The sequence below is a fragment of the Citrobacter sp. A316 genome (genome assembly GCF_002042945.1).
Classification (GTDB): domain Bacteria; phylum Pseudomonadota; class Gammaproteobacteria; order Enterobacterales; family Enterobacteriaceae; genus Citrobacter; species Citrobacter portucalensis.
In genome coordinates, this window is the sequence record NZ_MVFZ01000003.1 from 171,656 (window position 1) to 229,326 (window position 57,671).

Sequence of the window (57,671 nt, forward strand, 5' to 3'; positions counted from 1 at the left end):
GGATGAAGGTGTAGTTGCCCGGCGTGTTGTTTTTAATTAAACGGAAGGCCACGTTGTCGACAAAAGAATAGGTCGACAGTTCGGACAAGTCACGGCACATCAGCGTAAAGTTGTGCCCGTCCGGCAGGTGACGGATGCGGCAAATGCGCTCCATTGCGCCTTTATCTTCAATTTTGCAGCCCAACGCATAGCCGGAGTCGGTTGGATAGACGATCACCCCACCTTTACGCACGATTTCAACGGCCTGATTGATCAGTCGCTGCTGCGGGTTTTCGGGATGAATATAAAAAAACTGGCTCATACTTTCCTCTCTGTGATCTCGGGCTGCTCCCAAAGTTGCCAGACGCCTTCTACGCCTGCGGGCAACCAAAGTTTACGCCCCAACTCAATCCATGGGCAGGGTAGATGAAAATCAGACCCTTGCGATGCCCACAGTTGATGCGAACGCGCAAGCGTCGCCAAATGGGTGCGTTCATTGGGAGACTGCTGGCACTGTGCAACTTCCATCGCGTCGCCGCGATGTTCAGCAAAATGTGCAACCAGTCTTTTCAGCCACTTAGCGCTAAGATCGTACCGCCCAGGATGAGCCAGAACAGCCTTACCGCCAGAATGATGAATGACATCAATAGCTTGTTCTATTGTACACCACTGTGGCGGAACGTAACCGGTTTTCCCACGGGCAAGATATTTTTTAAAGACATCCGCCATGGTTGTGGCTTTTCCGCATTCCATCAGGAAACGCGCAAAATGGCCCCGCGTCACCGCCCCGCCATCAGCCAGGCGTAACGCCCCTTCCCACGCGCCGGGGATATGCGCTTTGTCGAGTCGTTCAGCTATCAGGCGCGCACGCTGCTGACGACGTTCCGTTTGCTGCGCCAGAAACTCGCACATCATGGGATGGGCGATATCAATGTTCAGACCCACTATATGGATCTCATGGTTTTCCCAGACCGTTGATATCTCTACGCCAGGGATCAAATTTAACGCTAAACCCGAACGTGAAATTTCTTCTCTTGCCGCCGCAATGCCCGCCGTGGTGTCATGATCGGTGATCGCCAGTGTACCGACTCGCATCTCTACCGCACGGTGTACTAAGGCTTCTGGGGTTAATCGCCCGTCGGAGGCTGTAGTATGACTGTGCAGGTCATAAATCACTGCGTAATTCGTGTCGCTCAAGGCGGCTCCCGTTTCAATAAATGTCGTAACATGCCCATCATAGCGGTTTCGACAAATATACTGAAATCAGGTGTTGACTTTATTCCATCGAACTAGTTAACTAGTACGCAAGTTCACATGAAGAAGGTATCTGAAATGAAAGCAACATTTTTTCTGCACGGTTGGTGGCGCACTTCCTGATTTCGGGCAGTGTCTTACGTCTGCAATATGCAACCAGATACCCAGCCCGCCAAATGAGCGGGCTTTTTTTTGAACAAAATTAATGAGAATAACGATGCAAACACAAAAACCGATACTCGAACTGCTTGCCTGCGATGCCGCCTACCGTGAGAATCCGACGGCGCTGTTTCATCAGGTGTGTGGCGCACGTCCGGCAACGTTGCTGCTGGAATCTGCAGATATCGACAGCAAAGACGATCTGAAGAGCCTGCTACTGGTCGACAGTGCATTGCGCATCACCGCTCTCGGTGACACTGTCACTATTCAGGCGTTATCCGCTAACGGCGCATCGCTGCTGCCCTTGCTGGATGCTGCCCTGCCCGCTGGCGTTGAGAATGAAAAACAGCCGAATGGTCGTCATCTGCGATTCCCCGCCGTCAGCCCATTGCTGGATGAAGACGCCCGCTTATGTTCTCTTTCCGTATTTGACGCTTTTCGCTTACTGCAGGAGCTGGTGAATGTTCCTGTGCAAGAACGTGAAGCGATGTTCTTCGGCGGTCTTTTTTCCTACGACCTGGTTGCCGGTTTTGAAGATTTACCTCAGCTTGAAGCGGGCAACCGTTGCCCTGACTACTGCTTCTATCTGGCAGAAACGCTGATGGTTATCGACCACCAGAAAAAAAGCACCCGTATTCAGGCCAGTATTTTTACCCCTAATGATGCTGAAAAACAGCGTCTTAACGTTCGTCTGGCGCAGTTGAGCCAGCAGCTTACCGAGCCTGCGCCGCCGTTGCCGGTCACTGAAGTCCCACAGATGCGCTGCGAGTGCAATCAGAGTGATGAAGAGTTTGGCGCCGTAGTACGTGGCATGCAAAAGGCGATTCGCGCGGGCGAAATTTTCCAGGTGGTGCCATCCCGCCGTTTCTCGCTGCCCTGCCCATCTCCGCTGGCGGCCTACTATGTGCTGAAGAAAAGTAACCCCAGCCCATACATGTTTTTCATGCAAGACAACGATTTCACGCTGTTTGGCGCCTCCCCGGAAAGCTCGTTGAAATACGATGCCACCAGCCGCCAGATTGAGATCTACCCGATTGCCGGCACTCGCCCGCGTGGTCGTCGTGCGGACGGTTCGCTTGATCGCGACCTCGACAGCCGTATCGAGCTAGAGATGCGTACCGACCATAAAGAGCTTTCTGAGCACCTGATGCTGGTTGACCTTGCGCGTAACGACCTGGCGCGCATCTGTACGCCTGGCAGCCGCTATGTTGCTGACCTCACCAAAGTCGATCGTTACTCCTTCGTTATGCACCTGGTTTCGCGCGTGGTCGGCGAACTGCGTAGCGATCTGGATGTACTGCACGCTTACCGCGCCTGTATGAATATGGGCACATTAAGCGGAGCGCCAAAAGTTCGCGCTATGCAGCTTATCGCCGAGGCAGAAGGTCGTCGCCGTGGCAGCTACGGCGGCGCGGTAGGTTACTTCACGGCGCATGGCGATCTGGATACCTGCATTGTCATTCGCTCCGCCCTCGTGGAAGACGGTATTGCCACCGTACAAGCCGGTGCCGGGATTGTTCTGGATTCTGTACCGCAGTCTGAAGCCGATGAAACCCGTAATAAAGCGCGCGCGGTTCTGCGTGCTATCGCCACCGCGCACCACGCACAGGAGACCTTCTAATGGCTGACATTCTGCTGCTCGATAATATCGACTCTTTTACCTATAACCTGGCGGATCAGCTGCGTACTAATGGTCACAACGTGGTGATTTACCGCAACCATATTCCGGCCCAGACGTTGATTGACCGCTTAGCAACAATGAAAAATCCGGTGCTGATGCTCTCTCCAGGCCCTGGTGCGCCAAGCGAAGCAGGTTGCATGCCGGAGCTGTTAACCCGCCTGCGCGGCAAGCTGCCGATCATCGGTATTTGTCTGGGACACCAGGCCATTGTTGAGGCCTACGGCGGATATGTGGGCCAGGCTGGAGAAATCCTGCACGGCAAAGCGTCCAGCATTGAACACGACGGTCAGGCGATGTTTGCTGGTCTGGCGAATCCGCTGCCGGTGGCACGCTATCATTCGCTGGTTGGCAGCAACGTTCCTGCTGGATTGACCATTAACGCCCACTTTAACGGCATGGTGATGGCGGTGCGTCACGATACCGACCGCGTCTGCGGCTTCCAGTTCCATCCGGAGTCAATTCTGACCACTCAGGGCGCGCGTTTGCTGGAACAAACGCTGGCCTGGGCGCAACAGAAGCTTGAACAAACCAATACGCTGCAACCCATTCTGGAGAAACTGTATCAGGCACAGACGCTGTCCCAGCAGGAAAGCCACCAGCTGTTCTCTGCCGTGGTACGCGGTGAACTGAAGCCGGAACAACTGGCTGCGGCGCTGGTGAGCATGAAAATTCGTGGCGAACACCCGAATGAGATTGCCGGTGCAGCAACCGCGCTGCTGGAAAATGCCGCGCCGTTCCCGCGTCCTGATTATCTGTTCGCCGATATTGTCGGTACCGGCGGCGACGGTAGCAACAGCATCAATATTTCTACCGCCAGCGCCTTTGTTGCGGCAGCTTGCGGACTGAAAGTTGCCAAACATGGCAACCGCAGCGTCTCCAGCAAGTCTGGTTCTTCGGATCTGTTAGCGGCATTTGGCATCAACCTGGATATGAACGCTGATAAATCCCGTCAGGCGCTAGACGACCTCGGGGTGTGCTTCCTGTTTGCACCGAAATATCACACCGGTTTTCGCCATGCCATGCCAGTACGCCAGCAGTTGAAAACCCGCACGCTGTTTAACGTGCTCGGCCCGTTGATTAACCCGGCGCATCCGCCGCTGGCGCTGATCGGCGTTTACAGCCCGGAACTGGTGCTACCCATTGCCGAGACGCTGCGCATGCTGGGATATCAACGAGCAGCCGTGGTTCACAGTGGTGGCATGGACGAAGTTTCGCTGCATGCACCGACCATTGTGGCAGAGCTGCACGATGGGGAAATCAAGAGTTATCAACTGACGGCAGAAGACTTTGGTCTGACGCCTTACCACCAGGAACAGCTGGCTGGCGGCACACCGGAAGAAAACCGTGACATTCTTAGTCGCTTGTTACAAGGTAAAGGTGAAGCCGCTCATGAAGCTGCTGTTGCCGCGAATGTCGCCATGTTAATGCGCCTGCACGGTGAAGAAGATTTAAAAGCCAATGCGCAAACCGTGATTAATGTACTGCGTAGCGGTGCGGCCTATGACCGCGTCACTGCACTGGCAGCAAGAGGGTAAATGATGCAAACCGTTTTAGCGAAAATTGTCGCAGACAAGGCGATTTGGGTAGAAGCCCGCAAACAGCAACAACCGCTGGCCAGCTTTCAAAATGATGTTCAGCCTGGCTCACGTGATTTCTACGATGCGCTGCAAGGTGCGCGCACCGCCTTTATTCTGGAGTGCAAAAAGGCATCTCCATCAAAAGGCGTGATCCGTGATGACTTCGACCCGGCACAAATTGCTGGCGTCTATAAACATTATGCTTCCGCGATCTCTGTACTGACCGATGAGAAGTATTTCCAGGGGAGCTTTGATTTCCTGCCCATCGTCAGCCGCATCGCACCGCAGCCGATTCTGTGCAAGGACTTTATTATCGATCCTTACCAGATTTACCTGGCACGTTTCTACCAGGCGGACGCCTGTTTGTTGATGCTGTCGGTGCTCGATGATGAGCAATATCGCCAACTCGCTGCCGTCGCCCACAGTCTGAAAATGGGCGTACTGACCGAAGTCAGCAACGAAGAAGAGCTGGAGCGTGCTATCGCACTGGGCGCCAAAGTCGTTGGTATCAACAACCGTGATTTACGCGACCTGTCGATTGATCTGAATCGCACCCGTCAACTGGCACCGCGACTGGGTCACGGTGTGACCGTCATAAGCGAGTCCGGGATCAACACCTATGGTCAGGTGCGCGAGCTCAGCCATTTCGCCAACGGTTTTCTGATTGGCTCCGCGCTGATGTCGCATGATGATCTGCACGCCGCCGTGCGTCGCGTACTGCTCGGCGAGAATAAAGTCTGCGGTTTAACCCGGGCTCAGGATGCAAACGCAGCATACGAAGCGGGCGCCATTTACGGCGGCTTGATTTTTGTACCCACATCGCCGCGCGCGGTCAACGTTGCACAGGCGCGAGAGGTCATGACAGGCGCGCCACTGCAATACGTCGGGGTATTTCGCAACTCAGATATTACCGACGTGAGCGCAACAGCGGCGGAGCTGGGACTAGCTGCCGTGCAACTGCACGGTAACGAAGACCAGGCCTATGTTGACGCCCTGCGCGAGGTACTGCCCACACAGGTACAAATCTGGAAGGCGCTCAGCGTCAGCGAGACGTTGCCAGCCCGTGATTATCAGCATGTCGATAAATACGTCTTCGACAACGGCCAGGGCGGCAGCGGTCAACGCTTCGACTGGTCACTTTTAGGCGGACAATCGCTGGATAACGTTTTACTGGCAGGCGGACTTGGCGCAGATAACTGCGTTGACGCAGCAAAAACCGGCTGTGCCGGTCTCGATTTCAATTCTGGCGTAGAGTCACAACCGGGCATCAAAGATGCACGTCTTCTGGCTTCGGTCTTTCAGACGCTGCGCGCATATTAAGGAAAAGGACATGACAACATTACTCAATCCGTACTTTGGCGAATTTGGCGGTATGTATGTGCCACAGATTCTGATGCCTGCCCTGCGCCAGCTGGAAGAAGCTTTTGTCAGCGCGCAAAAAGATCCTGAATTTCAGGCGCAGTTTACAGACCTGCTGAAAAACTATGCGGGTCGCCCAACCGCACTGACCAAGTGCCAGAACATTACTCAAGGCACCAACACAACGCTGTATCTCAAGCGTGAAGATTTACTGCACGGCGGCGCGCACAAAACCAACCAGGTGCTGGGTCAGGCGTTGCTGGCGAAGCGCATGGGCAAAACGGAAATTATCGCCGAAACCGGCGCGGGTCAGCACGGGGTTGCATCTGCTCTCGCCAGCGCATTGCTGGGTCTGAAATGCCGTATTTATATGGGTGCGAAAGACGTTGAACGCCAGTCGCCTAACGTTTTCCGTATGCGTCTGATGGGTGCTGAAGTCATCCCGGTTCACAGCGGTTCCGCCACCCTGAAAGATGCCTGTAACGAAGCGCTGCGCGACTGGTCTGGCAGCTACGATACCGCGCACTACATGCTCGGTACGGCGGCTGGCCCGCACCCCTTCCCGACCATTGTGCGTGAGTTCCAGCGCATGATCGGTGAAGAAACCAAGGCGCAGATTCTGGAAAAAGAAGGTCGTCTGCCGGACGCCGTTATCGCTTGCGTGGGTGGCGGTTCTAATGCCATCGGTATGTTCGCCGACTTTATTAATGAAACCAGCGTCGGTCTGATTGGCGTAGAGCCAGGCGGTCACGGGATTGAGTCTGGAGAACACGGCGCGCCGTTGAAACATGGTCGTGTCGGGATTTACTTCGGCATGAAGTCCCCGATGATGCAGACCGAAGAAGGACAGATCGAAGAGTCTTACTCTATTTCTGCAGGGCTGGACTTCCCATCGGTTGGGCCACAGCACGCGTACCTGAACAGCATTGGCCGCGCCGATTATGTTTCAATCACCGATGATGAAGCACTGGAGGCCTTCAAAACGCTGTGTCTGCACGAAGGAATTATTCCGGCACTGGAATCCTCCCATGCCCTGGCGCACGCGTTGAAAATGATGCGTGAAAATCCGGAAAAAGAGCAGTTACTGGTGGTTAATCTCTCCGGTCGCGGCGACAAAGACATTTTCACCGTACACGATATTCTGAAAGCGCGAGGGGAAATCTGATGGAACGTTACGAAAACCTGTTTGCACAGCTGAAGGACCGCAAAGAAGGTGCTTTTGTCCCCTTCGTAACCCTGGGCGATCCGTCTGTTGAGCAGTCACTGAAAATCATTGATACGCTGATTGAGGCCGGTGCCGACGCGCTTGAGCTCGGCATTCCGTTCTCCGATCCGCTGGCCGATGGCCCAACCATTCAGGAAGCCACCTTGCGTGCGTTTGCCGCTGGCGTCACACCATCGCAATGCTTTGAAATGTTGGCGCTGATTCGCCAGAAGCATCCGACGATTCCCATTGGGTTGCTGATGTATGCCAACCTGGTCTTCAGCAAGGGCATTGACGAGTTTTACGCCCAGTGCGAAAAAGTGGGTGTGGATTCTGTGTTGGTAGCCGATGTGCCTGTTGAGGAGTCTGCCCCGTTCAGAACTGCAGCGCTCCGCCACAACATCGCACCGATTTTCATCTGCCCGCCGAACGCTGATGAAGAACTGCTACGCCAGATTGCCTCTTACGGCCGTGGCTACACTTATCTGCTTTCACGTGCAGGTGTGACCGGTGCAGAAAATCGTGCGGCATTACCGCTGCATCATCTGGTTGAAAAGTTGAAACAATATGATGCTCCGCCTTCTTTACAGGGCTTTGGTATTTCTGCGCCTGAACAGGTCGCTGGTGCTATTGAAGCCGGTGCTGCCGGTGCAATTTCCGGCTCGGCAATTGTGAAAATCATTGAGAAAAATGTTGCGGCACCGGAACAGATGCTGGCTGAGCTGAAAGCGTTTGTCAGCGCGATGAAAGCCGCCACCCAGCAGTAAGTTAAATCAACCGCCAGAGACAGCTGGCGGTTTCACCCTTCTTTCGTGTGCTTCATTCTATACATAGCGCTATCCGCATTCTGAATGGCCACATCCAGTTCATCGTTCACCTCTGCAATTCCCCACGATACTGACAATGGCACTGTATGGCCGTCCACCACAAACACATGACTGGTCACCTGCCCGCTAATACGTTGCGCGATTGCTATGGCGTCAGTTGCCTGCGATCGAAACAGCAGGATCATAAATTCATCCCCGCCGGTACGAATCACAATATCGTGGCTGGTACGGGTGTTTGACAGCATCCTGTTGGCGATAATTTGCAGCGCGCGATCTCCTGCCGCGTGGCCCCAGGTATCATTGACGGCCTTGAATTTATTGCAATCCAGTAGCACCACCGAACAGTGTGATAAATCCCGACGCTTGATAATGTCGAGTATTCGGCGGTTAAAACAGCCGGTCAGAGTATCGATATAAACCTTGAGGTCGCTTTCATTCAGCCATGATTTGAGTGAGAAACTGATCATGATGAAAAAGAACGGCGCCAGCAGAATCACGATCCCAGCATGAGTATCGCGTACCATAAAACGACCTAATGATAGCGAATAGTGCAGCGCATATTTCTCCGAAAAATTGCGCACCATAAAGCGGGATTGACTTGTACATTTGCCGGATAAACACAGACTCTCATGGTTTGTTAAATTCACCAACTCCACATTCAGCTCCGGTGGAATTTGGTTGTCAAATGCCTGGGCTAACGCCTCCTGCAATTCGGGCTTTGAATGGTCATAGACCAGATAGGCTACGATTTGGTCTGATATCTCTTTGCCAGACAGATCGTAGATATAACTCACCACGCTGTAAGCTTTTTCACCGGTAATTTTATCGGTATAAAAATTCGTCGAACTAAGGGCTTTGTTTTTGACGTTTTTTTGCAGTAATCGGGTATAGAAATCGACGGGCGGGTAGAAAAATTGAGTGATATCCCGCGCCATTTCAGAATTTGAGAAACTGAAATTGCGTGAATCGGAAGCCATAAACCAGTAAAAATAATCTGAATTTTTGGCGATGATATAACGATGTGCATCGAAGCTGCCCGGGTTTAGCTCATTGACCATACCGCGAATAAATTCAGCCGCCGTATACATACACAGCGCGTTGTGGCTGGTTTGCTGGGCAACCATTGTCCCCGTCGCCGAATGCAGTCGCTTTGGATCGGCGTTAATTCCCCATTCATCCTCATCCCGGAGAACAAATTGTGAAATATCGCCGCATTGTTCCCCCGTTTTGATATGGTGATAACGCTCACCAATCGCATCGGCGATCAGCTCGTTATCGTTAAAAATGTCCATCATGCGCGCTTGCAGGCGGTTGACACCTTCGCTGGCAGCAGCCATTCGCTGTTCATAAATAATAAACAGAAACAACGAAGTAAATATCAACGTAATGAGCCCTGATACCAGCAGTGCCTGCCTGTTTCTGAGCTTATCCTGCACAATCTTCACGAGTCCACCCTGATAGTTAACAGTATTGCCAAATCGGTTACCCGTTTATGTTGTTGCATAACAGCGTTGTACGTTGATAGAGAATGTTTGCTACTCCGAAGCAGGTAAGTTGATGTAGCCCGCAGTCGCGCGCTTAGGTTACAGATTTATACATTAAAAGCACATATTTGTTAACATAAGCGCAAACTAATCATCACCTTCGATAGGATATCCTACCCGCCGGATGGCCTCGCGGCAGTCGTTTACGCCTGCGGCATAGCCCGCCTCAATCTCACAAACCGGACTTGCGCTGCAATAAGGTAGTGTAACCGGAGTCGCAATAATTTTCTCCAGCGCCTCAATTTTATCCATGTAAAGCAATAACTCACGTGCAGCACTCACGGCAAACGCTGCCGTTTGATCTTCGGAGAACGGTTCCAGAAGTGTGATTTTTTGCTGTAGCAGATGGCGGGTCAACATCATCAGCAATACCCTCAAAGTTGGTTTGCTTAAAGAGTAGCACTACATCAAAGGGGAGAAAGGCTCGATGTTTTCCCCAGAATTTTTAAATGAAGAACGAGGGGAATGTTTCCTGGTTGCTAACCACTGTCAGGCATGCCCGGAATCTATACAGTTCAGTCATCCTGGTTGTGCAGCTATTAATTAAGTTGACTTCAAAAAGTCCCTTGCGAGACACTGCTTTAAAGCATACCAAATATGGGTGAACTTGTTGAGACATCTGTTGATTAAATTAGTTGTGTTAAGCGTTGGATTTTTAAGCGCTGGGGACATACTGGCAAATACTCCGGAACAGGTAGTCACCGCTTTCCAGAGGGATTATAAATATTGGAATGACCAGTCATTCCAGAGAAATCAGAACGATGGAAAGCAAGAAGTTATGCTCCAGGCCCAGAAGGGTTGGAATGAGCTTTTGAAAAAATATACAAAACCTGGTTTTCAGGGCGAACCTATAGCTTTTGGTTCTGAGTCTAGTCATGACCCTGAGCAAGAGAAGATCATATCGGTTCAGATTACTGAAAAAATAGCGCTCGTAACGACAAAATTATCAAGGCAGTATTATTCACCTATTTATGAATATCAATTGTCCAAAGAAAATGATACCTGGTATCTATCTCAGATTTTTTTAGTTGATGACGATGGAAAATATCCGAGTTTGTAATAACAGTGTACTTGTACTCATTGTTTCCATACTGCCTGAGACTGTCAATTGGTGGACTACCCTGAGCATGAAGCGGACAACATAATCTGATAAAAAGTCTGATGAAATCATCACTGATAATGTCGGGACAACGATGAGTGAGGAACTCACGTTGTGCTTGCATCAGGATGACCTGGAATGATGGAGTTAACATCTCAATTGTTCATAGCAGCACTGAGTGGATTCAGGATATCGCGGGGCGTATTGGACGTATAACGTTTATCGCGTACCGAAGAAGTTAAGGCCAGAGATTTTAATTATTACATTTTCTTTTTTAAGATAGTGGTTTTTATCTTTTTTTTAGAATAGACATATCTGGCCAGACATTCTTCTTCATAACAACTCTATGAGTTAAAAAAATCTGCCATAATGACAGATTCCTTTAATCTATCATTAGAGATTTGCAACGTTATGATATACTTTTTGAACATCATCGTCATCTTCAAGGGCATCAACAAGCCCTGCAAAGACTTCTAAATCTTCTGGTGAAAGTTCAATTTCTGATTGAGCAATCATCTCTAATTCTGTGGTAGAGAATTCAGTAATCCCTGCTGCTTTTAGAGCTGCAATGCCTTTGTGAAGATCTGTAGATTCTGTATAAATAACGATGTTTCCTTCTTCTTCGGTTACATCACGAACATCTACTTCAGCATTAAGCAAAATTTCAAAAATATGATCAGGATCTGTTCCTTCAAATACAATCACTCCGGTATTGTCAAACATATAGCTGACAGAACCAGCCGCCCCGATATTCCCGCCTTTTTTATTAAAAATTGAGCGGACATTAGCAATCGTACGGTTAACATTTGAAGTCAATGTTTCAGCGATAATCAGTGAGCCACTGGGACCAAAGCCTTCATAACGTCCTTGCACGAACGTTTCATCGCTGCCGCCTTTGGCTTTATCAATGGCTTTATCAATAACGTGTTTGGGAACCTGCGCTTGTTTCGCACGTTCAATAACGAATTTTAAAGATGTATTTAATTCTGGGTCTGGTTCGCCTTGTTTAGCAGCTGCATAAATTTCTACACCGAATTTTGCATATACATTAGACGTTGCACCGTCTTTAGCTGTTTTTTTAGCAACAATATTTGCCCACTTACGTCCCACTGGAATGATCTCCTCGAAAATTCATTTACATAGTCGACAGGTAAATAACCTAGCATTACATTATATCATGATGTATAAATCCTCGTCCATGAAAAATAAAATATCCAAATTTTACGATATGTTACTTTAATTTTATCAATAGTTAACATTTTGGATAAATTATCCCCTGACTATCTTCAGGTTTTTTTGTGCGTAATAAATGAACCGCAACAATAATGCATAAGAGAAGAGAAACAAAAGTGATATTCCAGATAAACACACTGGCTATTAAAGTTAGCGCAGTACTGCTTATAGCGAGGTATCGACACACAAATTTTGTCAGGCCAGAGGCGCAAAATAATTGCCGATCAAGACAATGACACGTGTGGAAAAGAATGGAAAAACTGGCCATTTGATGACCAGTTTTACAGGGATTTTGCAGAAGAACTTAAAAACGATAACCCGCAGAGAACATAAACACCCACGGATCGAGGCGTACGCTGTCTCGCTGCTGGACGCCACCCATTTTATAGCTTGCGGTGGTATCGATATCCATGTACCACACCGACATGTTAATCAGCCAGTCACGGTTAATCAGATAGTCCATACCAACTTGCCCTGCTGCGCCCCAGGAATCTTTCAGACTCAGGTCCGATAATCCCGTTTCTTTACCGTTGTCGTTAAAGCCTTCATCGAAGAAGGTCGTGTAGTTCACACCAACACCTACGTACGGACGCAGTTTACTGCTGGAGTCACCGAAGTACCACTGCGCCATTAACGTCGGCGGCAAATGATGTACGGTGGCAATATCACCGGTTGCAGCAGTGCCAATTTTATGGCGGAACGGCGTAGCTGCCAGTAATTCAACACCAATATTGTCGGTTGCCATGTAGGTAAACGTCAGACCCAACTGCGTGTTATTGCTGACATCAAAGCCACCTAAGCTGCCCAGCGTACCACCTGCACCCTCCGTCGGCCTGACGGTGGCTGAACCTGCACGAATAAAGAACTCTCCAGCCTCATGCGCAAATGCGTTACCAGAGAGAAGAGTTGTTAAAGCCAATGCTGCAACTGTTAATTTTTTCATGTCCGCTCCATCGTTATGGTTATAAAAGCGGAACGAATATACCCACATTGGAGTAATAAGTGATCTAACATGGATCACATTGACTTTGATAATTTAACATTTATTGATCCAGATTAAGTTAGAACTTGCATTCAAAATCCTGGTTAAATTAATTCAGATCAATTTTGATATATTTTCAATGTGCAAGTACCTCCGACTCATTGCTGATGGGCGTTGGATGTCTGCGCATGATGCGCAGATAACAAACAGCGTTCATGCATAACGCTGAAGTCATAGTCAAAAATTACCGCAGCTTTACAAAGATATGCTTTTCCATACGTCGCGCGATGCTGCCACTGTAGAGTTATCCAGGGTACAATTGCCCGCAAATGAACACCTGCAAAACTCAAGGAGAGTGCATGTCTATCACGGCGAAGTCCGTTTACCGTGACACGGGAAACTTTTTCCGTAATCAATTCATTACCATCTTGCTGGTATCGTTGTTGTGCGCGTTTATCACAGTGGTGTTAGGGCATGCCTTTTCCCCCACTGACGCACAAATTGCGCAACTCAGTGAAGGCGATCAGTTAACCAGCAGCGTGGGGTTGTTCGATCTGGTGCAAAACATGACCCCGGAGCAGCAGCAAATTTTGCTACGCGCTTCCGCGGCGTCGACGTTTTCCGGTCTGATTGGTAACGCCATCCTCGCCGGGGGGGTCATCCTGATGATTCAGCTGATTTCAGCAGGTCATCGGGTTAGCGCATTACGCGCCATCGGTGCCAGTGCGCCAGCTCTGCCGAAGCTGTTTATTCTGATTTTTCTGACTACTCTGCTGGTGCAAATCGGTATTATGCTGGTTGTTGTTCCCGGTATTCTGCTGGCCATCCTGCTGGCACTCGCACCTGTGATGTTGGTACAGGACAAAATGGGTGTCTTTGCCGCGATGCGTAACAGCATGCGTCTGGCGTGGTCGAATATGCGACTGGTTGCGCCGGCAGTGATCGGTTGGTTGCTGGCAAAAACGCTGCTGTTGCTTTTTGCGCCAAGTTTTGCAGTACTTACGCCGAATGTAGGCGCGGTATTGGCGAATACGCTGAGCAATATGATCTCCGCCGTGTTGCTGATCTATTTGTTCCGCCTGTACATGCTGATTCGCCAATAAACCCTGAACGCATTCCGGGCTTGTACCCGGTGCTTTTGATGACGGAATCGAAGAATGAAGCAGTTTCTTGATTTTTTACCGCTGGTTGTCTTTTTTGCTTTTTATAAGCTTTATGACATCTATGCGGCGACCTCGGCGCTGATTGTCGCGACGGCTGTAGTGTTGATTTACAGCTGGGTTCGCTATCGCAAGGTCGAGAAGATGGCGTTAATCACCTTTGTCCTGGTGGCCGTATTTGGTGGCCTGACTATTTTTTTCCACAACGATGAATTCATTAAGTGGAAAGTAACAGTGATTTACGGGCTGTTTGCTGGTGCTCTGCTGGTTAGCCAGTGGGTAATGAAAAAGCCGCTGATTCAACGCATGTTAGGTAAAGAGCTGACCCTGCCGCAGCCGGTGTGGTCGAAACTTAATTTAGCCTGGGCCGTCTTTTTCATCCTGTGTGGTCTGGCGAATATCTATATTGCATTTTGGCTACCGCAGAATATTTGGGTCAACTTCAAAGTGTTCGGCCTGACCGCCCTGACTTTATTCTTTACGCTGCTGAGTGGAGTCTATATTTACCGTCATCTGCCGCAAGAAGATAAATCGTAATACATGCTCGCCAGATCTGCGGATCTGGCGAATTTTTATCCCCTCGCGTTCCATTGTGCTGACAACCTGACTTACATCTGCTCTGCACGCCGCATCCCCTCTGTTCTCAACGCACAAATTCTAGTAGCATCGCGCCTGTAATCTTTCTCTATAGTCGGTTCTACAATGACAACAACGAATAACACTCCCCAGGGTGAACTGGTTTTACGTACTCTGGCCATGCCTGCAGATACCAACGCGAACGGTGATATTTTTGGCGGTTGGCTGATGTCACAAATGGATATAGGTGGCGCGATTCAGGCCAAAGAGATCGCACATGGTCGTGTGGTAACGGTGCGGGTTGAAGGAATGAGCTTTTTGCGGCCGGTCGCCGTTGGTGATGTAGTGTGTTGCTATGCGCGCTGTGTAAAACGCGGGACAACCTCAATCAGCATCAATATTGAAGTTTGGGTGAAGAAAGTCGCTTCTGAACCAATTGGGCAGCGCTATAAGGCCACCGAAGCTCTGTTTATCTACGTTGCCGTTGATAAAGACGGGAAACCGCGTCCAATTCCCACTTTGGCCTGATAGCACACGCCAGTAATGCTATCCGGCAATCATCACTCTTGATCATTGCCGGACGGCCTGATGCTTACTCGATCTGCGTTGTGCCGTTTAATTTGAAAACAATATTCACCACGAGTCCGGAACCGGGTTTACCTGCCTCATAACGCCATCTACGCATCGCGTTTTTCACTTCACGCTCAAACATATTGGCAGGCTGTGCAGACAGGATCTCCACATTTTCAACCCGACCATCCGGCGTTACGTTAAATTTGACCTTTACCCGCCCTTCAATGCGCAGCGCCTGAGCTCGCGCCGGATACTGAGGCTGATTACGGCTTAAAGCGCGTGGACCTGATGGCGCACTGACCACCGGTTTGCTGGTAGTTGCCGGCGCGGTATTGGTCATTGTGCGCGTAGTTGCCGTATTTTCCAGTGGGGAGGTCGGACGCGGTTCTGCTGGTTTAACATCGCGTTTCGGCTGCTCTTCCACCTTTTTCACCGGTTTTGGCTTCGGTTTAGGCTTGGGCTTCGGTTTTTCAATCACCACCGGCGCCTCTTTTGGTGGCTCTGGAATCGGTTCTGGTTCCGGTTCAGGCTCGACAACGGGTTCCGGCGGCGACTGAACGGCCTGAGGCGGTTCAAGGTCGGCAGGCGCGACCATCGTGACAGAGATCGGCTGCGCTGGCGCAGGCAGTTCAATAACCTGATGTACCGAGGTATACAGCAAACCAGCCACTACGGCACCATGAATGCCGACAGATAGTAAAGTTGGCCAGGGAAAGCGACGAGGTAAATCAAGGGTCATTGAAGTCATAATCGTTTCAGTAAAAAAACCAGGCCCTGATTTTAAATGCAAATAGCAATCATATTCAATAAGCCCGTGGCGGTAACTGACATTTAAAACGCGATTTTATGATAAAAAACCGCTTGCCGAGTACGGCCTTAACATATCAGTTATCTTTCCGTTGCAGTTGTTAGGCCTTTCCAATAACGTTATTAACGACTTTTACCGTTCAAGGAGCCCTACCCGTGCTGTATGTTATTTACGCTCAAGATATCGCAGATTCTCTCGAAAAACGTCTCTCCGTGCGCCCTGCTCATCTGGCTCGCCTGCAACTCCTTCATGACGAAGGTCGTTTGCTCACGGCGGGCCCCATGCCAGCGGTCGATAGTAACGATCCCGGTGCGGCGGGTTTTACCGGCTCGACGGTGATTGCCGAATTTGAATCTTTGGAGGCGGCACAGGCGTGGGCGGAAGCCGATCCGTATGTTGCAGCGGGCGTTTATGCGCAGGTTTCAGTAAAACCGTACAAAAAAGTATTTTAAAAACAGAACGCAAAGCAGACATTGGGCACCGCCAGCGGTGCCCTTTTTGATCAGATACTGTGGATCGCAAACAGCAACGAGTTGCGTTGATGGTTGAGAATGCACTTTCTGATAGTGTGGATACGCATATTACGACGCGATTGTCCTTCAAGCCAACGTGCTTTACGGCGGCTAGCCTGACGCAGCATCCGCCAGCGTCCCACTTCCGTTCTACTACGCTTCATGTTTACTACTCTTTCAGTCACTGAGCGGCCATTATAACGCCAGACCGAATGCAGACCAGTGGTTTTCCCGTGTTTTTATTTGCCAGATTAATCCTGATGCGTAAACTCTTAACAATACGCTTTCAAAAGGATTTTTAAATTTATGACAACCTTCTACACCGTGGTGAGTTGGCTGGTCATTCTGGGTTACTGGGTACTCATTGCTGGCGTAACATTACGCATTCTAATGAAACGACGCGCAGTGCCCTCCGCAATGGCCTGGCTGTTGATCATCTATATTCTGCCATTGGTAGGGATCATTGCTTATCTGTCCTTTGGTGAACTCCACTTGGGCAAGCGACGTGCCGAACGCGCCCGGGCAATGTGGCCTTCAACCGCCAAATGGCTGAACGACCTCAAGGCCTGCAAGCATATTTTTGCCCAGGAAAACAGCAGCGTCGCCTCTTCGTTATTTAAACTGTGCGAGCGCCGCCAGGGAATAGCCGGGGTTAAGGGAAACCAGCTGCAGTTGCTCACCAGTTCAGATGACGTGATGCAGGCGCTGATCCGTGATATTCAACTGGCGCGCCACAACATCGAAATGGTGTTCTACATATGGCAGCCTGGCGGTATGGCCGATCAGGTAGCCGAGTCGTTAATGGCTGCCGCGAGACGTGGCATTCACTGTCGTCTGATGCTGGACTCCGCTGGCAGCGTGGCGTTCTTTCGCAGCCCTTGGGCGGCGATGATGCGTAACGCAGGTATCGAGGTTGTAGAAGCGCTGAAGGTGAACCTGATGCGTGTATTTTTACGCCGTATGGACCTGCGTCAGCACCGCAAAATGATCATGATCGATAACTACATTGCTTATACCGGCAGCATGAACATGGTCGACCCGCGTTTCTTCAAACAGGATGCGGGTGTCGGGCAATGGGTTGATTTAATGGCGAGAATGGAAGGTCCTGTCGCCACTGCTATGGGCATTGTCTATTCCTGCGACTGGGAAATTGAGACCGGAAAGCGCATTTTGCCTCCGCCACCAGACGTCAATATCATGCCGTTTGAGCAGGCCAGCGGCCACACCATTCACACTATCGCCTCGGGTCCTGGTTTCCCAGAAGATTTGATTCATCAGGCGCTGCTAACCGCTGCTTATTCAGCGCGTGAATATTTAATTATGACCACCCCCTACTTCGTCCCCAGCGACGATCTGTTGCACGCAATCTGCACGGCGGCGCAGCGTGGGGTTGACGTCAGTATCATTCTTCCACGTAAAAATGACTCCCTGCTGGTTGGCTGGGCAAGCCGGGCCTTTTTCACTGAGTTGTTGGCGGCTGGCGTTAAAATTTATCAGTTCGAAGGTGGCTTACTGCACACCAAGAGCGTACTGGTCGATGGCGAGCTGAGCCTGGTCGGTACGGTTAACCTGGATATGCGCAGCCTGTGGCTCAATTTTGAAATCACGCTGGTCATTGATGATGCCGGATTCGGCGGCGATCTCGCGGCAGTACAGGATGATTATATTTCGCGTTCCCGCCTGCTTGATGCCCGTTTGTGGGTAAAACGACCACTCTGGCAGCGGATGGCAGAGCGACTGTTTTACTTCTTTAGTCCGTTGCTGTAAAAGGTGCCCATCAGACAGTAAACAGGTAGTCATTATGGATATGGATTTGAACAATCGCCTGACCGAAGACGAAACGCTTGAGCAGGCTTACGACATTTTTCTCGAACTGGCTGCGGACAATCTGGATCCAGCCGACATCATTCTGTTCAATTTGCAGTTTGAAGAGCGTGGCGGTGCCGAGTTGTTCGATCCGGCAGAAGACTGGCAGGAGCATGTTGATTTTGACCTGAACCCTGATTTCTTTGCCGAGGTGGTGATTGGTCTGGCAGATACAGAAGACGGCGAGATTAACGATATTTTTGCGCGCGTTTTATTATGTCGCGAAAAAGATCATAAGCTCTGCCATATTCTCTGGCGCGAATAATCAAAACAAAAAGCTGCTCTCGCAGCTTTTTTCATTTTTAGCCCGGTAGTTTACTTCCGCAGCGGTTACAAAACTGCGCGCTATTTTCATGCTGTGCCTGCTGACATTGAGGACATTTTCGTTGATGTCCACGCTGCTGAAACGCACTGCTCATGTGTGTGGTAATCAATCCCGTTGGTATCGCAATCACCGAGTAACCAATCAGAATAAGCACAGACGCGACCATCCGTCCCAACGGTGTGTGCGGCGTAATATCACCATAACCGACGGTGGTTACCGTAACAATTGCCCAATACACCGACGCGTTCAGTGTAGTAAAGCCATATTTTGGCCCTTCAATCAGATACATCATCGCGCCGAAAACAACCATCAGGATGGCAATAAAAGAATAGAACAGCATTAGCTGATGCCGGGCGCTTTTTAACGCATTCCAGAACACGCGCAGAGAAGGCATAAAGCGCAATAGCTTGAGAATACGCAGCACGCGCAGGACGCGCATCGCTCGCCAGGCGAAGACATAGCTCAGACTGATTTCAGGCCAAAGCCACATCACATACAGCGGCAGGATAGTGGCCAGATCAATAATCCCCCAAAAGCTAAACACATATTTAGCGGGATTAGCCCAGCAGCATAAGCGAAGAAGATATTCGAGGGTAAAGACCAGAGTGATAAAGATCTCCAGCCAGACAAAAACGCGCCATTCCTCGAAGGTTAAATGGTATTGCGTCCCTACTCCGGATTCAATGAAGATAACAATAACGCTGAGCAAAGCGAACAGCGCGCACATACCTTCAAAACGACGCCCTGAGCGGGTGTTTAAATCGAATAATTTACGATAGAGCGCGCGGCGGACAGAAGAGACTAAACCTGACACATATACCTCACCAAAAAGAAGGGCTGACCTTTGTCAGCCCTCAGGATTATAGCGGGTCTACTTTCAGGCAGGAAACTGCGTGTCGGAAACTTCCTTCGAGAACCGGGCGCGTTTTTGCGCATTCCGGTCCGGCAATCGGGCAGCGCGTACGGAACACGCAACCGGAAGGAGGATTAATCGGGGACGGTAACTCGCCTTCCAGCAACTGGATAACCTTGTTCCTTTCCTGATCGGGGTCGGGAATCGGCACTGCAGACATCAGCGCTTTGGTATAAGGATGCAGCGGGTTATGGTACACCTCATCATAGGTCCCTAATTCCACCGCGTGTCCAAGATACATAACCAGCACACGGTCGGAGATATGTTTAACCACCGCGAGGTCGTGAGCAATGAAGATTAACGATAATCCCATTTCGCGCTGAAGCTGTTGCAGCAGATTAACCACCTGAGCCTGGATTGATACATCCAGCGCCGAAACCGGTTCATCGCAGATAATCAATTTCGGTTCAAGGATCAGCGCGCGGGCAATACCAATACGCTGACACTGGCCACCGGAAAACTCATGTGGGTAGCGGTTAATCAGGTTAGGCAGTAGTCCAACCTTCATCATCATCGCCTTCACACGGTCGCGGACTTCCTGACCAGGAAGATTCGGATGATACGTTCGCAGCGGTTCGGCAATGATTTCACCAATGGTCATGCGCGGGTTTAACGATGCCAGAGGATCCTGGAAAATCATCTGGATATCGCTGCGTACTTCCCGCCACTCATCGGGTTTCATGCCCAGTAAATCTTTACCCAGCCAGGCAACCTTTCCATCGGTGGCCTTCACCAGGCCGATAATCGCACGGGCAAAGGTCGATTTTCCGCAGCCTGATTCACCGACCACGCCCAGGGTTTCGCCCTCATACAGTCGCAGGGTTACGCCATCAACCGCCTTCAGGGTTTTAGTCGGTTGCCAGAACCACTGTTTGCCATCTTTAATATCAAAATGGACTTTAAGGTCGGCAATCTCAAGGAGCACTTTACGTTGTTCGGTCACCGCATTCATACTAGTTCCTCCACCGGCTTAAAGCAGGCACGCAGGCGGCCTGGACTAAACTCCTCCAGTGGCGGAGCACTGCTACAGATTTCCATCGCATGCGGGCAACGCGGCTGGAATGGACAGCCTTTTGGTAGACGCAGCAGGTTCGGTGGATTGCCCGGTATAGTGAGCATCTCTTCCCCTTCTGCATCCAGACGAGGTACGGCATTTAGCAAACCAATCGAATACGGATGAACGGGCTTATAAAAGACATCCCGCGCACTGCCGTATTCCATAGTACGTCCGGCATACATCACCAGGACTTTATCGCAAATACCGGCAACAACCCCCAGATCATGGGTGATCATGATAATCGCGGTGTTGAATTCGCTTTTCAGTTCATTCAGCAGCGTCATAATTTGCGCCTGTACCGTTACATCAAGCGCAGTGGTCGGTTCATCGGCTATCAGTAATTTGGGCCTGCACAGCAGTGCCATGGCGATCATTACGCGCTGACGCATACCACCGGAGAATTCATGCGGATACATTTTCATACGCTTACGCGCTTCCGGCATCTTCACCGCATCCAGCATTCTGACTGACTCTTCAAAAGCTTCCGCTTTGCTCATGCCTTTATGCAGCATCAGAACTTCCATCAACTGCTCCCCAACCCGCATGTACGGATTGAGAGACGTCATCGGGTCCTGGAAAATCATCGAGATTTGCTCGGCGCGCAGTTTGTTCAGTTCACGTTCCGGTAAATTCAGAATTTCACGCCCGTTGAACGTTGCGGAGCCCCCGATACGACCATTCGCCGCCAACAGGCCCATCAGGGCAAAGGCTGTTTGCGATTTACCCGAACCGGATTCACCGACAATACCCAACGTTTCTCCGGCTCGCAGAGAAAAGTTTAAATCGTTGACCGCAGTAACATCGCCGTCGGGGGTCGCAAACGTCACGCGCAGATCTTTTACGTTCAGCAGTGCGTTAGCCTGTTGTTGCGCGAGCGGCGCGGTTGAGGTTTCAATTACGCTCATGGCTGCACTCCTTAACGGTCTTTCGGGTCGAGGGCATCACGCAGGCCATCGCCAATAAAGTTAAAACAGAACAAAGTAACCACCAGGAAACCTGCCGGGAACAGCAGCAGCCATGGTGAGACTTCCATCGAGTTGGCACCATCACTGAGCAGCGCGCCCCAGCTACTTAACGGCTCCTGCGTACCTAATCCCAAAAAGCTTAGGAAGGATTCAAACAGGATCATGCTCGGCACCAGCAATGAAGCGTATACCACCACCACACCCAGCACGTTCGGCACAATATGGCGGATAACGATACGCACGGTAGATACTCCACCCACTTGCGCCGCTTCAATAAACTCTTTGCGCTTGAGGCTCAGCGTTTGTCCACGCACGATACGCGCCATATCCAGCCAGGAGACCATCCCGATCGCGACAAAAATCAGCAGGATATTTTGCCCAAAGAAGGTGACCAGCAGGATCACGAAGAACATGAACGGGAAGGAGTTGAGGATTTCCAGCAGACGCATCATCACCGAGTCGATTTTTCCGCCGAGGTAGCCCGACAGAGAACCATACAGTGTACCCACAACCACCGCGACCAACGCCGCCGCAATGCCAACCATCAGCGAGATGCGCCCGCCAATCGCCACGCGCACCAACAGGTCGCGTCCCGACGAATCAGTACCGAAATAGTGGCCTGATTCCGTATCCGGCGCGCTGGACATCATGCCCCAGTCGGTATCGAAGTAGGTAAACTGCGACAACATTGGCGCCAGGGTTACAAATAGCGCAATAATTACCAGCACCACCAGACTTGCTACCGCCGCGCGGTTATGCATAAAGCGTCGACGCGCGTCCTGCCACAGGCTGCGGCCTTCGACCTCCAGCTTTTCACTGAAATTCTCCAGCGCTTCGCTGTTTTTCTTACTTAACATCATAGCGAGCTCCAGTATCAGTAACGAATTTTCGGGTCGATAACGGCATACAGCACATCGACAATCGCGTTAAACACGATGGTCAGCGTACCCACAAGGATGGTCAGACTCAGAACCAGCGAATAGTCACGGTTTAACGCGCCATTGACGAACAACTGGCCAATGCCCGGCAAACCATAGATGGTTTCAATAACCATCGAACCGGTGATAATGCCGACAAATGCCGGTCCCATATAGGACAGTACTGGCAACAGCGCAGGTTTTAACGCATGGCGGAAAATAATCCGCCGCATCGGCAGCCCTTTAGCGCGCGCGGTACGAATAAAGTTAGAGTGCAGAACTTCAATCATCGAACCGCGAGTAATACGGGCGATACTGGCGATGTAGGCAAGCGATAACGCCACCATCGGCAGGATCATAAATTTCAGCGCCCCGCCGTTCCAGCCCCCGCCGGGTAGCCATTTCAAGGTTATGGCAAATATCATGACCAATAAGGGAGCGACCACGAAACTGGGGATAACTACCCCGGTCATTGCCACCCCCATCACCGTGTAGTCCCAACGTGTATTTTGCTTCAGCGCGGCTATCACTCCGGCGCTAACGCCGACGAGTACCGCGAGAATAAAGGCAGCCGCACCCAGCTTCGCAGAAACCGGAAAGCTCGAGGCAACGAGGTCGTTAACCGTGTAGTCTTTATATTTAAAGGATGGCCCAAAATCGCCATGCGCCAGCTGTTTCAGATAGCTGAAATACTGCGTCGAGATAGGATCGTTAAGATGATATTTCGCTTCAATATTCGCCAGCACCTCTGGCGGTAACGCGCGTTCCCCGGTGAATGGGCTTCCGGGCGCAAGGCGCATCATAAAGAATGAAATCGTAATAAGAATAAACAGCGTCGGAATCGCTTCCAGACAGCGACGTAATATGAATTTTAACATTGCCCGTACCTTCTGGCGTGTGCCTTTATACCCGTCATACTTCAAGCTGCAGGTGCGTTGGCTTTACTCGCTCACGCCAGTCACTTACTTAAGTAAGCTCCTGGCGATTCGCTGCGTTGCCGCCTTCCTGCAACGTGAATTATTTAGGGTATACCTCTCTTTGTCTAAAGAGGTATTTATAGTTCGAAGAAAAAGACACTGTGGGGCAACTTTGATCGCCCCACGTCTTGCCATTAATGCTTGATAATATACAAGTCTTTAACGTGGATATTATCCATCGGGTCTTTACCGGAGTATCCGCCAACCCATGGTTTCACCAGGCGGGCATTAACATAGTAATAAACCGGTACAATCGCAGAATCTTTATCCAGCTGCTGTTCCGCTTTCGAATACAGTTCGCTGCGCTGCGCTTCATCCGTCACTTTCAGCGTATCCGCAATCAGCTTATCAAATGCCGGACTCTTATAGTGGACGGTATTATTGGAGCTGTCGGACAGCACCATATTCAGGAAGGACGTCGGTTCGTTGTAGTCCGCACACCAGCCCGCACGCGAAACATCATAGTTGCCCTGGTGGCGTGTATCGAGGAACGTTTTCCATTCCTGGTTTTCCAGCTTCACATTAGCACCCAGATTTTTCTTCCAGATAGATGCCGCGGCAATAGCCAGCTTCTTATGCAGGTCTGAGGTGTTATACAACAGATCAAAGGTCAGAGGTTTTTCAGCCGTATATCCGGCCTCAGCCAGCAGTTTCTTCGCTTCTTCATTACGTTTTTCCTGAGACCACTTGAACCACTCTGGCTCAACCAGTTTCGCACCATCGGTGTATGGAGGAGTAAAGCTATATGCCGGCAGGTCACCCTGGTTTTTCACTTTATTGACGATAATGTCACGATCCAACGCCAGCTTCAGGGCGGTACGAACACGAACATCGTTGAACGGTGCTTTCTGGTTGTTAATTTCGTAATAATAGGTGCACAGATACGGGTCAACGTGGACTTCGTTCGGGATCTCTTTTTTCAGTTTCTGGAATAACTCAATCGGCATGTTGTTATAGGTCATGTCGATTTCACCGCTGCGATAGCGGTTAACGTCAGTCACTTCAGAAGAAATAGGCAGGTAGGTTACCTGGTTAATAACCGTTTTGGCGTTGTCCCAATAGTTGGTATTACGCTCAAGCACAATGCGCTCGTTGACAACCCAGTCTTTCAGTTTATACGCACCGTTAGTAACGATGTTAGCGGGCTGGGTCCACTTCTCGCCGAATTTTTCAACAGCAGCTCTAGGAACCGGTGAAACGGAGGAGTGCACAAGCAGTTTGTAGAAATAAGGAACTGGTTCGCTGAGGGTGACTTCAAAAGTATGATCGTCGAGAGCTTTTACACCGAGATCGGTGATCGGCTTTTTGCCGGCGATAATATCATCAATATTGACAATATGACCGTACTGCAAATAACTAGCATACGGTGAAGCGGTATTTGGGTTAGCCAGTCGTTGCCAGCTATACACGAAATCTTGCGCGGTAACAGGCGTGCCGTCAGACCACTTTGCATCTTTACGCAGATGGAATGTCCAGACTTTAAAATCTTTATTTTCCCATTTTTCAGCCACGCCAGGCGATGGCTTGCCATCGACATCACTGATTAATAAACCTTCAAACAGGTCACGGTTAATGTTGGATTCAGGTACACCTTCGATTTTGTGGGGATCGAGTGACTGCACTTCCGAACCATTATTGCGCACCAGAGTCTGCTTTTCAGCAAGCTGCACACCCGCTGGCACTACTGCCGCCGTGGCAACATTTCCAGCGACTAGCGCAGTTAAGATCCCCGCAGCTACTAAACTTTTTTTAGTGATGTTAGTCATTGTGTTGTACTCCCTCATTATTATGGCTGGTTTTTTAACCAGACTGTTAATCCTGTCAGGATCCCTGTACGGCACCGGAGATTTTCTGCCGTCAGGTGGTTTATTGTTTTACTGCTTGCTATCACCGACTTTATTTATTCTGGCGATTCGTATGACCGCCTTGCGTCGATTCTCTACGTGCCTCCCCTGCCGGAAACACGCTATTACCCTGTTGAGAGAAACTAACTGCAAATGATTCTCATCAACGTGAATTCTTCTGCATAATACCTGGCCGGAAAGTATCAAATGCGTTTCTTAACCGCCAATACATTTTACAAATTTGTTAACCAATTCTCTTTTATTGGAAATAAATCTCACTTAAAAAGTCTTACGAATGAAGATTCATTATAAAAAACTCACACAAATCAATGCATTATATCGACAACGGTGTTAACTACCCTGTCCGGTGTCAACGCCCTGTCAAAATGCACATAAATTTAACAATTGGTTATTAATTAGCACATTCAACTGAAAAAAACGCTGAAATAACTAATAACATTTCGATAATCCTTCAGCAAGCCCCAGAGTATGATGTTAATAAAATAACAGCGACATCGGGATCCATCTGGCGGACTGATGAGTGCTACATTCATAAAATCAACGAATAAACAAATGAGTAATCATCAGAATTTTTTATTATTACTTTGCTGATTTTCAACTTTAGTGAGAAGTTTTACTGATAATGAAAGGAAACGGAGCCGGGACCGACTCCGTTTGTACAGAAGAGAGATATCAGGCCAGCAAACCTGGGAAAATAGATTTAATGCCTGTAACGATGAATTCAATACCTAAGGCCATTAACAGCAGCCCCATAATACGCGTAATGACGTTGATACCGGTTTGGCCTAACAGGCGCACTAACCATGGTGCCATGCGAAACAGCCCCCAGCAGCACAGGGCAAACAGCGCAATCGCGACAAAAAAGCCAAACAGGTTAATCGCACTGTGATATCGCGTACCCCAAACAATAGTTGAGCTTATCGCCCCCGGCCCCGCCATCAACGGCAATGCCAATGGTACAACGCCGATACTCTCACGGATTGCGGTTTCTGATTTTTCCTGTTTGTTTTGTTTATCTTCTCCTAGTTTTCCGCTAATCATTGACATCGCGATAGTCACAACCAGAATGCCGCCGGCAATCCTGAACGAATCTATTGAGATACCGAAAAGTTGCAGAATACCATCTCCAAGAAACAGCGAAGTCCACAGGATGATAGCGACCGACAGGTTTGCCGTAAGGTTGGTTTTGTTTCGCGCTGCAGCAGTTTGATAGCTGGTCATACTGATAAAGACGGGGATGATCCCTACCGGGTTGACCAACGCAAATAACCCAATGAAAAATTTAAAATAGACAGGAAAATCAAATAGCGTTTGGATCACGGTTAGCTCCGAAGCGTTAGCCGGATAAAATGAGTCATAAAAATTGATAAAATCCGCGCTGAAGATACGCCTTTTGTCAGCATACTTCACCTTCTATCTTCGTATATCTACGTAAATACGCTACCAATACTCAGTGTTATTAATATGTATTGATTATGCTAATGTTATTAGCATTCATTACGTCAATTTGTTAACACTTAACGAGAGACGCTAAAAGGGCCTGCTGAAAGGTGTCAGCTTTGCGAATTTTTGATCCAGATCACGCAATTACTACTCAGAAGTGAGTAATCTTGCTTACGCCACCTGGAGGTAATGCGTTAGGGTTAACTGGCGCTAGCGTATAAGCTCTTTTAGTAAATCAAAGTAAAGTGGACGTTAATTAACCGTTTGATTTTCAAACCGTTACACAAATTTTCGTCGGTCTGTCTATACTCTCGTATCGAGCAGATGATTTACTAAAAAAGTTTAACATTATCAGGAGAGCATCATGGCTGTTACTAATGTCGCTGAACTTAACGCACTTGTAGAGCGCGTAAAAAAAGCCCAGCGTGAATATGCCAGTTTCACTCAAGAACAGGTTGACAAAATCTTCCGTGCCGCCGCTCTGGCTGCCGCAGACGCTCGAATCCCTCTCGCGAAAATGGCCGTTGCCGAATCCGGCATGGGTATTGTCGAAGATAAAGTGATCAAAAACCACTTTGCTTCTGAATACATTTACAACGCTTACAAAGATGAAAAAACCTGTGGTGTGCTGTCTGAAGACGACACTTTCGGTACCATTACCATTGCGGAACCGATTGGTATCATCTGCGGTATCGTTCCAACCACTAACCCAACTTCTACTGCGATCTTCAAATCACTGATCAGCCTGAAGACCCGTAACGCCATCATCTTCTCTCCGCATCCGCGTGCAAAAGATGCAACGAACAAAGCAGCTGATATCGTTCTGCAAGCAGCAATCGCTGCTGGCGCACCGAAAGATCTGATTGGCTGGATCGATCAACCTTCCGTTGAACTGTCTAATGCACTGATGCACCACCCGGACATCAACCTGATTCTTGCGACCGGTGGTCCAGGCATGGTTAAAGCGGCATACAGCTCCGGTAAACCGGCTATCGGCGTAGGCGCAGGTAACACCCCTGTTGTTATCGACGAAACTGCTGATATCAAACGTGCTGTTGCATCTGTTCTGATGTCTAAAACCTTCGATAACGGCGTAATCTGTGCTTCTGAGCAGTCTGTCGTCGTGGTTGACTCTGTATATGATGCAGTACGTGAGCGTTTTGCGACCCACGGCGGCTACATGCTGCAAGGCAAAGAGCTGAAAGCAGTCCAGGACGTTATCCTGAAAAATGGCGCGCTGAACGCAGCTATCGTTGGTCAGCCGGCATACAAGATTGCTGAACTGGCAGGCTTCTCCGTACCAGAAACCACTAAGATTCTGATCGGTGAAGTGAAGGTTGTCGACGAAAGCGAACCGTTTGCTCACGAAAAACTGTCTCCGACACTGGCAATGTACCGTGCGAAGGACTTCGAAGACGCTGTCATTAAAGCTGAAAAACTGGTTGCGATGGGCGGTATCGGTCATACTTCTTGCCTGTACACTGACCAGGACAACCAGCCAGAGCGTGTTGCTTACTTCGGTCAGATGATGAAAACCGCGCGTATCCTGATTAACACCCCGGCTTCTCAGGGTGGTATCGGTGATCTGTACAACTTCAAACTCGCACCTTCCCTGACTCTGGGTTGTGGTTCCTGGGGTGGTAACTCCATCTCTGAAAACGTTGGTCCTAAGCACCTGATCAACAAGAAAACCGTTGCTAAGCGAGCTGAAAACATGTTGTGGCACAAACTTCCGAAATCTATCTACTTCCGTCGTGGCTCTCTGCCAATCGCACTGGATGAAGTGATTACCGATGGTCACAAACGTGCGCTGATCGTGACCGACCGCTTCCTGTTCAACAACGGTTATGCAGACCAGATCACCTCCGTTCTGAAAGCTGCTGGCGTTGAAACTGAAGTGTTCTTTGAAGTTGAAGCTGACCCGACTCTGACCGTTGTTCGCAAAGGTGCTGAGCTGGCTAACTCCTTCAAACCAGACGTAATCATCGCGCTGGGTGGTGGTTCCCCGATGGACGCCGCGAAAATCATGTGGGTTATGTATGAGCACCCGGAAACCCACTTCGAAGAACTGGCGCTGCGCTTTATGGACATCCGTAAACGTATCTACAAGTTCCCGAAAATGGGCGTGAAAGCGAAGATGGTTGCAGTTACCACCACTTCCGGTACCGGTTCTGAAGTGACTCCGTTTGCGGTTGTTACTGACGATGCAACTGGGCAGAAATATCCGCTGGCAGACTACGCGTTGACTCCGGATATGGCGATTGTTGACGCCAACCTGGTTATGGATATGCCGAAGTCCCTGTGTGCGTTCGGTGGTCTGGATGCCGTAACTCACGCTCTGGAAGCGTACGTTTCAGTACTGGCTTCTGAGTTCTCTGACGGTCAGGCTCTGCAAGCGCTGAAATTGCTGAAAGAAAACCTGCCTGCGTCTTACCATGAAGGTTCTAAGAACCCGGTAGCGCGTGAGCGTGTACACAGTGCAGCGACTATCGCCGGTATCGCGTTTGCTAACGCCTTCCTGGGTGTATGTCACTCAATGGCGCACAAACTGGGTTCTCAGTTCCACATTCCTCACGGTCTGGCGAACGCCCTGCTGATCAGCAACGTTATTCGCTATAACGCGAACGACAACCCGACTAAACAGACTGCATTCAGCCAGTACGACCGTCCGCAGGCACGCCGTCGCTACGCTGAAATCGCAGACCATCTGGGTCTGAGCGCACCGGGCGACCGTACTGCCGCGAAAATCCAGAAACTGCTGGGTTGGCTGGAAGAAATCAAAGCTGAACTGGGTATTCCTAAGTCTATCCGTGAAGCTGGCGTTCAGGAAGCTGACTTCCTGGCACACGTGGACAAACTGTCTGAAGATGCGTTTGACGACCAGTGTACTGGTGCTAACCCACGTTACCCGCTGATTGCTGAACTGAAACAGATTCTGCTGGATACCTACTACGGTCGCGAGTACAGCGAAGACCAGACTGCCGCTAAGACTGAAGCAGTAGCTGCACCGAGAGCAGAAAAGAAAGCGAAGAAATCCGCTTAATTTGCTCAGATAAGTTTTAGTTTCACCATAAACGGTCCCAGTTGGGACCGTTTTTTTTCGTCTTGTGTTATGAACATCGGGTGATACACAATTTAGCCATGTGAATAGAATGGCACTGTAAGAGATGTATTCAGGAAGATGTGAGAATAGCCATCAGAAGAGAGTCTGACAGGGTAGAGAACATTGGCGAAGGTTCCTGCCTACCCTGCGTTTATAAGCGCTCAGAAGCGTACAGGGTTAATCGTGGCTGTGTCGTTCTTGTATCGCCGTCAGAGAGCCCTCAGACTGCGCTTGTTTGTAGTGTTTACGGCATACCGACACATAGCGTTCGTTCCCGCCGATAACCACCTGCTCGCCCTCGTTATAAGGCCTTCCAGCCTGATCAAGACGTAATACCATGCTGGCCTTACGGCCACAGAAACAAATGGTCTTTAATTCAACCAGTTTATCTGACCACGCAAGCAGGTATTCGCTGCCACCAAATAACTCGCCGCGAAAATCAGTACGTAAGCCGTAACACAAAACAGGAATATCCAGTTGGTCGACAACTTCAGATAATTCATAAACCTGTTGTCGGGTCAGAAACTGAGACTCATCGACCAGTACACAGTGAATTCTTTGCTGCGCATTCTCGGCGCGAATCTCTTCGAACAATGATGAATTTTGGTTAAACAATTTTGCAGGTGACGACAGACCTATACGTGAACTTACTTTTCCAGCACCAAAACGGTCATCAATTTCCGCTGTATATACAACGGCACGCATCCCACGTTCCTGATAATTGTACGAAGATTGCAACAATGCAGTCGACTTACCTGCGTTCATTGCAGAATAGTAAAAATATAGTTGTGCCATTGACCGAAGGCCCTCACCCGGGGAAATAAATATGGGCGGGATTGTATCATATTTCACGAACATGTCGGTGTAGCGTTGGCCGCAAAGGCGTATAAATGAGCGGGCAAGCTCGCACAGTGCCACCTGAATTTAAGTAACGGGTAGCGAGAGAGCATACAACCATCAACCAAACAGCCTGAGTTCGGACGCGTATATACACACTCTTTCACAAATAGTGCTCATGAAATTTATCAATGTCACTTATCATCATACGGCAATAAAGAAACCCTTCCCATATTGTTATTGAATCTACCCACTGTCGCCATGTATTAGCGAATTCACGTAAGCAAAACTAATACAAAAGGTTGAAATCACTGCAAAGAGATACTATTTGTACACCATAAAATGTGACCTGAATCTTGAATTTTTACTCTCAGCCGCAGAGAAGCCCCCTCATCAATAAGCCTTTTTTATGCCCAACATCATGGGGAATTTAAGACAGGAGAATTAATTCTGATACTAAATAAAGCGCAATTTTGAATTCCTTACATTCCTGGCTATTGCACAACTGAATTTATCGCTCTATTATTAGCTCAACAAACCACCCCAATATAAGTTTGAGATTACTAAAATGAGCGAAGCACTTAAAATTCTGAACAACATCCGTACTCTTCGTGCGCAGGCAAGAGAATGCACTCTGGAAACGCTTGAAGAAATGCTGGAAAAATTAGAAGTTGTAGTTAGCGAGCGTCGCGAAGAAGAAAGCGCTGCTGCTGCTGAAGTTGAAGAACGTACTCGTAAACTCCAACAATATCGTGAAATGCTGATCGCTGACGGCATTGATCCGAACGAACTGCTGAATAGCATGGCTGCTGTTAAATCTGGCACCAAAGCTAAACGCGCTGCACGTCCGGCTAAATATAGCTATGTTGACGAAAACGGTGAAACTAAAACCTGGACTGGCCAGGGTCGTACACCGGCTGTGATCAAAAAAGCGATGGAAGAACAAGGTAAACAGCTGGACGATTTCCTGATCAAGGAATAATTCAGAAATAGTTTGCTTAAAATCCCGCCACTGGCGGGATTTTTTTTACCTGTACTTCGCTCGACCCTACCCGGATTAGGTATAAAAAAACGGCGCTGTTAATACAGCGCCGTTCTGACCAGATAATACCAGCAGGTTACTTCTTAATACCCATCTCGTCTTCCAGCCAGGCTTTAAATTCGGCGCCGAGCGTATTATGGCGAATACCATATTCAACGAACGCCTGCATATAGCCCAGTTTATTACCACAGTCATGGCTTTTGCCCTTCATGTGATAAGCTTCAACCGTCTCTTTTTCAATCAGCATATCGATAGCATCTGTCAGCTGAATTTCATCACCCGCTCCCGGAGGGGTTTTAGCCAGCAGAGGCCAGATATCGGCACTAAGAACGTATCGACCCACAACGGCCAGATTAGAAGGCGCAACATCAGCTTTTGGTTTTTCAACCACGCCAACCATCGGGACGCTTTCGCCCGGGGATAATTCAACGCCTTTACAATCAACAACGCCATAAGCCGTAACATCTTCTACCGGTTCAACCATAATCTGGCTGCTACCTGTTTCATCAAAACGATGAATCATTTCGGCAAGGTTTTCGCGGGATAAATCAGATTCGTATTCGTCAAGAATTACGTCCGGCAGGATTACAGCTACCGGTTCATCGCCAACAACCGGGTGCGCGCACAATACCGCGTGACCCAGACCTTTAGCCAGCCCCTGACGCACCTGCATAATAGTCACATGTGGCGGACAAATAGATTGCACTTCTTCAAGCAGCTGACGTTTTACACGTTTTTCCAGCATCGCTTCAAGTTCAAAGCTGGTATCGAAGTGGTTTTCAATAGAATTCTTAGACGAGTGAGTTACAAGTACAATTTCAGTGATGCCCGCAGCAATACATTCGTTTACGACGTACTGAATTAATGGCTTATCAACCAACGGTAGCATCTCTTTCGGGATTGCTTTCGTAGCCGGTAACATCCTGGTTCCTAATCCCGCAACCGGGATAACGGCTTTTTTGACTTTTGAATTAAGGGCAGCCATTTAAAACTCTCCTGGACTGTTCATGTATTGAACGTGTTCATCATTCTGTATCGCATCCGAGTATATCAGTACAGCGGCAAGCTTCTGGTCTGAAAAGGACGCGCGTCGGTATAATTAAGATAAATACGAATAAAACTGGCGCTGATAGTAGCACTCACAGCATTGGGAAGGTGAACCAATTTCATTTGCACGCCTCTCATTTGTTCATTCCGCAGACAACATCAAGCGCAGGCGACCTCCCGCCCCCCAAATTTGGCATTGCCATGACTCACAATGTTGGCTCAACTGATTAAGATACGTATTACCTAAGGTACCCAGCGGAACGCCATTGCTGATTTGCACATGGTGGGAACCTGTATTTAATGTCGCATTCAGCCCTGCTGATACCAGAATCAGATTTTTTAATCCGCTGTGGTAATACCCCACCAGCAAGGGAAACTGCCCTGGTAAATTGGCTTGTCGCAACAAATGATTTACCTGTTTCAATAACGTACCCAGCTCTGGCAGCCGCTGATTTTGTTGTGTCAGTTGCTCCTGCAGTAAACCATTAAATAGCGCCCGCAGTAATAATGCAGCCAGAACGCCATTATCCCCTGCCCGCGTCACATCAAGGCAATAAAATGCAAGGTCATGATCCGACAGCGGCGCAATATCCAGTACCAACCCCGGTTGGTCGGCTGCCACCAATTGTCGATAGTTAATGCGACAGTGCGAAATCACTTGTGAAACTGGAGGCTGTAATTCTTTTAGCAGCTTCGCGGCGGCGGCAGGATCGTCCACCATCGCATCCCAGTCGCGAAACAGCCGCTCTTCTTCTTCCACGCGTGAATTAAACATATTGGGATAAAGACATGCAAAGACGGTTTCTCGCAAGCGATTAAGGTCTTTCACCGGCTTCAATAGGACATCATCCACACCGAGTCGTAGCGCTTTGGCTATGTCGGACATGTTTTCCGTCGCAGAAATCACCAGTATCGGGGTCTGATCGCCGCGATTGCGTAGATACTCAACCAGTTTGAGGCCGTTCATTCTTGGCATAGCCAAATCGCAAATCATTAGATCTGGTGTGAAGTGTCCGAGTAGTTCAAGTGCTTCAAGCCCGTCGCCAGCTACCGCTGTTGTCGCTCCCAAAGAGGAAAACCATGAGTCCATGAGTGAGCGAAACACTGGCTCATCCTCAACGATAAGAATCTGTTTTCCGACCAATGGCTGCGTCATACTCTCCCCCCTGACTGGCTTTAATAAATAGTGGCATGCTATTGCCACTCACGCCTGTCAGAATTAGCTTAAGTGTTGATAAAAAATGCGTTAGACGTTGGTTTTCACCAGGGGTAGAAGCTCATCCATTTTCTTCTCGACCGCCAACTGCCCGGCAGCAATTGCCGCACTGGCTCGGTGAAAATCCAGCGTGGAAATTTGCGGACAAAACGGCTGAATCAGGATGTCTGGAGGGTCACCGGCCATGCGGTTACGTTTCAGACGGTTTTCCAGAACCTGAATAGACGTCGTCATGATCTCCATCGCTGTCGGTGCGGTTACCGCGCGCCTGGTCGTAATGTTGCTCAAGCGCTCTTTCAGGCGGGCATGCCATGAAAGCTCGTCAGCATCATCACCCGATTCGGTATCGCTATTGACGTTGAAGGAGAGTAAGTCTTGTTGCATGAGATGCGCATCGTGTTGCAGGTCGACCGCAATAACAATATCGGCCCCCAACGCACGAGTCAGGGATACAGGGACGGGATTCACCACCGCGCCATCGACCAGCCAGTAACCATTATGCGCCACGGGAGACATCAGGCCAGGAATACTGCAGGAGGCCCGGACAGCCAGATGCAAATCGCCTTCGGTGAACCAAAGTTCCCGGCCTGTACTCAGATTAGTAGCCACTGTTGCGAAACGGCGTGTGCATTGCTCAATTGCTTCTACCGGCATGACATTACGGTACTGATTGAATACCCGTTCACCGCGCAGTAAACCTCCCCTGCGCCACGAGAGATCCATCAGCCGTAAAACATCCCAATAGCTGAAAGAACATACCCACTTTTCGAGAGCAGGTAGCTTATTGCAGGCGTAGGCAGCGCCAACCAGAGAACCGATAGAGCACCCTGCCACGATATCAACATCGATGCCCATATGCTTAAGGGCTTTAATAACCCCAATATGCGACCAACCTCGCGCCGCGCCGGAACCTAGCGCAAGCCCAATTTTTATTTTTCTCATTGTACGTACATACTTCCCCTGGCTTGCAGACGTAGCAACATCGCTACCGCTCAGTTAACATAGTGCTACTCTGGCGTTTTTACGCCGTTTTTATATTCCAGGGAGTACTTTGTGTCTCAGCTTTGTCCCTGTGGTAGCGCTGTCGAGTATAGCCTATGTTGCTACCGTTATGTGTCCGGCGCGCAAGTAGCACCTACGCCGTCACATCTCATGCGTTCTCGTTACTGTGCTTTTGTGATGAAAGACGCAGATTACCTTATCAGGACCTGGCATCCGGACTGTCATGCGGCCGCGTTTCGCGAGGACATTATCGCAGGATTTACTCATACCAAATGGCTTGGACTGACCGTTTTTGAACAAGATACGGCTGACACAGAAAATATCGGCTATGTCAGTTTTGTCGCACGGTTTTCTGAACAAGGTAAAACAGGTGCAATTATCGAGCGCTCTCGTTTTTTAAAAGAAAACGGTCAGTGGTACTATATAGACGGTACACGCCCCCAAATTGGACGAAACGATACCTGCCCTTGTGGCTCCGGTAAAAAATTTAAAAAGTGCTGCGGCTAATCAATGCCCGACAGTATCAATTTTGCAAACATTCTCAACAGGATCACCGCTGCAAATGCATTCATTACAACGAAAAGTGCTGCGTACTATTTGCCCGGACCAAAAAGGTCTGATCGCGCGCATTACGAACATCTGTTACAAGCATGAACTGAACATCGTGCAGAACAATGAGTTTGTGGACCACCGCACCGGACGCTTTTTTATGCGCACCGAACTGGAGGGCATTTTTAACGACGTCACGCTGCTTGCCGATCTGGACAGCGCCTTACCTGAAGGCTCGATTCGTGAACTAACCCCAGCAGGCCGCCGCCGCATCGTCATTTTGGTCACCAAGGAAGCGCATTGTCTGGGCGATCTGTTAATGAAGGCCAATTATGGCGGGCTGGATGTTGAAATCGCCGCGGTGATCGGCAATCACGAGACGTTGCGTCCTCTGGTTGAACGGTTTGATATTCCGTTTGAGTTGGTGAGCCATGAAGGTTTAACACGTGACGAACATGATCAGAAAATGGCTGATGCTATCGACGCCCACCAGCCGGACTATGTCGTACTGGCTAAATACATGCGCGTTCTGACCCCGACATTTGTTTCACGCTTCCCGAATAAAATTATCAATATTCACCATTCATTCCTGCCTGCATTCATTGGTGCTCGTCCGTACCATCAGGCTTATGAGCGCGGCGTGAAAATCATCGGCGCGACGGCCCACTACGTGAATGATAACCTCGATGAAGGCCCAATCATTATGCAGGACGTGATCCATGTTGATCACACCTACACCGCAGAAGATATGATGCGCGCGGGTCGCGACGTTGAAAAAAATGTTTTAAGCCGTGCGCTGTATCAGGTTCTGGCTCAACGCGTCTTTGTTTACGGTAACCGAACGATTATTCTGTAATCGATTGATAAGTTAATTGGTTACCTTTACATCTTTACGTGTAAAAATCAGGCAACCAGTTCTTTTTTATCAACGGAATGCTTTACAGGGGCGCATCATTTGATATGATGCGCCCCGCTTCCAACGGAAGCAGGCCAGTAATTAGCATTACCCCGTGGTGGGGTTCCCGAGCGGCCAAAGGGAGCAGACTGTAAATCTGCCGTCATCGACTTCGAAGGTTCGAATCCTTCCCCCACCACCATTATTCACTACAGCGATGTAGTTATCCCGGTGAGTAATGCAGAAGTTTGCACTTGTCGGGGAAGAGTGAGAACCTTCGACTAAGGTTCGACTCGAGCGAAAGCGAGAGAACGTTGGCAACGCCAACGGCCCGAAGGGTGAGGAGCGAAGCGACGAATAATCCTTCCCCCACCACCATCTTCTAGCACTGCCTACAATTTGAATTACCCCTGGTGGGGTTCCCGAGCGGCCAAAGGGAGCAGACTGTAAATCTGCCGTCATCGACTTCGAAGGTTCGAATCCTTCCCCCACCACCATCACTTCGTAAAACACCAACACAAAATCAATCTGCAATGCCCCATATTCTTCCTATGCGGGAAGGATGAGAAACTTCGACTAAGGTTCGACTCGAGCGTTAGCGAGAAAGCGTTGCCGCAGGCAACGACCCGAAGGGCGAAGTGCGCAGCGCTGAGTAATCCTTCCCCCACCACCATCACTTCATAAAGCACCAACACAAAATCAATCTGCAATGCCCCATATTCGTCCTATGCGGGAAGGATGAGAAGCTTCGACTAAGGTTCGATTCGAGCATTAACACTCACTTTCTGTCATATCTTTCCACCAGTTTTCGCAGTGTGTCACCAGCCTGCGCTAGTGCCGTCAGTCCACTACGTAGCCAAATCCCTTTGCCTCTGTATTCCAGCCGCGCCGCATGATCAAACTGATCATAATCGACCGAATAAACTAGTGCGGGAACATTACGCGAGATGCAGTGCCACACAATACCGGCCCCGCCGTGGTGAATAACTGCAGCATAACGTGACAAATACCGGTCGTAATCGACCCACGGCACGCGACAAAAGTTGCCCTGTTGATAGCGCAGTCCACTCGTCCCGTTTCCTTGGGTAAAATGAAACACCCAGTCGGGCATGATCCCTGCGAGTACTGCAACGGCACCCGCTACCGCCTCTTTATGCCAGTCCAGATGCGTCACCAGCGTCACCAGCGTCACCAGCGTCACCAGCGTCACCAGCACATGCTTAGTTGCTCCAGTTCATCAGCAAAGTTTTTCAGTAACCCGACCACAGCGCGAACTGTCGATAAAGCTTCATCGGACTGGATTTTACCGCATAGCGTGGATTCGCCACCGCCAGCAGCGGCGTGTCATACTCACCGGACAAAACCATTGAGGTAAGCCCCGCGGCGGTGATCTTCGCTGCTGCGCCACGGGTGCTGATAATCCGCACCTGATACTGCGTGTATAACGCGAGGCCCATCGCCAGTACAGGATGCAAATGCCCGGCAAAGGGTGGGGCCAACAGATCAATACGGGTCAAGCCAGGCGGAATAAGATCGTATGAGCGTTGCATTACAGCGTCCTGATAAATCGTCTACACAAATCCCTCAGTGCATGCTGGGCAAGATAGTTCATATGTCCGCAAGCAATATGCGTATCCACGTCGCGAAACCAGAGGCGGAAAATCAGACCGAGGTCGGCGGCCCACAGCGTACAGCGAGATCTGCGGATCGTCGGCAAACCGCCGCAAAAAAGCGCCGGCAATAAACCCGGACACGCCGGTGAGTAAGATCTTCATGGCGCATCACGCTCTGGTGGTTGCCCCATCTTCCGGAGAAAATGCTGTTGGAGCGACAGCAAATCACGCTGAGTGAGCATGGAGTAATCCATCCCCTGCTGCTGTGCAATATCGGCAATAATGCGGCAAAGCGCCGGGTAATGGCGATGATGCCAATGGGGAAATAGATGATGCGTCAAATGAAGATTGATACCGCCAAGCCAGTATCCCAGCCACGCAGGCGTGGGCCGCCAGTCGAAGGTAGTGGCGAAAGTATGCGCGATCCTTCCCTGCGTCATGCGTCCTGTCGATGGCGGAAGCTGAGAGTATCCTTTGGCCCAGTGAGTCCCGATGATCAGCATGACGAAAATCATCGATGCGATAAGCTGGCTCACCACATAGGTCCCCAGCACGGTAAGCTCGCCCAGCCGCTCCGCCAGAAGCCATAGAGGCAGCGCCAGCATTAATATCAGATGCACCGCTTTACTGACCAGAAAACGGCTCCAGCCCGCCGCACCGCGCCGGGCCAGGTGCGGCGTAACCGGCGTTAGTCCGCAGCGATCCAACCAGTCGACCACCCAGATATACCAGGGAAATGTCAAACCGGCCACCAACGGCCAGTAAAAACGCTGCGCACGCATAAAAGGTCGCCAGCGCTGCCAGGGGGTCTGACGCAGTAAACCGTTTTCAGCGGTGTCCGGATCGTAACACTCAATATTGGTAAACCCGTGATGAAATCTGACGTGGCGCACGCGCCAGCTGTCAGCATCCAGGCCCAAAGGCAGGGCCGCTAGAAAACTGAGTCGAGCATTGGCGCGCTTCCCTCGCAAAAACGCATTATGCGAGGCATCATGCACCACGTTTACGGCCAGCAACATCGCAAACAGCATCATCGCGAGGTACGCCAGCGCAAAGGCCCATTTTGCCTGCGCACCCAGGGCGATGAGATAGCAGGAAAGCCAGGCCGCAACCAGCACTATAGCTTTAACAATGGCCCACCAATCGGCGTAGCGTCGATCGTTATGCGCAATCAGCAAGGCGCGAGACTGAACCTGCAATGCATTGACCAGCGCCGGGTCATCCGCAGGAAAAGTCAGTCGCGTCTGTGGATTAAACAGATTCACGCGCCGCTCCTACTGTTCGGCTACCAATCCCGCAGAGGACCATCATGCCGTGGATAACCAGCAGGACAGGCGTCACGCGCCAGAGAAGTTCATGCCACGTAAACAGCAGCGGATGGACCAATAACAGTAGCGTAACCCCACCCCAGACTCGCTTCCCCCAGCGCTGTCCGTCGCTGATACCGCCAAGCGCCACTGTGCCTGCCGCCAATAGCACAACCAGTAGCGCCTGTTCAGGCGATATGCTTTCGATTTGGTAGCCGTACCGCTGGATATAGCCCAGAACCAGAACAAATAATAACAGCGCACCCGTAATAAGGATCATCGTCCCGCCACCACTCTGACGCTCGCTCTGACGTTGAGAAGGCGCTAGCCCAAACAGCTTGAGAAAAGGCACATTGCTTTCACGTAGCGGGTTGCCTGAAAGCTGGCTGCCTTTCACCCCGAACTCAACCGATTCTACTGGCGGTGCTTTACAATACGTGCCGAATAGCCGATCCCAGATAAGAAAGGTGCCGCCATAATTGGTATCGGCATAGCGTTTTTCATTCAAGTGGTGTACACGATGGTGAGACGGCGTAATAAATACCTTTTCCAGCCAGCCAAGGCGGGGCGTAAGCGCATTATGGTTAAAAAACTGAACAGTGTAGTGGATGACCGAAACGGTCAGGTACACCGTCAACGGAACGCCGCACACCGCCAGCACCATAAAAAATGGGATCCCCGTAAGGGATGAATACCAGGAATTTCTGACCCCCAGGGACAGGTTATAGTGTTCCCCCTGATGATGGACAACATGCACCGCCCACAGCCAGCGCCGCTCGTGATGGAGGCGATGCAGCCAGTAGAAGCAGAGATCCCACGCGACCACCGTAAACAGCCAGACCCAGCCTGCAGCTACCCCATCAAAAAGATGCAAATTTGCGTACTGGAGAATCAGCGCATAACACAGCACTTCCAGGCAGCGAAACATCCACAGCACAATATGCCCGGAATTGAGATTGAAAATCACATCGCGCCAGTCGATTTTCTTTTTGCGCGACCATTGCAGAAAACACGCCTCGCAGGTCACCAGTATTAACATAAAAATAATGGGGTACAATAATTCACTCATAACGTATTTCCCTGTGTTGCTTTTTCCTTGCGACGATATACATTGCCAGCCAGCCGCTTCCTCCGGCCAGTAACACGCCACCCACTAAATCGATAAATAAATGTCTACGCAACTGAAGGATCGAGATAGCAATCGCCAGCGCCCACACCAGACTCACCGTGGTTATCACCGTCTGCCGCCGCATAGCGATAGCCCAGACAGTAAGCAACGTTAACCCCGCGTGAAAGGAGGGAAAGCAGTTCTGCGGCGAATCGATACCGATCAACCAGCCCAGTACCTGAGACGACAGCCCGTCAACGGCCAGCGGCGGATACTGCATCGTCGTCGGCCACATAAGATAAATACTCCCAGCCCCTATTGCCGCAATCTGCATGGCAAGCGTAAGCCAGCGTAATTGCACCAGCGGCACCAGAAAGTAGCCTGCTGGAATAAGCAGAAAGAACGATAAATAAAGCCAGACCGCCGTGGGTGAAAAGGGAATCACCCGATCGATGACCCAGGGCGTAAGCAGCGATCCCTGCCCCTGCAAACGATCGCAACACGAATAAACGATCCCCACCGTACCCCAGCCCAGCAGCATCTGTTTAAGTCGCAAAAATATCATTCTCATACTGCGCCCCACTGGCGGATAATCCGCCGCCGTTTCGCGTCAAACTGCGTCGGTGGCGATGCTGATATCTGCGTCCACGCCAGACGCGACACATCCACGCCCTGACGGGCAAAAAAATCATTCAGCGCCTGCTGGCAGGCTTGTAACGTCGTCGGCTCGCAATCAGCGGTAAGCGAGAGCGCGTCGGCGGCCGTCTGTGCCAACCGATAATCGACCGTGGGGGGCAACACGATAGCCAGCACCCGGCTACAGGCATCGGCAAATACGACCAGCTCTCCTCCCGTCACGTCAGGCAGCAGCAACTGATCGTCCTGCCGACCTTCAATACGGACAATCGCCCTGGCGGCACTGCCACAAGGGCACGGCTTATCACTCGCCACCAGTACGTCATTAAGGCGGTAGCGAACCACCGGCTGCGTGCTGCGGGTAAAGTCAGTGATAACCGGAATAAACCGCTGCTCATCTAGCCATTCCGGCTCGACATGAATAAACTCTTCGTTCAGATGCAGCGTACCGCAGGCGCAGGTTGAGGCCAGAAAGCCCTCAGTAGCCTGATAAATTTCACCGACCTCGCCGAATACGTCGCGCAGCAAAGTGCGATCCTGCTCCTCCAGCACCTCCGCCACCGAAATCACTTTTTTCACCTTCAGAGTCAGCGTTCCGGCACGTACGGCCAGCGCCAGCGCGCGCAGTACCTGCGCGGGAGCAACAATCAGCGTCGGTATCTGCGCCTCAAGCTGTGCGAGCTGCGGCTGAAACGGGGCAAGAAGATCGTAATATTCCAGACTGAGCCAGCGATTATTCACTCTGCGGTACAGATTATTATCTGCACGCAGGAACAATGCCACGCGCTCACCAGCCAGCAATCCATCGGGCAGGACTTTTGCCAGAATCGCCCCCGCCCACAGCAGTTGCTCCTGTGGACTCACCACAAACAGCCCGCGTTGCCCGGAAGTTCCGGAAGACAGGCCCACGCTAAACTCACCGACCTTAGGCGAGAAATCGCGATTGTGTTCACTGCGCAACGCGCATGCCATCAGAGCATCACGCTGTAACCCGGCCGTGTTCATCTCATCAAAATGGGTCATCATCTGCGTTTTGTCCATCGTCGGCCATTCGCAAAAAGGCCTCGCTAGATAATCTCGGAACCACGGACTTTTCACTAATACCCGGCGACGAAAAGCCTGCATTCTTTTTTCCTGCCAGGCCTCAAGAGAGGCCCTGTCGGTAAAGCGCAGCTTGCGGGTGCAGAAATAGCGCCAGAGAAGCGCGAATGGGATCATAAATCACCCTCATGGCATAACAGAATATCCGTAGCGCCGTTCTGCCAGAGTTGATTTAACCGCGCAAGGGTCTGGTAATACGCAGTGGAATCAGACATGACCAAATTTGCCAGCCGGGACGGACCTCGTAGCTCACGATAACTGGCGGGCGACCAGGCCGCATCAGCCGCCAGCAATGTCCATCCATCATCCGTCAACACAAACGCGCCAATATGCCCGGCAGCGTGGCCTGGAAGCGGTACCAGGATTATCTGCCCATCACTTCCCGGAAGTTCATAGCCGCGCGTAAAGGGTGCCAACGCAGCGGGTAATATCAGGTGCTCAAAACGCTCAATAAACGTTAACGACGACTCAAATTCTGCCGGAAACAGTCCTGGCACAAAGGCCTGGCGCAGGGCACCAAATCCGCGCAGCGTTCTGACCTGCGCCCACCCTTCACCCGAACAGATGCAGCTGACATCGGGGAAATCACGTAGTCCGGCCACATGATCGGCATGAAAATGCGACAGAATAATGGCGCTGATATCGCAGCTGACCAGCCCTCGTGCGAGCAACTGTCGGGCCAACGAGGCGTTTGGGTCGAAGTAGACTGGCGTCACCTGACGGTAGAATCGAAAAACGCCAGAACGGGTGTATTGCTCAAACCACGAGGCGTAACCGGTATCCCATAGCCAGCGTTGATCGCCAGCTTCCAGCAAGTATGCCCGCGACGGGAATTTGCAAACGCGCAACCCGGCGCCTTTTAGTGCCATACACCCTATATGCGTGCAGTACCCAACCTCAAAGGCGGTGATAGTTGCCATGCTTTCTCATCCATTCGCCGGTCAGTGCAATGCCTTCCGTCATTGAAATTCTTGGTCGATAACCCAGTTCATTGATGGCTTGTTGTGTACTCAGTGTCATATCAAAACAGACGGTGCCTGCACTGTAGCGAGTTACTGGCGGCTCTTTATCAAGACAGCGTCCGATGAGTTCCATTCCGCTGGCGACCAGAGACAACAGCTGCCACGGCACCTGACACAGGCGATAACGTAGCCCAAGCTGTTCTCGCAAAAGCGCATCAAGCATCACCTTCAGCCGCTGGGGTTGATGGTTAGTCACGTTATAGACGCGACCAGAAGGCAGCGACGCCACCGTCGTAGCCAGCTCCATGGCATACACCACGTTCTGCACGAAAGTGAGATCCAGCAGCACCTCACCACCGCGCGGTAAACGTAGCACGCCGCCGTCCCGATGAATCTGCTGTAGCAGTCGCGGGACAATCACATTATCATATGGGCCAAACAGGCCGCGCGGACGCAGCATAATAAATGTCGTCGCTGAAAAAGCGCGCACCGCGTCGGTAATCACCAGTTCTGCGGCATATTTACTGTCGGCATAGTGGCTACCAAAGCGGCGTGCAAGGTAGCTCTCCGGCAGATCATAGTGGTGGCGGAAATCGAAATACACCGCCGGGGTGGAAATATGAACGAAGCGCGGGATCTGCGCCCTGCCCGCCGCCTGCGCCAGCCGCTGCGTAACCAGAACGTTGTTCTGGTAAAAATCAGCGCGGCTACCCCACGGCGATGACTTTGCCGCACAGTGCCAAACGGCATCACAGCCGTCGACCAGCCTGAAAAAGTCCTTATCGCTGGCGCACGCCAGATCGAGTGGCACAAACCTCGCTCCCCATTGCGTAAGCGCTGCACCCTGATTCGTATTGCGCCCGATAGCCACCACATCGTGTCCGGACATCAGTAAAGACTCTGCGGCATTGCGCCCCAGCCCACTGGTCGCGCCGGTCAGCAGAATTTTCACGGTATGAAGACCATGCCCGCCAGCGTCAGCCCTGCTGCCGTCCCTATCAGCATTGCCGGTTGACCTGCGACCAGTCGTCCACTAACGATGGCCTCGTGCAGCGCGGTTGGTATAGACGCCGCGACCTGATTGCCATAGTGGCGGTAGATGTCAATGAGAGCGGATTCCGGCACGCGCAGTCGTTTACGCATATGTTCCAGCGACAGATGGCTGGCCTGATGCGGCACCACCGTGGCAATGTCGGACAGCGTAACGTCGCTTTTCGCCAGCAGGCGGGCAAAGTAATCCTCAATTAAGGAAGAAGCATAACGAAACAATGATTTCCCCTGCATGTGAAACAGAAAATCACTCTCGATCATCCCTGCACGGGGGTTACGCCGCGTGCCGCCCGCGCGAATTTCACACAACTCGCTACCGTCCGGATACATCTCAATCAAGCTTGCCAGAATGCCGGTTGAACCGTCGCCACGTTCGACAATAACGCATGCCGCACCATCGCCAAAAATCAGCGAGGATTCTTCATGCCCCCAGTCAATACCGCGCGAGGAAATATCTGCTGACACAATGGCGATACGACAATACGCACCGGTATTTACCAATCCGGCTGCCACTTCCAGTGCGGAAATAAAGCTAACGCAGCTGCTGTTGATGTCGAAACCCGCGATTCCGGCAGGCATCATTGCAGCTTTCAGAATATGGGTTGCACTACACGGGAGAGCCTGAAACGGAATGGCTGACGCACAAATCAGCAGATCAATGGAAGACGGTGATAACGCCCCGGCGTCAAGCGCATGGTGTAACGCCTGTGCCGCTAGCTCAGCCTGGCTGGCATCGTTGGTCACGTGATATCGCCAGGCAATACCCGAACGTTTTTCCACATAGCCCGAGGGTTTGCCGAGTTGAAGGTCAAGCATTGAAGATGTGATCCGTGTCGGCGGCAGAGCAATGCCGGTCGAGACGATTTTTAGCGCCATGTTAACGCCAGGGTGAGCTGAATATTCCATTATGCTTCATTTCTTTATCCCACGATTCGCAGCATGATATCGAAATCAAATGCAAAAAAAACCAGGAGCTTTGTCCTGGTTTTTTTCATTTATATCTTGGCTTAGTGACGTGCGCGAACAATCTGGTATTTGCGGGTCAAATACTCGACCGGGACGCTCCAGATGTGTACCAGACGCGAGAACGGGAACAACAGGAACAGCGTCATACCCAGCACAAGGTGCACACGGAAAATAAATGCGACGCCATCCAGATACTGAGACGCTCCGCCGTGGAACGTCACCACTGTCTGCGCCCAGTTCACCAGCTTCATCATCTCGCTACCGTCCATATGCTGGGCGGAGAACGGAATGGTCAGCAGGCCCAGTGCACACTGGATCACCAGCAGTGAGAGGATCAGAATATCCGCTCCGGTAGTGGTGGCCCGCACGCGTGGGCTGAACAGACGACGTTTCAGCAGCAGTACACCACCAATCAGACACATCAGGCCACTGGCACCACCCGCAAACATTGCCATCTTTTGTTTCACTTCAAGCGGTAGCCACGCTTCATACATCCAGTGCGGCGTCAACATGCCAAGGAAGTGCCCTGCAAAAATACCCAGGATCCCGATGTGAAACAGGTTTGACGCCAGGTTCATCCCTTTGCGATCCAGCATCTGACTGGAAGCCGCACGCCAGGTATATTGCCCGTAGTCATAACGCAGCCAGCTGCCGATCAGAAAGACAGAACCCGCGATGTACGGATAGATGTCAAAGAAGAACGTATTCAGGAAGTGCATTATTGCTGTCCTCCGGTGGTGATATTCAGATACTGCGGCGCAACGGCCCCGGCAAAACGACGCTGGTGAGCGGAGATTTCCGACTCGCCACACCCCTGATCGGCGAAGAATTTCACCTGCTCTTCTTCCCAGACCGCATCCAGCGCTTGTGGGGTATCGTCACGGGCTTCATCCGCAATTTTTTCAGCCACTTTTTCGCTGTCGATAACGGTATTCGCCAGTTTTAACAGCAGATCGAACAGCACCGCATAACGGCTTTCACGCTGTTGCAAACGAGCGCTGAGCAGTGCCAGAATCGGCGCAATATCCTGCAAACCACCTAGCGCTTCGCTTTTCGGCAGTTGCGCAAGGTATTCCAGATATAGCGGCAGATGATCGGGAAGTTCGCGGCTGTCGAGCTGCAAACCGTGCTGCTCATACTGCGCCATCAGGTCAACCATAGCCTGACCGCGATCGCGGGATTCACCGTGAACATGTTCAAACAGCAGCAGCGATGTGGCACGGCCACGGTCAAACAGTTCGCTGTAGGCGGCCTGCACATCCAGCATGTCCTGCGCGGTTAGATCGCGCAGGAAAACGCCCAGAGTCTGGGCATCCTCTTTATCCAGGTTCTCAGATGACGCGAGTGCATCGAAAAGTTCCTGCTGATGCTGCCACAAGGCAGCATCCGGGTACTCGAGCAGACGCGAAACAATGACGAGTTCAATCATTGGTGCGGCTCCGTTTTGCTGGTCACATCGACAGCATCGATGCGGCGGCTGTTGAACAGATTGAATTTAGTATCAGAACCGTGGCAACCGTCACCGAAGGTAAAGCCACAACCGCTTTTCTCCGGGAACGCGTCACGCGCCAGTTCACGATGGCTACTCGGCACCACAAAACGATCTTCGTAGTTCGCGATCGCCAGGTAACGATACATTTCCTGTGCCTGCGCTTCGCTTAAGCCCACCTCTTCCAGCGCACGGGTATCAACTTTGCCGTCAACGGTTTCCGTACGTTTGTAGTGGCGCATCGCCAGCATACGTTTCAGCGCCAACAGCACCGGCTGGGTGTCACCTGCGGTCAGCAGGTTCGCCAGGTACTGAACCGGGATACGCAGGCTGTCAACATCCGGCAGGATACCGTTGCTGCCCAACTCGCCCGCATCAGCAGCTGACTGAATCGGTGACAATGGCGGCACGTACCAGACCATCGGCAGTGTGCGGTATTCCGGATGTAGCGGCAGCGCCAGCTTCCAGTCCATCGCCATTTTGTAAACCGGAGACTGCTGTGCGGCATCAATGACGCTCAGCGGAATACCATCTTTCAGCGCCTGTTCAATAACAGCCGGATCGTTTGGATCGAGGAACACGTCCAGTTGACGCTGGTACAGATCTTTCTCATGCTCGGTGCTTGCCGCGCTTTCAATCGCATCCGCGTCATACAGCAGTACGCCGAGGTAACGGATACGACCGACGCAGGTTTCGGAGCACACGGTCGGCTGACCGGCTTCGATACGCGGATAGCAGAAGATGCACTTCTCTGACTTACCGCTCTTCCAGTTGAAGTAGATTTTTTTATACGGGCAACCGGTGATGCACATACGCCAGCCGCGGCACTTGTCCTGATCGATCAGCACGATGCCATCTTCTTCACGCTTGTAGATGGCACCGCTCGGGCAGGTCGCCACGCACGCCGGGTTAAGGCAGTGCTCGCACAGACGCGGCAAATACATCATGAAGGTGTTTTCGAACTGGCCGTACATCGCCTTCTGCATGTTCTCGAAGTTTTTGTCCTTCGCCAGCTTCTCGAACTCACCGCCGAGGTCATCTTCCCAGTTCGGACCTTTGGTGATTTTATCCATACGCTGACCGGTGATCAGCGAGCGCGGACGGGCAATCGGCTGCGCTTTGCTGTCTGCCGGGGTGTTGTGCAGCGTCTGGTAATCGAAGTCAAACGGCTCGTAGTAGTCATCAATGCCTGGCAAATGTGGGTTAGCAAAGATTTTACCCAGCAGCAGCGCTTTGTTACCCATGCGCGGCACCAGCTTACCGTTGATCTTACGGATCCAACCGCCCTTCCATTTTTCCTGGTTTTCCCAATCAGTTGGGAAGCCAGTACCCGGTTTGGTTTCAACGTTGTTAAACCAGGCATACTCCGCACCTTCACGGCTGGTCCAGACGTTTTTACAGGTTACTGAACAGGTGTGGCAACCGATGCACTTATCGAGATTCAGCACCATGCCGACTTGTGAACGAATTTTCATTTTACGCTCTCCTGTACCTGGTCATTGCCTTCGCCATCCAACCAGTCAATGTTCTTCATCTTACGAACCACCACGAACTCATCACGGTTCGAACCTACGGTGCCGTAGTAGTTAAAGCCGTAGGCCAGGTGGGCATAACCACCAATCATGTGCGTCGGTTTCGGTGTAATACGGGTCACCGAGTTATGGATCCCGCCACGCTGCTCGGTAATCTCCGACCCCGGAATATTCACAATACGTTCCTGGGCGTGGTACATCATGGTCATCCCGGCCGGAACACGTTGGCTGACAACTGCACGCGCCGTCAGCGCACCGTTACTGTTGAAGACTTCGATCCAGTCGTTATCCTCGATACCCAGATCTTTCGCATCCGCTTCGCTCATCCACACGATCGGACCGCCGCGGCCTAACGTCAGCATCAGCAGGTTATCGCTGTAGGTGGAGTGGATACCCCACTTCTGGTGTGGCGTCAGGAAGTTGAGCGCTTTTTCCGGGTTACCATTTGATTTCTCGCCCATCACCTCTTTCACCGAACGGGTGTCGATTGGCGGACGGTAAACCAGCAGGCTTTCACCGAAGTCTCGCATCCACTGATGATCCTGATACAGCTGCTGGCGACCAGTCAGCGTACGCCATGGGATCAGCTCGTGAACGTTGGTGTAACCGGCGTTGTAAGAAACATGTTCATCTTCAAGACCAGACCAGGTCGGGCTGGAGATAATTTTGCGCGGCTGCGCCTGAATATCGCGGAAGCGGATTTTCTCGTCTTCTTTATTCAGCGCCAGATGCGTATGGTCACGACCGGTAAATTCACTCAGCGCCGCCCAGGCTTTCACCGCCACCTGACCGTTGGTTTCCGGTGCCAGGGTGAGGATCATTTCAGCGGCATCAATCGCCGTATTCAGCATCGGCTGGCCTTTTGCCGGGCCTTCAGCCTTGGTGTAGTTGAGCTTACGCAGCAGGCCCATTTCGCTCTGGGTGTTCCAGGCAATCCCTTTCCCGCCGTTACCGATTTTGTCCATTAACGGACCGATAGAGGTGAAGCGTTCGTAGGTTGCCGGGTAATCACGCTCAACGGTCATGATGTGCGGCGCGGTAACGCCTGGGATCAGATCGCATTCGCCTTTTTTCCAGTCTTTAACATCCAACGGCTGCGCCAGTTCGGCGGCGGAGTCGTGCTGGATAGGCAGCGTCACTACGTCGGTTTCTTTGCCGAGGTGGCCCACGCAAACTTCAGAGAATTTCTTGGCGATAGCCTTGTAGATTTCCCAGTCGCTCTTCGATTCCCACGCTGGATCAACGGCGGCAGACAACGGATGAATAAACGGATGCATATCCGAGGTATTCATATCGTCTTTTTCATACCAGGTGGCGGTCGGCAGCACGATGTCAGAGTACAGACAGGTGCTCGACAGACGGAAGTCCAGCGTGACCACCAGATCCAGTTTGCCGTCCAGGCCGTTATCCTGCCATTCCACTTCTTCTGGCTTCACGCCCCCCTGTTTACCCAGATCCAGCCCCTGAATACCATGTTCAGTACCCAGCAGATACTTCAGCATGTACTCGTGGCCTTTACCGGAAGAGCCGAGCAGGTTAGAACGCCAGATAAACAGGTTACGCGGATGGTTTTTACCGTTCTCTGGTTGTTCAGCCGCAAAGCGAATAGAACCTTCCTTCAGAGATTTAACGGTGTAATCCACCGGTGTCATACCGACTTTTTCTGCCTCACGCGCAATGTACAGCGGGTTAGTACCCAACTGCGGCGCGGACGGCAGCCAGCCCATACGTTCAGCGCGAACGTTGAAGTCAATCAGATGGCCGCTATAGCGAGACTTATCCGCCATCGGGGACAGTAGTTCCTGTGCCGTAACCGTCTCATAGCGCCATTGGCTAGAGTGGTTATAGAAATAGGACGTACTGTTCATGTGACGTGCCGGACGCTGCCAGTCAAGGCCAAACGCCAGCGGCTGCCAACCGGTCTGCGGACGCAGTTTTTCCTGGCCGACATAGTGGGCCCAACCGCCGCCGCTCTGACCGACGCAACCACAGAACACCAACATGTTGATAAGCCCACGATAGTTCATATCGAGGTGATACCAGTGGTTCAGACCCGCGCCGACGATGATCATCGAACGTCCGTGGGTTTTATCGGCGTTATCGGCAAACTCACGGGCAATACGCACGATCTGAGAGCGTGATACGCCAGTGATTTTTTCTGCCCATGCCGGGGTATACGCTTTGATATCGTCGTAGCTGGAGGCGCAGTTTTCATCGTTCAGACCGCGTTCCAGACCGTAGTTGGCCATGGTCAGATCGTAAACGGTAGTCACCAGCGCGGTAGAGCCATCTGCCAGCTGCAGGCGTTTTACCGGCAGTTTGTGCAGCAGAACATTTTCCAGTTCAACTTTACTAAAGTGCTCGGTGCCTTCGCCGCCAAAGTACGGGAAGCCGACTTCAGCGATGTCGTCCTGGCTGCCTAACAGGCTGAGCTGCAGTTCGGTTTCGTTACCGGACGTGCCGTCGCGCTGCTCAAGGTTCCATTTACCTTTTTCACCCCAGCGGAAACCAATTGAACCGTTTGGCGCAACCATATCGCCGTCGGTATTGATGGCAACGGTTTTCCACTCTGGATTATTTTCCTGACCCAGGGAGTCAACCAGATCGGCGGCGCGCAGCATACGACCCGCCGCATAATACCCGTCACGCTCTTCGAGCATCACCAGCATCGGGAAGTCGGTGTAACGACGCACGTAGTCGGTGAAGTATTGGCTCGGGTTATCAAGGTGGAACTCACGCAGCATGACGTGGCCCATTGCCAGCGCCATTGCGGCATCGGTGCCCTGCTTCGGAGCCAGCCACAGATCGCAAAGTTTGGCGATTTCGGCGTAGTCTGGGGTGATAGCGACCGTTTTGGTCCCTTTGTAGCGAACTTCAGTAAAGAAATGCGCATCTGGGGTACGGGTCTGCGGAACGTTGGAACCCCAGGCGATGATGTAGCTGGAGTTATACCAGTCGGCAGATTCCGGAACGTCAGTCTGCTCACCCCAGGTCTGCGGAGACGCAGGCGGCAGGTCACAGTACCAATCGTAGAAGCTCAGGCAGGTGCCGCCAATCAGCGACAGATAGCGTGCACCGGAGGCGTAGGAAACCATCGACATCGCAGGGATCGGCGAGAAGCCCGCCACGCGGTCAGGACCATAGGTTTTGACAGTGTAAACGTTAGAAGCGGCAATCAGCTCGTTCACTTCCTGCCAGGAAGAACGTACGAAACCACCACGACCACGCGCTTGTTTGAAGCTTTTTGCTTTATCGGCGTCTTCGATGATGGAAGCCCATGCGTCTACCGGATCGCTGTGCAGTCTTTTCGCTTCACGCCACATTTTCATCAGGCGTTTGCGCATCAGCGGGTATTTCAGACGGTTAGCGCTGTAGAGATACCAGGAATAGCTTGCACCACGAGGGCAGCCACGAGGCTCGTGGTTTGGCAGGTCCGGACGGGTACGCGGATAATCGGTTTGCTGGGTTTCCCAGGTCACCAGACCATTTTTCACATAGATTTTCCAGCTGCATGAGCCGGTGCAGTTTACCCCGTGGGTTGAACGCACGATTTTGTCATGCTGCCAACGCTGGCGGTATCCGTCCTCCCAGTCCCTGTTGGTATTGAGAAGCTGGCCATGCCCATCGGCAAAGGTTTCGCCCTTCTGCTTGAAGTAGCGAAACCGGTCCAGGAATTTACTCATCGGTTTTCTCCTGTAGGAGCCTGACGGCTCTCTGATAAATCGACATTGCTTGATTGAGAGCGAAGGTAACGCTCTGAAAGGGCGTGAGAATTGATAACGATCAAGGCAGGCAAGGATGAAAAATGAGGACTGGTTTTTACATACCCCCAAAGTGGGATATTGATATTTAACGTAATCTATTGAATTTAAATGATTTTCTTAAATTCACTTATCATGCAGATGTTAAATTCTTTACAAGTGGGTATTAAGGGGTATCCCCCCTGCTTAGCATATTGTGAGCACCGTTCTTACAGGCTGTTGTCATGTCACCATACAAAAGTATGTTGTAACTAATTACGGGCAAAAAAAAGCGCGGTCTAACACCGCGCAATGGATAATCAACCTACACGTCATCTTTCAAACTGCTTCTGCATTGGCTACGTTCGTTCTCCCCAGTCACTTACTTCAGTATGCGCCTGGGGATTTCTCACTTGCCGCCTTGAGGCAGTTCGAATGATTTTGTGTATACAACTTTTTTATTTTTTAGAATGACGTCCGTATACCGCCCAGGTGATCACCACACAAGCGACATAGAAGATCAGAAATACTTTCATCGCATCGACCGGCGAACCAGTTAACGCCAGGGACGTACCAAATGCTTTCGGGATAAAGAAGCCGCCAATCGCACCAATGGCTGAGATAAAGCCCAACGCTGCCGCGGTGTCGGTTGCTGCTTCGCGCATTGCTCTCTCTTCTGAACCGCCTTCAGCTTTCACTCTGTCCATCGTCAGCTTGCGGAAGATAACGGAGATCATCTGGAAGGTTGAGCCACTCCCCAGACCCGCCGTCAGGAACAATGCCAGGAACACTGCAAAGAAAGCGATAAAGTTACCACCGACACCGTTTGATGGTAGCGTCAGGAACAGTAAGGCACTGAAAATAGCCATCAGCACGAAGTTCACCAGCGTTACACGGGTCCCGCCCAGACGGTCAGAGATTGCGCCGCCCGCTGAACGAGCCAGTGCGCCAATCAACGGTCCAAAGAAGGCGTAATGCAGGATCTGCACCTCAGGAAACTGCGTTTTTGACAGCATCGCGAAACCGGCAGAAAAACCGATGAATGAACCGAAGGTTGCCAGATACAGCAGGCTCATAATCCACAGATGCCCACGTTTCAGCACCGGCAATTGCTCTTTCAGCGACGCTTTTGAGGTTGCCAGTTCATTCATACCAAACCATGCAGCCAGCGTTAACACAGCCAGGAACGGTACCCAAATCCATGCGGCGTTTGCCAGATACAGCTGCGTACCATCCGGTTGTTCAACCCCGTGGCTACCAAATGCGGCAAAGATTGACAGTGAAACCACCAGCGGCGCAACCAACTGCATCACGCTGACGCCCATGTTGCCCAGGCCACCGTTCAGACCCAGCGCACCGCCCTGTTTCTGTTTTGGAAAGAAGAAACTGATGTTTGCCATGCTGGACGCAAAGTTCGCACCAGCGAAGCCGCACAACAGGGAGATAATAATAAAGGTACTAAACGGCGTGGACGTATCCTGCACCGCAAACCCTAACCATACGCAAGGAATGATCAGGATACCGGTGCTAAATGCCGTCCAGCGACGCCCACCAAACAGGGGAACCATAAAGGAGTACGGAACACGCAGCAGCGCGCCGGACACCGAAGGTAATGCCGTCAGCATGAACAGCTGTTCAGTGGTGAAATCAAATCCGACTTTCGGTAAGTTCACCGCCACGGCGCTAAATAACATCCACACGCAAAACGCCAGCAGCAAGCAAGGGACGGAAATCCACAGGTTACGGCTGGCGATTCGTTGACCACGCTGCTGCCAGAAGGCGGGATCTTCCGGCCGCCATTCGGTAATTACAGCTCCAGATGCCCTTTCCGGGGCAGATGAGTGACTCATAGACACCTCTGATACTTGTTTCGATGCCTGCAACATTAGGGTTTACAGCTGGAGGTAAGTTGATATAAATCAAAGGAAAAGGTGTCATTATTCATGCCTAAAATTTATCATTACCCTTAATGAGTACATAACTTCGGTAAAAAAGATGTGGTTTTTCACGCTTCTGTCGTTCACTACTCCCCCTTGTCCAGGATCTCTCCCACCACTGGCAATTAAGAGGTAGCCCGTTTGAGGTATGGGTATACTCCAGTGTATCGCCGAGAATAACGCCACTGCCTGCAGCAGAATCGTCATTCAATAAGGTTTTCTGTTCGACGAAAACCCGAAGGAACAAGTCACCATGTTTAAACGTTGTCTCTCCCCGCTTACGCTGGTCAACCAGGTGGCGCTGATTGTTTTATTGTCCACAGCCATCGGCGTGGCGGGTATGGCTGTCTCTGGCTGGTTGGTTCAGGGCGTTCAGGGTAGCGCCCATGCAATCAACAAAGCGGGATCGCTGCGCATGCAAAGCTATCGCCTACTGGCAGCCGTGCCGCTTGACGCGAGCGATCAACCGCTGCTGGATGAAATGGAGCAAACGGCGTTTAGCCCGGAATTGACGCGTGCCGCAAAGCGAGACGGACAACAGGCGCAGTTAAAAGCGCTACAGGATTACTGGCACACTGAACTGGCGCCGGGACTTGCGCATGCGCAAACGCCTGATGCGGTAGCGCAGGATGTGACGCGCTTTGTAGGCGGTCTGGATAAGCTGGTTACCGCCTTTGACCATACCACCGAATTACGCATTGAACGCGTCGTCCTGCTACATCGCCTGATGGCCGTATTTATGGCATTGCTGCTGGTTTTCACCATTATCTGGCTGCGCGTGCGCCTGTTAGAGCCGTGGAAACAGCTGCTGGCGATGGCGCGAGCCGTCAGCCAGCGTGATTTTACCCAACGCGCACGTATCAGCGGGCGTAATGAGATGGCTGCTCTGGGTTCAGCGCTGAATAATATGTCGGAAGAACTGGCTGAAAGTTATGCCGTGCTGGAACAGCGGGTGAAAGAGAAAACGGCAGGTTTGGAGCACAAAAATCAGATCCTTTCTTTCCTCTGGCAAGCCAACCGCCGCCTGCACTCTCAGGTACCGTTGTGCGAACGCCTCTCTCCGGTACTGAATGGCCTGCAAAATTTGACCTTGCTGCATGACATTGAACTCCGGGTTTACGACCTGGAAGATGAAGACAATCATCAGGAATTTACCTGTCAGTCAAATGCCAGCTGCGATGAGAAAGGTTGTCATCTGTGTCCTCGCGGAACGCTGCCCGCGATTGACGGCGGGATCACATTGAAATGGCGGCTGACCGATGCGCATACCCAGTATGGTATTCTGCTCGCCACCTTGCCTAACGGACGCCATCTCAGCCACGATCAGCAGCAGCTGGTTGATACCCTGGTTGAGCAACTAACCGCAACGCTCGCACTCGACAGACATCAGGAGCGTCAGCAGCAGTTGATCGTGATGGAAGAGCGTGCCACCATTGCACGCGAACTTCATGATTCTATTGCACAATCGCTCTCTTGTATGAAGATGCAGGTTAGTTGTTTGCAGATGCAGGGCGATGCGCTTTCAGATAACTGTCGCGAGTTGCTCAGCCAGATTCGTAACGAGCTAAATGCTTCATGGGCGCAACTGCGTGAACTGTTAACTACCTTCCGTTTACAGCTCACGGAACCTGGATTACGACCGGCGCTGGAAGCCAGCTGTCAGGAGTACAGCGCCCGTTTTGGATTTACGGTTAAGCTGGATTATCAGCTACCGCCACGCCTGGTCCCTTCGCATCAGGCGATTCACCTGCTACAAATTGCGCGCGAAGCCCTGAGCAATGCACTTAAACACTCTCAGGCCAATGAAGTTGTCGTGACGGTGGTGCAAAATGGCAAGCAGGTCAAACTAACAGTGCAAGATAACGGCTGCGGCGTACCGGAAAACGCCGAACGCAGTAACCACTACGGCATGATTATAATGCGCGACCGTGCGCAGAGCTTGCGCGGCGATTGCCGCGTACGCCATCGCGAGACGGGCGGTACTGAAGTTGCTGTCACTTTTATTCCCGAAACAAACTTCACAGAAGTCCAAGGAGATACCCATGAGTAATCTGGAACCGGCAACCATCCTGCTGATCGACGATCATCCGATGCTGCGAACCGGTGTAAAACAGCTTGTCAGCATGGCGCCCGATATTACCGTTGTCGGCGAAGCCAGCAATGGCGAGCAGGGTATCGAGCTGGCTGAATCCCTTGATCCCGATCTGATCCTGCTTGATCTCAATATGCCCGGCATGAATGGTCTGGAAACCCTCGATAAGCTGCGTGAAAAATCACTGTCGGGCCGTATCGTTGTGTTTAGCGTGTCCAATCATGAAGAAGACGTAGTTACCGCACTGAAACGCGGCGCTGACGGTTATCTGCTGAAAGATATGGAGCCGGAAGATTTACTCAAAGCCTTACAGCAGTCAGCGGCCGGTGAAATGGTGCTGAGTGAAGCCTTAACGCCGGTTCTGGCCGCCAGCCTGCGTGCTAATCGTGCAACGTCGGACCGTGATGTCACCCAACTGACACCGCGTGAACGCGACATTCTCAAGCTCATTGCCCAGGGTCTGCCGAACAAGATGATCGCCCGTCGTCTGGACATCACTGAAAGTACGGTAAAAGTCCATGTGAAGCATATGTTGAAGAAAATGAAGCTCAAATCACGCGTTGAAGCCGCGGTATGGGTACATCAGGAACGCATTTTCTGATAACACGTTGATGTTTCAGTGCTAACGAGGATCATTTTCCGAAACGGTAATAAACGGTTCGGTCAGTGATAGCGTGATCTCATTGGAAGAGACACGCTGACCCTGCTCATCTTCTACCACCACTGACAGTCGCCAGCGGTTTGTCGCGCCTTCGCTGTTGTTCCACTTCGGCATAATAATCGTCCATCCCTGCGTGCTTCGCGCATTGCTGCCAGCCGTTAAGCTCAACGCCTGAGTATCACCCTGCCAGGTCAAATGGCGGATCCCATGCAAACTACGCACCTGCAGCTTCAGCGCCACCGTCTCACCAGGCTTGAGATCCCAGGGCGGCGTGGCCAAAAATACCGTCAGCGTTTTACGCTGGCGATATTCCAGCGTCGGCAGATTGTTACGCTGCGGATCGTCATAACGACTGCCGCGCAGCGATCGGCTGTTTGCCACCTCGCTGACCATCAGCTGTTTTTTTAGCGGTACGCCAAATCGGTAATTCAGCGTTAAGCCGAGGTTATTCTGGCTGACTCCACTTTCGCCCTGCTTATGTTGTGCCGTCACGGTAATCAACGGCACCGGCGTATAGCTCAATCCCAGATTCACCGCCACAGGATTGTGGTACCCGGTTCCGGAATGAAACAGATCCACCCGGTCGCCAAAATATTGTTCCACGCTGACGCTGGTATTGAGGTGTTGATAGAACGGCATACGCATTTGCGCAGTCAGGTCGTAACCGCGGGCCATCCGTTGTTCCTGGGTTGCGGAACGCTCCTGCCAGGAGGACAACGGTTGGTAATAGTTAGCGGATAAGCGCAAGTATTCGCCCCACGCCTCGGCGCCGAGGCCTCCCCGGGGCAGATTTTCATCCAACAGGTTGTCATAAAAGGTGTTGTAACCCAGAAACCAGCCGTCGCGTACCCAGCGCTGCCCCATCCCCGCATTGCTGACTAAACCTTCGTCCTGTTGCGTTACCCCTAATTGGCTCCAGGTTAAATATCGT

53 protein-coding genes, 2 tRNA genes, 2 other RNA genes, 1 pseudogene and 1 other annotated feature (2 of these 59 running past the window's edge) are annotated in these 57,671 nt (G+C 51.2%); of the genes and pseudogenes, 24 read left to right on the forward strand and 34 right to left on the reverse strand.

Going from position 1 to position 57,671, the window contains the following annotated elements; all coding sequences use genetic code 11:
• Together BZK41_RS04890 and rnm are read right to left on the reverse strand one after the other, a co-directional pair.
• Positions 1–301, reverse strand: partial view of an L-threonylcarbamoyladenylate synthase gene (locus tag BZK41_RS04890; protein WP_003833336.1) — the 5' portion only. It extends 320 nt beyond the left edge of the window; 301 of the gene's 621 nt are visible here — the first part of the coding sequence; its start codon is at positions 299–301; its stop codon lies off the left edge, out of view.
• A complete protein-coding gene (gene rnm, locus BZK41_RS04895; protein ID WP_008784938.1) occupies positions 298–1,176 on the reverse strand; it encodes an RNase AM in 879 nt (292 codons plus the stop codon). The genes BZK41_RS04890 and rnm overlap by 4 nt, the downstream gene beginning before the upstream one ends.
• Before the next feature lie 135 nt (positions 1,177–1,311).
• On the opposite strand from rnm, the gene trpL reads away from it, so the two are divergent.
• The 6 genes from trpL to trpA all read left to right on the forward strand — a co-directional run bounded on the left by trpL (position 1,312) and on the right by trpA (position 7,980).
• Complete coding sequence (gene trpL / locus BZK41_RS26840) at positions 1,312–1,356, forward strand: trp operon leader peptide (RefSeq protein WP_191229385.1); 45 nt, start codon at positions 1,312–1,314, stop codon at positions 1,354–1,356.
• Positions 1,333–1,427: a sequence feature (Trp leader region), on the forward strand. It overlaps the preceding gene by 24 nt.
• Before the next feature lie 23 nt (positions 1,428–1,450).
• Positions 1,451–3,013, forward strand: coding sequence for an anthranilate synthase component 1 (locus BZK41_RS04900; RefSeq protein ID WP_079937385.1), 1,563 nt, complete (start codon positions 1,451–1,453; stop codon positions 3,011–3,013).
• On the forward strand, positions 3,013–4,608 hold the full coding sequence (gene trpD / locus BZK41_RS04905) for a bifunctional anthranilate synthase glutamate amidotransferase component TrpG/anthranilate phosphoribosyltransferase TrpD (protein ID WP_079937386.1): 1,596 nt from the start codon (positions 3,013–3,015) through the stop codon (positions 4,606–4,608). The genes BZK41_RS04900 and trpD overlap by 1 nt, the downstream gene beginning before the upstream one ends.
• Positions 4,609–4,611: 3 nt before the next feature.
• Positions 4,612–5,970, forward strand: coding sequence for a bifunctional indole-3-glycerol-phosphate synthase TrpC/phosphoribosylanthranilate isomerase TrpF (gene trpCF / locus BZK41_RS04910; RefSeq protein WP_079937523.1), 1,359 nt, complete (start codon positions 4,612–4,614; stop codon positions 5,968–5,970).
• A gap of 10 nt (positions 5,971–5,980) precedes the next feature.
• Complete coding sequence (trpB, locus tag BZK41_RS04915; protein ID WP_003020645.1) at positions 5,981–7,174, forward strand: tryptophan synthase subunit beta; 1,194 nt, start codon at positions 5,981–5,983, stop codon at positions 7,172–7,174.
• A complete protein-coding gene (gene trpA, locus BZK41_RS04920) occupies positions 7,174–7,980 on the forward strand; it encodes a tryptophan synthase subunit alpha (RefSeq protein ID WP_079937387.1) in 807 nt (268 codons plus the stop codon). Before trpB ends, trpA begins: the two co-directional genes overlap by 1 nt.
• Before the next feature lie 32 nt (positions 7,981–8,012).
• Here the strand turns inward: trpA and BZK41_RS04925 are convergent, their stop codons facing one another.
• Positions 8,013–9,485, reverse strand: coding sequence for a GGDEF domain-containing protein (locus tag BZK41_RS04925; protein ID WP_079937388.1), 1,473 nt, complete (start codon positions 9,483–9,485; stop codon positions 8,013–8,015).
• Positions 9,486–9,671: 186 nt separating this feature from the next.
• Positions 9,672–9,947, reverse strand: a complete 276-nt coding sequence (locus BZK41_RS04930) for a hypothetical protein (protein ID WP_079937389.1) — start codon at positions 9,945–9,947, stop codon at positions 9,672–9,674.
• Between the two features lie 259 nt (positions 9,948–10,206).
• Here BZK41_RS04930 and BZK41_RS04935 point away from each other — a divergent pair, with 259 nt between their 5' ends.
• On the forward strand, positions 10,207–10,644 hold the full coding sequence (locus tag BZK41_RS04935; protein WP_253193745.1) for a hypothetical protein: 438 nt from the start codon (positions 10,207–10,209) through the stop codon (positions 10,642–10,644).
• 432 nt (positions 10,645–11,076) lie between these two features.
• On the opposite strand, the gene BZK41_RS04940 is transcribed toward BZK41_RS04935, so the two are convergent.
• Both BZK41_RS04940 and ompW read right to left on the reverse strand, forming a co-directional pair.
• On the reverse strand, positions 11,077–11,793 hold the full coding sequence (locus BZK41_RS04940) for a YebC/PmpR family DNA-binding transcriptional regulator (RefSeq protein WP_003020658.1): 717 nt from the start codon (positions 11,791–11,793) through the stop codon (positions 11,077–11,079).
• Between the two features lie 427 nt (positions 11,794–12,220).
• A complete protein-coding gene (gene ompW / locus BZK41_RS04945) occupies positions 12,221–12,859 on the reverse strand; it encodes an outer membrane protein OmpW (RefSeq protein WP_003833354.1) in 639 nt (212 codons plus the stop codon).
• A 283-nt stretch (positions 12,860–13,142) separates the two neighbouring features.
• On the opposite strand from ompW, the pseudogene BZK41_RS27465 reads away from it, so the two are divergent.
• The 4 genes and pseudogenes from BZK41_RS27465 to yciA all read left to right on the forward strand — a co-directional run.
• A pseudogene (locus tag BZK41_RS27465) lies at positions 13,143–13,229 on the forward strand (YkgJ family cysteine cluster protein); the annotation flags it as partial.
• Between the two features lie 28 nt (positions 13,230–13,257).
• Entirely contained in the window at positions 13,258–14,001 is a 744-nt protein-coding gene (locus tag BZK41_RS04950; RefSeq protein WP_079937391.1) for a YciC family protein, read from the forward strand.
• Positions 14,002–14,055: 54 nt separating this feature from the next.
• Positions 14,056–14,595: a septation protein A gene (locus BZK41_RS04955; RefSeq protein ID WP_003020667.1), complete on the forward strand. Its 540-nt coding sequence runs from the start codon at positions 14,056–14,058 to the stop codon at positions 14,593–14,595.
• Positions 14,596–14,760: 165 nt separating this feature from the next.
• Positions 14,761–15,162: an acyl-CoA thioester hydrolase YciA gene (yciA, locus tag BZK41_RS04960; protein WP_003020670.1), complete on the forward strand. Its 402-nt coding sequence runs from the start codon at positions 14,761–14,763 to the stop codon at positions 15,160–15,162.
• A gap of 64 nt (positions 15,163–15,226) precedes the next feature.
• Here yciA and tonB read toward each other — a convergent pair whose 3' ends face one another.
• Positions 15,227–15,955, reverse strand: coding sequence for a TonB system transport protein TonB (gene tonB / locus BZK41_RS04965; protein WP_172313086.1), 729 nt, complete (start codon positions 15,953–15,955; stop codon positions 15,227–15,229).
• Between the two features lie 215 nt (positions 15,956–16,170).
• Between tonB and BZK41_RS04970 the strand changes: the two genes are divergently transcribed.
• On the forward strand, positions 16,171–16,467 hold the full coding sequence (locus BZK41_RS04970; protein ID WP_003020675.1) for a YciI family protein: 297 nt from the start codon (positions 16,171–16,173) through the stop codon (positions 16,465–16,467).
• Between the two features lie 50 nt (positions 16,468–16,517).
• Here BZK41_RS04970 and BZK41_RS26845 read toward each other — a convergent pair whose 3' ends face one another.
• Positions 16,518–16,691 carry a YciY family protein gene (locus BZK41_RS26845; RefSeq protein WP_003020684.1) on the reverse strand — a complete coding sequence of 58 codons (174 nt, stop codon included), beginning with the start codon at positions 16,689–16,691 and terminating at the stop codon, positions 16,518–16,520.
• Between the two features lie 142 nt (positions 16,692–16,833).
• On the opposite strand from BZK41_RS26845, the gene cls reads away from it, so the two are divergent.
• Both cls and BZK41_RS04980 read left to right on the forward strand, forming a co-directional pair.
• Positions 16,834–18,294: a cardiolipin synthase gene (gene cls / locus BZK41_RS04975; protein ID WP_079937392.1), complete on the forward strand. Its 1,461-nt coding sequence runs from the start codon at positions 16,834–16,836 to the stop codon at positions 18,292–18,294.
• 34 nt (positions 18,295–18,328) lie between these two features.
• Positions 18,329–18,658: an HI1450 family dsDNA-mimic protein gene (locus BZK41_RS04980; protein WP_003020691.1), complete on the forward strand. Its 330-nt coding sequence runs from the start codon at positions 18,329–18,331 to the stop codon at positions 18,656–18,658.
• A gap of 37 nt (positions 18,659–18,695) precedes the next feature.
• On the opposite strand, the gene BZK41_RS04985 is transcribed toward BZK41_RS04980, so the two are convergent.
• The 7 genes from BZK41_RS04985 to ychE all read right to left on the reverse strand — a co-directional run bounded on the left by BZK41_RS04985 (position 18,696) and on the right by ychE (position 26,732).
• Complete coding sequence (locus BZK41_RS04985) at positions 18,696–19,532, reverse strand: ion transporter (RefSeq protein WP_079937393.1); 837 nt, start codon at positions 19,530–19,532, stop codon at positions 18,696–18,698.
• Between the two features lie 46 nt (positions 19,533–19,578).
• Entirely contained in the window at positions 19,579–20,583 is a 1,005-nt protein-coding gene (gene oppF, locus BZK41_RS04990; RefSeq protein WP_003833363.1) for a murein tripeptide/oligopeptide ABC transporter ATP-binding protein OppF, read from the reverse strand.
• Positions 20,580–21,593 (reverse strand): murein tripeptide/oligopeptide ABC transporter ATP-binding protein OppD, encoded by a 1,014-nt coding sequence (gene oppD, locus BZK41_RS04995; RefSeq protein ID WP_003833364.1) that lies wholly within the window; start codon positions 21,591–21,593, stop codon positions 20,580–20,582. The genes oppF and oppD overlap by 4 nt, the downstream gene beginning before the upstream one ends.
• An 11-nt stretch (positions 21,594–21,604) precedes the next feature.
• A complete protein-coding gene (oppC, locus tag BZK41_RS05000; RefSeq protein WP_003020701.1) occupies positions 21,605–22,513 on the reverse strand; it encodes an oligopeptide ABC transporter permease OppC in 909 nt (302 codons plus the stop codon).
• A gap of 14 nt (positions 22,514–22,527) precedes the next feature.
• The gene (gene oppB / locus BZK41_RS05005; RefSeq protein ID WP_003020708.1) at positions 22,528–23,448 is read right to left on the reverse strand and encodes an oligopeptide ABC transporter permease OppB; all 921 of its coding nucleotides are present in this window, start codon (positions 23,446–23,448) and stop codon (positions 22,528–22,530) included.
• Between the two features lie 233 nt (positions 23,449–23,681).
• Positions 23,682–25,313, reverse strand: a complete 1,632-nt coding sequence (oppA, locus tag BZK41_RS05015; RefSeq protein ID WP_003020712.1) for an oligopeptide ABC transporter substrate-binding protein OppA — start codon at positions 25,311–25,313, stop codon at positions 23,682–23,684.
• Between the two features lie 771 nt (positions 25,314–26,084).
• The gene (ychE, locus tag BZK41_RS05030; protein WP_003020714.1) at positions 26,085–26,732 is read right to left on the reverse strand and encodes an NAAT family transporter YchE; all 648 of its coding nucleotides are present in this window, start codon (positions 26,730–26,732) and stop codon (positions 26,085–26,087) included.
• 487 nt (positions 26,733–27,219) lie between these two features.
• Between ychE and adhE the strand changes: the two genes are divergently transcribed.
• Positions 27,220–29,898 (forward strand): bifunctional acetaldehyde-CoA/alcohol dehydrogenase, encoded by a 2,679-nt coding sequence (gene adhE, locus BZK41_RS05035; protein ID WP_079937394.1) that lies wholly within the window; start codon positions 27,220–27,222, stop codon positions 29,896–29,898.
• A 237-nt stretch (positions 29,899–30,135) separates the two neighbouring features.
• Here the strand turns inward: adhE and tdk are convergent, their stop codons facing one another.
• Positions 30,136–30,753, reverse strand: coding sequence for a thymidine kinase (gene tdk, locus BZK41_RS05040; RefSeq protein WP_008784954.1), 618 nt, complete (start codon positions 30,751–30,753; stop codon positions 30,136–30,138).
• A 610-nt stretch (positions 30,754–31,363) separates the two neighbouring features.
• Between tdk and hns the strand changes: the two genes are divergently transcribed.
• On the forward strand, positions 31,364–31,777 hold the full coding sequence (gene hns, locus BZK41_RS05045) for a histone-like nucleoid-structuring protein H-NS (protein ID WP_003020723.1): 414 nt from the start codon (positions 31,364–31,366) through the stop codon (positions 31,775–31,777).
• Positions 31,778–31,913: 136 nt separating this feature from the next.
• On the opposite strand, the gene galU is transcribed toward hns, so the two are convergent.
• The 3 genes from galU to rssA form a co-directional block, all read right to left on the reverse strand.
• The gene (gene galU, locus BZK41_RS05050) at positions 31,914–32,822 is read right to left on the reverse strand and encodes a UTP--glucose-1-phosphate uridylyltransferase GalU (protein WP_079937395.1); all 909 of its coding nucleotides are present in this window, start codon (positions 32,820–32,822) and stop codon (positions 31,914–31,916) included.
• Positions 32,823–33,026: 204 nt separating this feature from the next.
• Positions 33,027–34,040: a two-component system response regulator RssB gene (rssB, locus tag BZK41_RS05055; RefSeq protein ID WP_079937396.1), complete on the reverse strand. Its 1,014-nt coding sequence runs from the start codon at positions 34,038–34,040 to the stop codon at positions 33,027–33,029.
• Between the two features lie 90 nt (positions 34,041–34,130).
• Entirely contained in the window at positions 34,131–35,042 is a 912-nt protein-coding gene (gene rssA / locus BZK41_RS05060) for a patatin-like phospholipase RssA (RefSeq protein WP_079937397.1), read from the reverse strand.
• A 111-nt stretch (positions 35,043–35,153) separates the two neighbouring features.
• Here rssA and BZK41_RS05065 point away from each other — a divergent pair, with 111 nt between their 5' ends.
• The 6 genes from BZK41_RS05065 (at position 35,154) to BZK41_RS05090 (ending at position 37,219) form a co-directional block, all read left to right on the forward strand.
• Positions 35,154–35,609 (forward strand): YchJ family protein, encoded by a 456-nt coding sequence (locus tag BZK41_RS05065; RefSeq protein ID WP_079937398.1) that lies wholly within the window; start codon positions 35,154–35,156, stop codon positions 35,607–35,609.
• Between the two features lie 55 nt (positions 35,610–35,664).
• Positions 35,665–36,507: a formyltetrahydrofolate deformylase gene (purU, locus tag BZK41_RS05070; protein ID WP_003020737.1), complete on the forward strand. Its 843-nt coding sequence runs from the start codon at positions 35,665–35,667 to the stop codon at positions 36,505–36,507.
• A gap of 156 nt (positions 36,508–36,663) precedes the next feature.
• A tRNA-Tyr gene (locus BZK41_RS05075) sits at positions 36,664–36,748 on the forward strand.
• A 44-nt stretch (positions 36,749–36,792) separates the two neighbouring features.
• Positions 36,793–36,924: non-coding RNA, RtT sRNA (locus BZK41_RS05080), on the forward strand.
• A 34-nt stretch (positions 36,925–36,958) separates the two neighbouring features.
• Positions 36,959–37,043 (forward strand) — tRNA-Tyr (locus BZK41_RS05085).
• 44 nt (positions 37,044–37,087) lie between these two features.
• A non-coding RNA gene (locus tag BZK41_RS05090) (RtT sRNA) lies at positions 37,088–37,219 on the forward strand.
• 105 nt (positions 37,220–37,324) lie between these two features.
• Here the strand turns inward: BZK41_RS05090 and BZK41_RS27470 are convergent.
• The 14 genes from BZK41_RS27470 to BZK41_RS05155 form a co-directional block, all read right to left on the reverse strand.
• The gene (locus BZK41_RS27470) at positions 37,325–37,762 is read right to left on the reverse strand and encodes a nucleotide disphospho-sugar-binding domain-containing protein (RefSeq protein WP_253193746.1); all 438 of its coding nucleotides are present in this window, start codon (positions 37,760–37,762) and stop codon (positions 37,325–37,327) included.
• 34 nt (positions 37,763–37,796) lie between these two features.
• Positions 37,797–38,096: a hypothetical protein gene (locus tag BZK41_RS27475; protein ID WP_253193747.1), complete on the reverse strand. Its 300-nt coding sequence runs from the start codon at positions 38,094–38,096 to the stop codon at positions 37,797–37,799.
• A 221-nt stretch (positions 38,097–38,317) separates the two neighbouring features.
• The gene (locus tag BZK41_RS05100; protein WP_079937399.1) at positions 38,318–39,424 is read right to left on the reverse strand and encodes an acyl-CoA desaturase; all 1,107 of its coding nucleotides are present in this window, start codon (positions 39,422–39,424) and stop codon (positions 38,318–38,320) included.
• The gene (locus BZK41_RS05105) at positions 39,411–40,535 is read right to left on the reverse strand and encodes a sterol desaturase family protein (RefSeq protein ID WP_079937400.1); all 1,125 of its coding nucleotides are present in this window, start codon (positions 40,533–40,535) and stop codon (positions 39,411–39,413) included. The genes BZK41_RS05100 and BZK41_RS05105 overlap by 14 nt, the downstream gene beginning before the upstream one ends.
• Positions 40,528–41,145, reverse strand: coding sequence for a phosphatase PAP2 family protein (locus BZK41_RS05110; RefSeq protein WP_079937401.1), 618 nt, complete (start codon positions 41,143–41,145; stop codon positions 40,528–40,530). Before BZK41_RS05110 ends, BZK41_RS05105 begins: the two co-directional genes overlap by 8 nt.
• The gene (locus BZK41_RS05115; RefSeq protein WP_079937402.1) at positions 41,142–42,428 is read right to left on the reverse strand and encodes a F390 synthetase-related protein; all 1,287 of its coding nucleotides are present in this window, start codon (positions 42,426–42,428) and stop codon (positions 41,142–41,144) included. The genes BZK41_RS05110 and BZK41_RS05115 overlap by 4 nt, the downstream gene beginning before the upstream one ends.
• The gene (locus BZK41_RS05120) at positions 42,425–43,231 is read right to left on the reverse strand and encodes an MBL fold metallo-hydrolase (protein ID WP_079937403.1); all 807 of its coding nucleotides are present in this window, start codon (positions 43,229–43,231) and stop codon (positions 42,425–42,427) included. The genes BZK41_RS05115 and BZK41_RS05120 overlap by 4 nt, the downstream gene beginning before the upstream one ends.
• The gene (locus BZK41_RS05125) at positions 43,209–44,225 is read right to left on the reverse strand and encodes an NAD(P)-dependent oxidoreductase (protein WP_079937404.1); all 1,017 of its coding nucleotides are present in this window, start codon (positions 44,223–44,225) and stop codon (positions 43,209–43,211) included. The genes BZK41_RS05120 and BZK41_RS05125 overlap by 23 nt, the downstream gene beginning before the upstream one ends.
• Positions 44,222–45,229 carry a 3-oxoacyl-[acyl-carrier-protein] synthase III C-terminal domain-containing protein gene (locus BZK41_RS05130; RefSeq protein ID WP_079937405.1) on the reverse strand — a complete coding sequence of 336 codons (1,008 nt, stop codon included), beginning with the start codon at positions 45,227–45,229 and terminating at the stop codon, positions 44,222–44,224. The genes BZK41_RS05125 and BZK41_RS05130 overlap by 4 nt, the downstream gene beginning before the upstream one ends.
• 101 nt (positions 45,230–45,330) lie before the next feature.
• A complete protein-coding gene (narI, locus tag BZK41_RS05135; protein WP_079937406.1) occupies positions 45,331–46,008 on the reverse strand; it encodes a respiratory nitrate reductase subunit gamma in 678 nt (225 codons plus the stop codon).
• Positions 46,008–46,718 carry a nitrate reductase molybdenum cofactor assembly chaperone gene (gene narJ, locus BZK41_RS05140; protein ID WP_079937407.1) on the reverse strand — a complete coding sequence of 237 codons (711 nt, stop codon included), beginning with the start codon at positions 46,716–46,718 and terminating at the stop codon, positions 46,008–46,010. The genes narI and narJ overlap by 1 nt, the downstream gene beginning before the upstream one ends.
• Positions 46,715–48,253, reverse strand: a complete 1,539-nt coding sequence (gene narH / locus BZK41_RS05145; protein WP_003020747.1) for a nitrate reductase subunit beta — start codon at positions 48,251–48,253, stop codon at positions 46,715–46,717. The genes narJ and narH overlap by 4 nt, the downstream gene beginning before the upstream one ends.
• Entirely contained in the window at positions 48,250–51,993 is a 3,744-nt protein-coding gene (locus BZK41_RS05150) for a nitrate reductase subunit alpha (RefSeq protein WP_079937408.1), read from the reverse strand. Before BZK41_RS05150 ends, narH begins: the two co-directional genes overlap by 4 nt.
• Before the next feature lie 515 nt (positions 51,994–52,508).
• Positions 52,509–53,900 (reverse strand): NarK family nitrate/nitrite MFS transporter, encoded by a 1,392-nt coding sequence (locus BZK41_RS05155; protein ID WP_079937409.1) that lies wholly within the window; start codon positions 53,898–53,900, stop codon positions 52,509–52,511.
• Between the two features lie 340 nt (positions 53,901–54,240).
• Here BZK41_RS05155 and narX point away from each other — a divergent pair, with 340 nt between their 5' ends.
• Both narX and narL read left to right on the forward strand, forming a co-directional pair.
• Positions 54,241–56,037 (forward strand): nitrate/nitrite two-component system sensor histidine kinase NarX, encoded by a 1,797-nt coding sequence (narX, locus tag BZK41_RS05165; protein ID WP_079937410.1) that lies wholly within the window; start codon positions 54,241–54,243, stop codon positions 56,035–56,037.
• Positions 56,030–56,680 (forward strand): two-component system response regulator NarL, encoded by a 651-nt coding sequence (gene narL, locus BZK41_RS05170; protein ID WP_003833392.1) that lies wholly within the window; start codon positions 56,030–56,032, stop codon positions 56,678–56,680. The genes narX and narL overlap by 8 nt, the downstream gene beginning before the upstream one ends.
• A gap of 21 nt (positions 56,681–56,701) precedes the next feature.
• Here narL and BZK41_RS05175 read toward each other — a convergent pair whose 3' ends face one another.
• Positions 56,702–57,671, reverse strand: the 3' portion of a protein-coding gene (locus tag BZK41_RS05175) for a YchO/YchP family invasin (RefSeq protein WP_079937411.1). It continues 416 nt past the right edge of the window; only the last 970 of its 1,386 coding nucleotides appear in the window; its start codon lies off the right edge, out of view; it ends in the stop codon at positions 56,702–56,704.

Excerpts from the sequence above, each read along its gene's own strand:
- BZK41_RS04900 (WP_079937385.1), top strand. The coding sequence starts at position 1,451 with ATGCAAACACAAAAACCGATACTCGAACTGCTTGCCTGCGATGCCGCC.
- purU (WP_003020737.1), top strand. The coding sequence starts at position 35,665 with ATGCATTCATTACAACGAAAAGTGCTGCGTACTATTTGCCCGGACCAA.
- trpA (WP_079937387.1), top strand. The coding sequence starts at position 7,174 with ATGGAACGTTACGAAAACCTGTTTGCACAGCTGAAGGACCGCAAAGAA.
- BZK41_RS26845 (WP_003020684.1), bottom strand. The coding sequence starts at position 16,691 with ATGAAGCGTAGTAGAACGGAAGTGGGACGCTGGCGGATGCTGCGTCAG.
- cls (WP_079937392.1), top strand. The coding sequence starts at position 16,834 with ATGACAACCTTCTACACCGTGGTGAGTTGGCTGGTCATTCTGGGTTAC.
- BZK41_RS05155 (WP_079937409.1), bottom strand. The coding sequence starts at position 53,900 with ATGAGTCACTCATCTGCCCCGGAAAGGGCATCTGGAGCTGTAATTACC.
- narL (WP_003833392.1), top strand. The coding sequence starts at position 56,030 with ATGAGTAATCTGGAACCGGCAACCATCCTGCTGATCGACGATCATCCG.
- BZK41_RS04950 (WP_079937391.1), top strand. The coding sequence starts at position 13,258 with ATGTCTATCACGGCGAAGTCCGTTTACCGTGACACGGGAAACTTTTTC.
- BZK41_RS05150 (WP_079937408.1), bottom strand. The coding sequence starts at position 51,993 with ATGAGTAAATTCCTGGACCGGTTTCGCTACTTCAAGCAGAAGGGCGAA.
- BZK41_RS05115 (WP_079937402.1), bottom strand. The coding sequence starts at position 42,428 with ATGATCCCATTCGCGCTTCTCTGGCGCTATTTCTGCACCCGCAAGCTG.
- BZK41_RS05120 (WP_079937403.1), bottom strand. The coding sequence starts at position 43,231 with ATGGCAACTATCACCGCCTTTGAGGTTGGGTACTGCACGCATATAGGG.
- galU (WP_079937395.1), bottom strand. The coding sequence starts at position 32,822 with ATGGCTGCCCTTAATTCAAAAGTCAAAAAAGCCGTTATCCCGGTTGCG.
- trpD (WP_079937386.1), top strand. The coding sequence starts at position 3,013 with ATGGCTGACATTCTGCTGCTCGATAATATCGACTCTTTTACCTATAAC.
- trpB (WP_003020645.1), top strand. The coding sequence starts at position 5,981 with ATGACAACATTACTCAATCCGTACTTTGGCGAATTTGGCGGTATGTAT.
- BZK41_RS04955 (WP_003020667.1), top strand. The coding sequence starts at position 14,056 with ATGAAGCAGTTTCTTGATTTTTTACCGCTGGTTGTCTTTTTTGCTTTT.
- ompW (WP_003833354.1), bottom strand. The coding sequence starts at position 12,859 with ATGAAAAAATTAACAGTTGCAGCATTGGCTTTAACAACTCTTCTCTCT.
- oppB (WP_003020708.1), bottom strand. The coding sequence starts at position 23,448 with ATGTTAAAATTCATATTACGTCGCTGTCTGGAAGCGATTCCGACGCTG.
- narI (WP_079937406.1), bottom strand. The coding sequence starts at position 46,008 with ATGCACTTCCTGAATACGTTCTTCTTTGACATCTATCCGTACATCGCG.
- tdk (WP_008784954.1), bottom strand. The coding sequence starts at position 30,753 with ATGGCACAACTATATTTTTACTATTCTGCAATGAACGCAGGTAAGTCG.
- BZK41_RS05130 (WP_079937405.1), bottom strand. The coding sequence starts at position 45,229 with ATGGAATATTCAGCTCACCCTGGCGTTAACATGGCGCTAAAAATCGTC.
- BZK41_RS04980 (WP_003020691.1), top strand. The coding sequence starts at position 18,329 with ATGGATATGGATTTGAACAATCGCCTGACCGAAGACGAAACGCTTGAG.
- BZK41_RS05110 (WP_079937401.1), bottom strand. The coding sequence starts at position 41,145 with ATGAGAATGATATTTTTGCGACTTAAACAGATGCTGCTGGGCTGGGGT.
- rssB (WP_079937396.1), bottom strand. The coding sequence starts at position 34,040 with ATGACGCAGCCATTGGTCGGAAAACAGATTCTTATCGTTGAGGATGAG.
- BZK41_RS04930 (WP_079937389.1), bottom strand. The coding sequence starts at position 9,947 with ATGATGTTGACCCGCCATCTGCTACAGCAAAAAATCACACTTCTGGAA.
- adhE (WP_079937394.1), top strand. The coding sequence starts at position 27,220 with ATGGCTGTTACTAATGTCGCTGAACTTAACGCACTTGTAGAGCGCGTA.
- narH (WP_003020747.1), bottom strand. The coding sequence starts at position 48,253 with ATGAAAATTCGTTCACAAGTCGGCATGGTGCTGAATCTCGATAAGTGC.
- yciA (WP_003020670.1), top strand. The coding sequence starts at position 14,761 with ATGACAACAACGAATAACACTCCCCAGGGTGAACTGGTTTTACGTACT.
- hns (WP_003020723.1), top strand. The coding sequence starts at position 31,364 with ATGAGCGAAGCACTTAAAATTCTGAACAACATCCGTACTCTTCGTGCG.
- trpCF (WP_079937523.1), top strand. The coding sequence starts at position 4,612 with ATGCAAACCGTTTTAGCGAAAATTGTCGCAGACAAGGCGATTTGGGTA.
- oppC (WP_003020701.1), bottom strand. The coding sequence starts at position 22,513 with ATGATGTTAAGTAAGAAAAACAGCGAAGCGCTGGAGAATTTCAGTGAA.
- narX (WP_079937410.1), top strand. The coding sequence starts at position 54,241 with ATGTTTAAACGTTGTCTCTCCCCGCTTACGCTGGTCAACCAGGTGGCG.
- BZK41_RS27475 (WP_253193747.1), bottom strand. The coding sequence starts at position 38,096 with ATGCAACGCTCATACGATCTTATTCCGCCTGGCTTGACCCGTATTGAT.
- tonB (WP_172313086.1), bottom strand. The coding sequence starts at position 15,955 with ATGACTTCAATGACCCTTGATTTACCTCGTCGCTTTCCCTGGCCAACT.
- oppA (WP_003020712.1), bottom strand. The coding sequence starts at position 25,313 with ATGACTAACATCACTAAAAAAAGTTTAGTAGCTGCGGGGATCTTAACT.
- oppD (WP_003833364.1), bottom strand. The coding sequence starts at position 21,593 with ATGAGCGTAATTGAAACCTCAACCGCGCCGCTCGCGCAACAACAGGCT.
- oppF (WP_003833363.1), bottom strand. The coding sequence starts at position 20,583 with ATGAATGCGGTGACCGAACAACGTAAAGTGCTCCTTGAGATTGCCGAC.
- BZK41_RS05105 (WP_079937400.1), bottom strand. The coding sequence starts at position 40,535 with ATGAGTGAATTATTGTACCCCATTATTTTTATGTTAATACTGGTGACC.
- rssA (WP_079937397.1), bottom strand. The coding sequence starts at position 35,042 with ATGAGAAAAATAAAAATTGGGCTTGCGCTAGGTTCCGGCGCGGCGCGA.
- narJ (WP_079937407.1), bottom strand. The coding sequence starts at position 46,718 with ATGATTGAACTCGTCATTGTTTCGCGTCTGCTCGAGTACCCGGATGCT.